Annotated in this window: 45 protein-coding genes and 5 pseudogenes; 12 read left to right on the top strand and 38 right to left on the bottom strand. The window is 72.5% G+C overall.

What is annotated here, in order from left to right; all coding sequences use genetic code 11:
* Both ACZ51D_RS39695 and ACZ51D_RS39700 read left to right on the top strand, forming a co-directional pair.
* Positions 1-432 (top strand): transposase (locus ACZ51D_RS39695; protein WP_465665122.1); only part of this gene is annotated, 432 nt, incomplete at its 5' end.
* Between the two features lie 550 nt (positions 433-982).
* Positions 983-2,482, top strand: a complete 1,500-nt coding sequence (locus tag ACZ51D_RS39700) for an SDR family oxidoreductase (RefSeq protein ID WP_465665124.1) — start codon at positions 983-985, stop codon at positions 2,480-2,482.
* Between the two features lie 806 nt (positions 2,483-3,288).
* Here ACZ51D_RS39700 and ACZ51D_RS39705 read toward each other — a convergent pair.
* Both ACZ51D_RS39705 and ACZ51D_RS39710 read right to left on the bottom strand, forming a co-directional pair.
* Positions 3,289-4,265, bottom strand: a pseudogene (locus ACZ51D_RS39705) (hypothetical protein); the annotation flags it as partial.
* 236 nt (positions 4,266-4,501) lie between these two features.
* Positions 4,502-5,221 (bottom strand): DUF4241 domain-containing protein, encoded by a 720-nt coding sequence (locus tag ACZ51D_RS39710; protein ID WP_465665126.1) that lies wholly within the window; start codon positions 5,219-5,221, stop codon positions 4,502-4,504.
* Positions 5,222-5,528: 307 nt separating this feature from the next.
* Here ACZ51D_RS39710 and ACZ51D_RS39715 point away from each other — a divergent pair, with 307 nt between their 5' ends.
* A complete protein-coding gene (locus ACZ51D_RS39715) occupies positions 5,529-5,732 on the top strand; it encodes a hypothetical protein (protein ID WP_465626768.1) in 204 nt (67 codons plus the stop codon).
* 281 nt (positions 5,733-6,013) lie between these two features.
* Here the strand turns inward: ACZ51D_RS39715 and ACZ51D_RS39720 are convergent, their stop codons facing one another.
* From ACZ51D_RS39720 to ACZ51D_RS39760, 9 genes and pseudogenes are all read right to left on the bottom strand, one after another.
* Positions 6,014-6,478, bottom strand: a complete 465-nt coding sequence (locus ACZ51D_RS39720; protein WP_465665128.1) for a DUF4352 domain-containing protein — start codon at positions 6,476-6,478, stop codon at positions 6,014-6,016.
* A protein-coding gene (locus ACZ51D_RS39725; RefSeq protein WP_465665130.1) for an IS630 family transposase occupies positions 6,471-7,534 on the bottom strand; the annotation gives its coding sequence in 2 pieces (ribosomal slippage) (positions 6,471-7,087 and positions 7,087-7,534; 1,065 coding nt in all). The genes ACZ51D_RS39720 and ACZ51D_RS39725 overlap by 8 nt, the downstream gene beginning before the upstream one ends.
* A 146-nt stretch (positions 7,535-7,680) precedes the next feature.
* On the bottom strand, positions 7,681-8,361 hold the full coding sequence (locus ACZ51D_RS39730; protein WP_465665132.1) for a hypothetical protein: 681 nt from the start codon (positions 8,359-8,361) through the stop codon (positions 7,681-7,683).
* Positions 8,362-8,549: 188 nt separating this feature from the next.
* Positions 8,550-9,182: a hypothetical protein gene (locus tag ACZ51D_RS39735; RefSeq protein WP_465665162.1), complete on the bottom strand. Its 633-nt coding sequence runs from the start codon at positions 9,180-9,182 to the stop codon at positions 8,550-8,552.
* Between the two features lie 266 nt (positions 9,183-9,448).
* Positions 9,449-10,120 (bottom strand): adenylate kinase family protein, encoded by a 672-nt coding sequence (locus ACZ51D_RS39740; protein ID WP_465665134.1) that lies wholly within the window; start codon positions 10,118-10,120, stop codon positions 9,449-9,451.
* A gap of 14 nt (positions 10,121-10,134) precedes the next feature.
* Positions 10,135-10,311, bottom strand: a complete 177-nt coding sequence (locus ACZ51D_RS39745; protein WP_465626800.1) for a hypothetical protein — start codon at positions 10,309-10,311, stop codon at positions 10,135-10,137.
* 138 nt (positions 10,312-10,449) lie between these two features.
* Positions 10,450-10,731, bottom strand: a complete 282-nt coding sequence (locus tag ACZ51D_RS39750) for a hypothetical protein (protein WP_465665136.1) — start codon at positions 10,729-10,731, stop codon at positions 10,450-10,452.
* Positions 10,732-11,326: 595 nt separating this feature from the next.
* Positions 11,327-11,555 (bottom strand): annotated as a pseudogene (locus ACZ51D_RS39755) (ISL3 family transposase); the annotation flags it as partial.
* A gap of 451 nt (positions 11,556-12,006) precedes the next feature.
* Positions 12,007-12,462, bottom strand: coding sequence for an LppU/SCO3897 family protein (locus ACZ51D_RS39760; protein WP_465665138.1), 456 nt, complete (start codon positions 12,460-12,462; stop codon positions 12,007-12,009).
* 104 nt (positions 12,463-12,566) lie between these two features.
* On the opposite strand from ACZ51D_RS39760, the gene ACZ51D_RS39765 reads away from it, so the two are divergent.
* Positions 12,567-13,805, top strand: a complete 1,239-nt coding sequence (locus ACZ51D_RS39765) for a hypothetical protein (RefSeq protein WP_465665140.1) — start codon at positions 12,567-12,569, stop codon at positions 13,803-13,805.
* On the opposite strand, the pseudogene ACZ51D_RS39770 reads toward ACZ51D_RS39765, so the two are convergent.
* The 24 genes and pseudogenes from ACZ51D_RS39770 to ACZ51D_RS39885 form a co-directional block, all read right to left on the bottom strand.
* Positions 13,800-14,620, bottom strand: a pseudogene (locus ACZ51D_RS39770) (IS5 family transposase); the annotation flags it as partial. The gene ACZ51D_RS39765 and the pseudogene ACZ51D_RS39770 overlap by 6 nt on opposite strands.
* Positions 14,610-14,711, bottom strand: a pseudogene (locus ACZ51D_RS39775) (aminotransferase class I/II-fold pyridoxal phosphate-dependent enzyme); the annotation flags it as partial. The pseudogenes ACZ51D_RS39775 and ACZ51D_RS39770, both read right to left, overlap by 11 nt.
* A 105-nt stretch (positions 14,712-14,816) precedes the next feature.
* Positions 14,817-16,232, bottom strand: a complete 1,416-nt coding sequence (locus ACZ51D_RS39780) for a DUF6519 domain-containing protein (RefSeq protein WP_465626070.1) — start codon at positions 16,230-16,232, stop codon at positions 14,817-14,819.
* Between the two features lie 43 nt (positions 16,233-16,275).
* On the bottom strand, positions 16,276-18,495 hold the full coding sequence (locus ACZ51D_RS39785) for a hypothetical protein (RefSeq protein ID WP_465665142.1): 2,220 nt from the start codon (positions 18,493-18,495) through the stop codon (positions 16,276-16,278).
* A gap of 100 nt (positions 18,496-18,595) precedes the next feature.
* Positions 18,596-22,369: a putative baseplate assembly protein gene (locus ACZ51D_RS39790; protein WP_465665144.1), complete on the bottom strand. Its 3,774-nt coding sequence runs from the start codon at positions 22,367-22,369 to the stop codon at positions 18,596-18,598.
* The gene (locus tag ACZ51D_RS39795) at positions 22,366-25,575 is read right to left on the bottom strand and encodes a putative baseplate assembly protein (RefSeq protein WP_465626064.1); all 3,210 of its coding nucleotides are present in this window, start codon (positions 25,573-25,575) and stop codon (positions 22,366-22,368) included. Before ACZ51D_RS39795 ends, ACZ51D_RS39790 begins: the two co-directional genes overlap by 4 nt.
* Positions 25,572-26,045 carry a GPW/gp25 family protein gene (locus ACZ51D_RS39800; protein ID WP_465626062.1) on the bottom strand — a complete coding sequence of 158 codons (474 nt, stop codon included), beginning with the start codon at positions 26,043-26,045 and terminating at the stop codon, positions 25,572-25,574. Before ACZ51D_RS39800 ends, ACZ51D_RS39795 begins: the two co-directional genes overlap by 4 nt.
* A gap of 11 nt (positions 26,046-26,056) precedes the next feature.
* Positions 26,057-26,389, bottom strand: coding sequence for a hypothetical protein (locus ACZ51D_RS39805; protein WP_465626060.1), 333 nt, complete (start codon positions 26,387-26,389; stop codon positions 26,057-26,059).
* Positions 26,390-26,403: 14 nt separating this feature from the next.
* Positions 26,404-26,913, bottom strand: coding sequence for a phage baseplate assembly protein V (locus ACZ51D_RS39810; protein WP_360262629.1), 510 nt, complete (start codon positions 26,911-26,913; stop codon positions 26,404-26,406).
* 22 nt (positions 26,914-26,935) lie between these two features.
* Positions 26,936-28,093 (bottom strand): hypothetical protein, encoded by a 1,158-nt coding sequence (locus ACZ51D_RS39815; protein WP_465626058.1) that lies wholly within the window; start codon positions 28,091-28,093, stop codon positions 26,936-26,938.
* Positions 28,086-28,439, bottom strand: coding sequence for a LysM peptidoglycan-binding domain-containing protein (locus ACZ51D_RS39820; protein WP_465626056.1), 354 nt, complete (start codon positions 28,437-28,439; stop codon positions 28,086-28,088). The genes ACZ51D_RS39815 and ACZ51D_RS39820 overlap by 8 nt, the downstream gene beginning before the upstream one ends.
* Positions 28,436-29,083: a CIS tube protein gene (locus tag ACZ51D_RS39825; protein ID WP_465665164.1), complete on the bottom strand. Its 648-nt coding sequence runs from the start codon at positions 29,081-29,083 to the stop codon at positions 28,436-28,438. Before ACZ51D_RS39825 ends, ACZ51D_RS39820 begins: the two co-directional genes overlap by 4 nt.
* Positions 29,080-29,652 (bottom strand): HEAT repeat domain-containing protein, encoded by a 573-nt coding sequence (locus tag ACZ51D_RS39830; RefSeq protein WP_465626054.1) that lies wholly within the window; start codon positions 29,650-29,652, stop codon positions 29,080-29,082. Before ACZ51D_RS39830 ends, ACZ51D_RS39825 begins: the two co-directional genes overlap by 4 nt.
* A gap of 13 nt (positions 29,653-29,665) precedes the next feature.
* Positions 29,666-35,812 (bottom strand): eCIS core domain-containing protein, encoded by a 6,147-nt coding sequence (locus ACZ51D_RS39835; RefSeq protein WP_465665146.1) that lies wholly within the window; start codon positions 35,810-35,812, stop codon positions 29,666-29,668.
* Positions 35,809-36,144 (bottom strand): hypothetical protein, encoded by a 336-nt coding sequence (locus ACZ51D_RS39840; RefSeq protein ID WP_465626050.1) that lies wholly within the window; start codon positions 36,142-36,144, stop codon positions 35,809-35,811. Before ACZ51D_RS39840 ends, ACZ51D_RS39835 begins: the two co-directional genes overlap by 4 nt.
* Positions 36,135-38,156: an ATP-binding protein gene (locus ACZ51D_RS39845; RefSeq protein ID WP_465626048.1), complete on the bottom strand. Its 2,022-nt coding sequence runs from the start codon at positions 38,154-38,156 to the stop codon at positions 36,135-36,137. The genes ACZ51D_RS39840 and ACZ51D_RS39845 overlap by 10 nt, the downstream gene beginning before the upstream one ends.
* A gap of 22 nt (positions 38,157-38,178) precedes the next feature.
* Positions 38,179-39,447, bottom strand: a complete 1,269-nt coding sequence (locus ACZ51D_RS39850; protein WP_465626046.1) for a Pvc16 family protein — start codon at positions 39,445-39,447, stop codon at positions 38,179-38,181.
* A gap of 27 nt (positions 39,448-39,474) precedes the next feature.
* On the bottom strand, positions 39,475-40,167 hold the full coding sequence (locus ACZ51D_RS39855) for a hypothetical protein (RefSeq protein WP_465626044.1): 693 nt from the start codon (positions 40,165-40,167) through the stop codon (positions 39,475-39,477).
* Positions 40,160-40,891 (bottom strand): T4 family baseplate hub assembly chaperone, encoded by a 732-nt coding sequence (locus ACZ51D_RS39860; RefSeq protein WP_465626042.1) that lies wholly within the window; start codon positions 40,889-40,891, stop codon positions 40,160-40,162. Before ACZ51D_RS39860 ends, ACZ51D_RS39855 begins: the two co-directional genes overlap by 8 nt.
* A gap of 11 nt (positions 40,892-40,902) precedes the next feature.
* Positions 40,903-41,427, bottom strand: a complete 525-nt coding sequence (locus tag ACZ51D_RS39865) for a phage tail protein (RefSeq protein WP_465626040.1) — start codon at positions 41,425-41,427, stop codon at positions 40,903-40,905.
* A gap of 7 nt (positions 41,428-41,434) precedes the next feature.
* Positions 41,435-43,282: a phage tail sheath C-terminal domain-containing protein gene (locus ACZ51D_RS39870; RefSeq protein ID WP_465665148.1), complete on the bottom strand. Its 1,848-nt coding sequence runs from the start codon at positions 43,280-43,282 to the stop codon at positions 41,435-41,437.
* Between the two features lie 187 nt (positions 43,283-43,469).
* Positions 43,470-43,922: a hypothetical protein gene (locus tag ACZ51D_RS39875; protein ID WP_465626036.1), complete on the bottom strand. Its 453-nt coding sequence runs from the start codon at positions 43,920-43,922 to the stop codon at positions 43,470-43,472.
* A gap of 19 nt (positions 43,923-43,941) precedes the next feature.
* Positions 43,942-45,681, bottom strand: coding sequence for a peptidoglycan-binding protein (locus ACZ51D_RS39880; RefSeq protein ID WP_465626034.1), 1,740 nt, complete (start codon positions 45,679-45,681; stop codon positions 43,942-43,944).
* Between the two features lie 946 nt (positions 45,682-46,627).
* Complete coding sequence (locus ACZ51D_RS39885; protein WP_465665150.1) at positions 46,628-47,149, bottom strand: hypothetical protein; 522 nt, start codon at positions 47,147-47,149, stop codon at positions 46,628-46,630.
* Between ACZ51D_RS39885 and ACZ51D_RS39890 the strand changes: the two genes are divergently transcribed.
* The 5 genes from ACZ51D_RS39890 to ACZ51D_RS39910 all read left to right on the top strand — a co-directional run bounded on the left by ACZ51D_RS39890 (position 47,135) and on the right by ACZ51D_RS39910 (position 49,657).
* Positions 47,135-47,575, top strand: coding sequence for a hypothetical protein (locus tag ACZ51D_RS39890; protein WP_465665152.1), 441 nt, complete (start codon positions 47,135-47,137; stop codon positions 47,573-47,575). The genes ACZ51D_RS39885 and ACZ51D_RS39890 overlap by 15 nt on opposite strands.
* A 127-nt stretch (positions 47,576-47,702) precedes the next feature.
* Positions 47,703-47,984, top strand: coding sequence for a hypothetical protein (locus ACZ51D_RS39895; RefSeq protein WP_465626028.1), 282 nt, complete (start codon positions 47,703-47,705; stop codon positions 47,982-47,984).
* On the top strand, positions 47,938-48,465 hold the full coding sequence (locus ACZ51D_RS39900) for a DUF6879 family protein (protein ID WP_465626027.1): 528 nt from the start codon (positions 47,938-47,940) through the stop codon (positions 48,463-48,465). Before ACZ51D_RS39895 ends, ACZ51D_RS39900 begins: the two co-directional genes overlap by 47 nt.
* A gap of 40 nt (positions 48,466-48,505) precedes the next feature.
* The gene (locus ACZ51D_RS39905; protein ID WP_465626026.1) at positions 48,506-49,354 is read left to right on the top strand and encodes a helix-turn-helix domain-containing protein; all 849 of its coding nucleotides are present in this window, start codon (positions 48,506-48,508) and stop codon (positions 49,352-49,354) included.
* Between the two features lie 153 nt (positions 49,355-49,507).
* Positions 49,508-49,657 (top strand): hypothetical protein, encoded by a 150-nt coding sequence (locus ACZ51D_RS39910; protein WP_465626024.1) that lies wholly within the window; start codon positions 49,508-49,510, stop codon positions 49,655-49,657.
* A gap of 970 nt (positions 49,658-50,627) precedes the next feature.
* Here the strand turns inward: ACZ51D_RS39910 and ACZ51D_RS39915 are convergent.
* Complete coding sequence (locus tag ACZ51D_RS39915; RefSeq protein WP_465665154.1) at positions 50,628-50,813, bottom strand: hypothetical protein; 186 nt, start codon at positions 50,811-50,813, stop codon at positions 50,628-50,630.
* Positions 50,814-50,836: 23 nt separating this feature from the next.
* Here ACZ51D_RS39915 and ACZ51D_RS39920 point away from each other — a divergent pair, with 23 nt between their 5' ends.
* The 3 genes from ACZ51D_RS39920 to ACZ51D_RS39930 all read left to right on the top strand — a co-directional run bounded on the left by ACZ51D_RS39920 (position 50,837) and on the right by ACZ51D_RS39930 (position 53,547).
* Positions 50,837-52,174 (top strand): restriction endonuclease fold toxin-2 domain-containing protein, encoded by a 1,338-nt coding sequence (locus ACZ51D_RS39920; protein WP_465665156.1) that lies wholly within the window; start codon positions 50,837-50,839, stop codon positions 52,172-52,174.
* 1 nt (position 52,175) lies between these two features.
* Positions 52,176-52,565, top strand: a complete 390-nt coding sequence (locus ACZ51D_RS39925) for a hypothetical protein (RefSeq protein ID WP_465626020.1) — start codon at positions 52,176-52,178, stop codon at positions 52,563-52,565.
* Positions 52,566-53,049: 484 nt separating this feature from the next.
* On the top strand, positions 53,050-53,547 hold the full coding sequence (locus tag ACZ51D_RS39930; RefSeq protein ID WP_465665158.1) for a hypothetical protein: 498 nt from the start codon (positions 53,050-53,052) through the stop codon (positions 53,545-53,547).
* Here the strand turns inward: ACZ51D_RS39930 and ACZ51D_RS39935 are convergent.
* Both ACZ51D_RS39935 and ACZ51D_RS39940 read right to left on the bottom strand, forming a co-directional pair.
* Positions 53,505-54,356, bottom strand: a complete 852-nt coding sequence (locus ACZ51D_RS39935) for a phosphotransferase family protein (protein ID WP_465665160.1) — start codon at positions 54,354-54,356, stop codon at positions 53,505-53,507. The two genes, ACZ51D_RS39930 and ACZ51D_RS39935, sit on opposite strands and share 43 nt — an antisense overlap.
* Positions 54,357-54,748: 392 nt before the next feature.
* Positions 54,749-55,110, bottom strand: a pseudogene (locus ACZ51D_RS39940) (hypothetical protein); the annotation flags it as partial.

Genomic DNA, 55,110 nt, shown 5'->3' on the forward strand with positions numbered 1-55,110 from the left:
AAGATCGTGGGCAGGAAACGCAACATCGTCACCGACACCATCGGCCTGCTGCTCGTGGTGCTGGTCACCGCCGCGAGCGTCCAGGACAACGCCGCCGGCAGACAGCTGCTGACCGTGGTCGCAGCCGAGCACCCGACCATCGGCAAGGCCTGGGCCGACATGGGCTACAAGACCGCCGTCGTCGAACACGGCGCCACGCTCGGCATCGACGTCGAGATCGTCCGTCGCGACCCCACCACCAGGGGATTCGTCGTCCAGCCCCGACGCTGGGTCGTCGAGCGCACCTTCGGCTGGCTCATGAACCACCGCCGCCTGGCCCGCGACTACGAAACCCTCCCAGCCCGCTCCGAGGCCATGATCCACCTCGCGATGATCAGCCTCATGACCCGCCGACTCACCGGCGAAACCACCCCCACCTGGCGCGGCACCTGAACCCCCAGAGTCAGGGACGAAACGCCCAGTGAGCTGCAAGATCGCGACCGGGACGCCATCGGCGGGGGACTCGCATAGGGACCAACATCAGAACCCCGCCAGCCGGTCACCGGCATCACGCCGACACTCGGCGGCCCCGCTCGACGATCTCGGCCTTGAACTCCGGCGTGAACGAACGGCGAGGGCGCGGCTTCTTCTTCCCCATGCTCTCCATGATGGACATCATCCTTCCGGGGCCGAAGCCCCTGATCAGGAGTGTCTGTCAAAGCGAAGCAGGCCCGGGCAGGCCGATGGCCGGGACCGACGGCAGACCGCATCCAGGGCGGCTGCTGGAGGCCAAGGGCACGGAAGGCACCGGGGCCGCAGCGGTTCGAGCAGCTGGCCTTCGCCGCCACTGGGAACAAGCCCCGCACGGCCCGGCCGCCCGTCGGGGCACTGCTTTGCGTGTTCGTGTCCATCGCGCCGGCTCCGAAGCACATGCGCGATGCTGGTTACGTCGTTTCGGCACCGGCGCAGGCCCGCGAACGCGGCTTTCGAAGGAGGAGTCGACATGGATCCGCTGCAGCCCGGCCCACTGCGCTGCCTGGTGACCGGTGCGACCGGCTACATTGGCGGCCGGCTCGTCCCCGAACTGCTCGCCCACGGGCACACCGTACGGTGTCTGGTACGGGATCCCGGGCGACTGCGCGACCATCCCTGGCGGGCTCGGGTGGAGACCGCCACCGGTGACGTCACCCGCCCCGCAACCCTCGCCGGGGCCTTCGACGACGTCGACGTCGCCTACTACCTCATCCACTCGCTCGGCACCGGGCCCTCGTTCGAGGCAACCGACCGCGCGGCCGCCCGCGCTTTCGCGGCCGCCGCGGCGGCCGCTGGCGTCACCCGGATCGTCTACCTCGGCGGCCTCGTCCCCGACTACGCGGCCGCAGACCTCTCCCCCCACCTGCGCTCCCGCGCCGAGGTCGGCCGCATGCTCCGAGCCGGCGGTGTCCCCACGGCCGAACTGCGCGCCGCCGTGATCATCGGCTCCGGCAGTGCCTCCTTCGAAATGCTGCGCCACCTCACCGAACGCCTGCCCGCGATGGTCACTCCGCGCTGGGTGTCCACCCGAATCCAGCCGATCGCCGTCCGGGACGTTCTGCGCTACCTGGTCGGCGCCGCCCACCTGCCGCCCGGACTGAACCGCACCTTCGACATCGGCGGCCCCGACGTCCTCACCTACGGACAGATGATGCAGCGCTACGCCCGCATCGCCGGACTGCGCCGCCGCCTCATCCTCCCCGTGCCGCTCCTCACTCCCCGCCTCTCCAGCCTTTGGGTCGGCCTGGTGACTCCAGTCCCGGGCTCCATCGCCCGCCCCCTCGTCGAGTCCCTGCGCCACGAAGTCGTCTGCGGCGAACACGACATCGCCCGATGGGTGCCCGACCCACCGGAGGGCCTGACCGGCTTCGACCAGGCCGTCACGCTCGCCCTGCACCGGATCAAGGACGCCGACGTCGCCACCCGCTGGTCCTCCGCCTCGCTGCCCGGCGCCCCGAGCGACCCGCTGCCCACCGATCCCGACTGGGCCGGCGGCAGCCTCTACCAGGATGTCCAGGAACGCACCGTGACCGCGTCACCCGCCGCCGTCTGGAAGGTGATCGAAAGCATCGGCGGCGACAACGGCTGGTACTCCTTTCCACGCGCCTGGGCGCTGCGCGGCCGGCTCGACCGCCTGGTCGGCGGCGTCGGACTGCGCCGGGGCCGCCGCGACCCGACCCGACTACGGGTCGGCGACTCCCTCGACTTCTGGCGTGTCGAGGAAATCGAACCCGGCCGACTGCTGCGCCTACGGGCCGAGATGCGCCTGCCCGGGCTGGCCTGGCTCGAACTCTCGGTCACACCGGACGACGATCACGGAACGCAATACCGGCAGCGGGCGCTGTTCCACCCCCACGGCCTGGCCGGACACGCGTACTGGTGGGCTGTCGCACCGTTCCACACCGCGGTGTTCGCAGCCATGGCCCGCAACATCACCGAACGCGCCCGCCAGGGGCCGTCGATGAATTAGTGGTGCGTGTCGTGTCAGCTCTCGGGTTGATGTCATGTTCATGAGGTATCTGGTCGGCTCGCAGGGGTCGATGAGGCGGACGGGCAGGGGGGCGGCGGGGTGTCCGTGTTCGTGCAGCAGGGGCCGGGTCTGCTGGAGGAGGGCGCGCATCTGGTTCTCCCCGATGCGCAGGAGGCGGGCGGTCAGCGAGACGGGCAGGAACGCGCTTGGCGGCTGTCAGGAACGCCGGATATCCCTCGAAGGCAACACCGACCACGACCACCGGGAGACGCCCGTGAGCACCCGTCAGCGCCCCGCCGAGCCCGACGACAACGACGACCAGGCCGACGCCGTCGAACCGGCCGAGCCGTCCCGGCCGGGACGCACCGCGTACCGGCGCGGCGCCGCCAACCCGAACGGGTCGACCACCGGGCTGCGCTCCGACGTCCTCGGCGCGCTCGGCGTCCTCAAGGTCGCCACCGCCGACCAGCTCCAGCGCCTGCTGCGGCCAGGGGCGGCGTCGAACAAGGCGGTCCGGCAGGCGCTCGGCGACCTCGCGCTGCATGGTCTGGGCGCCTCCGACGGCAACACCAGGGACCGGCACAAGACCTGGCGGCTGGAGGGCACGGCCGGGCTGGACGCGGCCGGGCAGGTCCTCGGCCTGCCCCGCCCCGAGATGGGCTCAACGGCCAAGGGCGCCGGCACCTCGGGCGCCCCGCACGCGATGGCCGTCAACGAGACGATCGCTGCGTTCGTCCTCGGCGGCAGCGCGCCCGGGGCCGCGGGCGGGGTGGGCACCGTGGCCGACTGGGCGACCGAGGTCGAGTTCCTGCTGCCGGGCGGGCGGCGAGGTGGGCGAGGACGTCGAGCGGGAGACGCGGGTGGTGCGCGAGCCGGCGCTGGACGTCGTGGCCGAGGTCGGTGGCCAGGGCGCGGATCAGAGGCTCGTCGATCGCGGATTGTCCGCGAGCTGAGCCCGGACCCAGGCGACGGGATCCTCGGCGAGCTGCGCGTACACCTGGGGCGGCAGGTCGGGGCGGGCGGCCAGTTCCTGGCGCAGCAGCACCGAGGGGTGGCCGGCGAAGAGCGCGGCGGCTGTGGGGGTGGCCGGGTTGCGCAGGGCCGCCTGCTGGATGTCGTGCACGGCCCACTCATGGGAGCCGTCGCAGGAGGCTCCTGGCGGAAGGCCGTAGTCGGGCTCCGGACAGTGAGCGTCGTGGACGAAAGGGGTCGGCTCGCGGTCGCAGACCGGGCAGGACCGAGCCGCGGGCAGCCCTTCGCCGGTCAGCAGCGCCGCCAGGAGGGCCGGTGGCGTCGCCTCGTTGGCCGCCACCGCGCGGCGGACCTCGGTGTCCGGGTGTCGTGCGAGCCGGGCGGCGAGGTCCGGCGTCGTCCACAGTGCGAGTTCCGCGACGACTCGCACCTCCGGGTCCGCGGCGAGCGCCAGCGCCACATCCGGCGGCAGATCGGGGCAGGCGGCCAGCTTCTCCCGGTGCTCTACCAGGGGATCGGTGGCGAACAGCCGGGCCCACTGCGGCCTGCCGGCGCCTTCTTCGAGCAGGGCGAGCGCCGCGCGCGGCTGCAGGGCGGGGTCGACGTCGTCGGCGGTGAGCCGGCCCTCGTACGCGAGCCGCACCGCGGCCTCCCCGAAGCGGTAGGCCAGCGCCGTCACCTGTGCACGGCTGAGGTCCGGGCGGCGGGCCAGGGCCTCGGCGAGGTCGGCGTCCGCCGCCGCGATCAGCCGGTCGGCCAGTTCGCAGGGCAGGGCCGGGTTGGCGGCCAGCCCGTACAGGACGTGATTCACAGGCGAGCATCCTGCCCGACACATGATCGAACGGCTCGTGGATTTCGGCGTTGCTGCCTGCCGTACCGGCATCCGACAGTGGCCCGAGCACGGCACCTGGCGGACCGGGCCTGCCCCGGTCGAGGTAGACGACAACCCCGCGAGGCGATCACCCTGCTGTGTCGCAGCCGTGACCGGGGACTTGGTGCCTGAGGGTTGTCCCGGCCCGGCGGCAGTCGCCAAAGGGCCGGGCTGTCTCAGTCCCACGGGCTGGTGGGCACTGGGCCGGGGGCGACGATCACGGCGATCTCGCCGTCGCGTGTGCGGCCTATCCAGACCTGGCCCCAGCCTTCCGGGACGCCGAAGGTCAGCAGGTCGGCCCGGCGGGCCTGGTCGCGGACCAGGTCGAAGTAGCCGTCGCAGAGGTCCTCACGGACCGGGTCGAAGCGGTTCTCGGTGTCCCGTCCGATCGGCGGGCAGCCGAAGCCGGCGGCGGCGATGTCGGCCAGGTCGTGGCGGAATGGCTCGGTGAGCGGCTGCCAGGCGGTGGCGTCGGCGAAGCAGCCCATGGCCTCCTCCGCGGTGAACCCCGCGCCGGCAGCGCGCAGGGCCGGGTCCTCGCCCACACTGAGGGCGAGCTCCCACGTGACCATCGGCTCGTCGCGCACGCGCAGGAGCGTCGCGGCGCACTCCCGGTACTCGGTGTAGTAGCCGTCAGAGAGACGGGGCAAGTTGGCCCAGGAGACGTCCACCCGGTACTCGCCAGGCGGGATGCGGACCGCGAGCTCGCGCGGCGGCCCGGTGACCCAGGGCGAGTCCACGACCAACCGGCCGCTCGGCAGCCGGATCGCGGTGACCTCCTGTATTTCGGCGATCTCGATCCAGCTGTACGGGGTGTGCGCATCGCCCCCGATCCGCGCACCCGGCGTGAACAGCCCGTCGAGGTACTCGCGTGTCTCCGGCCTGACCTCGTTCATGCCCGCCCCTCTTCCTCTCTCTCCTGGCAGCCGCCGTCCGGACCGTACAGGCCCCCACCGACAACCGCCCTGGAACCGCGTCCTGTCCCCGGCCAGTGCCGCAGGCCCGGCCCCGCAACGGCGGGGTTGGCGGGGCCGTCAGGCCCCCGGCCCACGGTGCAGGGCTGGGCGGTCGATCAGACCTCGGGGTCTCGGCGCGCGGCTACGGCGTCGGCGAGGGCGGTGCGGCGCTGCTGGGCCTCGCGGATGATCCGGCCGATCTGCACGTCGGTGATGCGCAGGCCCTGCCGGCGCGGGTCTTGCCGCCGTGTTCGGTGCCTGCGAGTTCGGCGACGAAGTTGGCGTAGACGCGCTGCTGGAGGGCGTCCTGACGGGCGATCGGGCGCCGTCGGCGCTTGATCTGGGCGGCGGCGTCAGCCGGTTCGGCTGCGAGCGCGAGCAGCAGTACCGCCGCGTACTCGTCGAGCGCCTCTTGGTGCTCGCCTGGCCACGTGGACGCGATGCCGGCTGACGTGCTGGCGCAGATCCCGGATGAGCCGGTTCGGTGGCGGGTCTGTGCGCTGCGGGCTGGGCCGGCAGACCGGGGGGAGAGGTCCGCCGGCCCAGCCCGTGCACTGCCCGCCCGCGCTCCTTGTTGCCACGATCCGCGGGGCAAACATCTCCGTCTCCCGCAGCGCGTCGGGTGGCCGTGCCGCGGCTGCGCGCCCGCCGACGGGCCGGGTGGGTCAGGAGGTTGCGCGACGGGGTCGCGCGGTTTTTCCAGGGCGTGCTGGAGCTGGTCGCCACACCGTCCTATGAAAGCGACCAGTAGGCGATCGCATCACCGAGAGGACTTGTCGCCGCGATCTTCGCGCCTGACCCCGATGCTGTGCTTGGGGCGTCGAAGGCGAGGTAGCCATGGGTTTTGTCTCCGGCGTAGAGATCTCCGGATGCCAGGGCAGGTGTGTAGCCGCCGGCCGTCGCGTCGGCGTTCCACCGAGAACCATCGGGAGCGACGAGTGTGAAGTACAGCGGGTTGAACGACGTTTTGCCCGACACCACCGTGATGTCCACCGTTGCGACGAGCCAGCCACCATGCTGGGCAGTGAAGACGCTGTTCCCACCTTGAGTGGTGTAGTGAGCCTGGCTCACTGTCTCCGTGTACTGCCCCTGGTCGTCCTTGACCTCGACTGGCGTCCCGATCTTGTACGTTTGTGGCCCTCCCTTGGTGCTACTGAAGTTGAATTCGTGATGTCGGTCTGAGATGTGGTCAGCCATCCATGATCAGGCCGGTGGTGGCGAGGCATCCGTCGATGAGGTGAGGGCGGTACTGGAGTCTCTTCAGGCTGCGTTTGACGGCTCGGGCGAGTTGGTCGATGTCGGAGGCGGCGAGGTTGCCGATGGTGCGCTTGACCAGCGACCAGATGCCCTCTTGCGGGTTGAGGTCGGGAGCGTACGAGGGGAGTTGGAAGACGGTCAGCCAGTCCTTGTTCGCCTCGATGAACTCCTGCATCGGCGGCATCAGGTGGGCACGCAGGTTGTCCCACACGAGCACGATCGGACCGCCGAGCTGGATGTGCGCCCGGATGAGCAGGTCCCGGTAGTCCTGCCAGGTCAGGCCCTTCTTCTCGCCTTTGCGGCCCCGATAGACGTGGAAGCTGTAGAACATCCGCGAGCGCTGACCGGGTTTGTAGCAGCTCAGCCCCGCCATGGAGACCCGGCCGCCTCCTCGGCCGCGCACCCGAACCACGGGCGTGCAGCCGACCCGGCCCCAGGTCCGGGCGCGCGGCGGCCTCATCGACTGCCCGGCTTCGTCCTCGAAGACAAGCCAGGCCTCGCGGGCCGCCGTGGCGCTTTTACCCGCGGCCACGTCTCCTTCTTCCACAACTCGACGGCCGCGTCATCACGCTCGATGGCGCGGTGGGCCGGCTGCTGCCAGGACCAGCCGTGCCGCTTGCGTAGGACCCACGTGCCCTCCACGGTGTAGGAGACGTGGAACATCCGGCCGATCAGCGTCTTCACCCGAGCCAAGGTCCACCGCTGGTCGTCCCAGCCGTGGGCAAGCGGCCCACGCTCCAACTCCCGCTCCAGCCTCACGATCTGGGCATCAGAAAGCTTCGGACGACCCGGCGAACCCTTCGAGGCGATTCCTGCCGCGCCGTCCTCGCGCCACTGCCGACGCCAACGCTCCACCGAACGCACGCTCACCCGCAGCGCAGCCGCGATGTCCCGATTCTTCTCACCGCCCTCGAAGCGATCCACGGCCTGCCGTCGGATCCGCTCCCGCGCGGCCCTCTCCGCGTCGGTCAAACCGCCGCCCTGTGCATACCTCACAGCACACGACTACCGGGACGAACCCTCCAACGGCAGGCGAACGCTACCGCTTCACCCATCCGAGCGACATCACGAGTTCAACTTCAGTAGCCGCAGCGCTACTGCTGGAAGTAGGCGCCGAGCTCGCTGGACCGGTTGTCGTGTGACTAGAGGTGCAACCGGAGAGCGCGACCAGCGAAAGACCAGTCACGACCCCGGCCGTTCGAACGACCGAATTGCTTAACGTCGTCATACAGACGATCCTCGGCGCCAGCAAAGCCGCCCGCAGTACACCGCGTCCAGCCGGGTTTAGGCCGCCAGCCGGGTCCGCCGCCGGGCGGCCGGGATGACCCTGGAGAACATCCAGCAAGCCCTGGAACAGGCCCAGTTCGAGGAACGCTGCGCCGACCGGCACCCCGACGCCCCGCCTCGGCCTCCTCTCCGGGCCGGCGGAACTGGGGAACCATGCCCTCGTGCAGCATCCGAGCCCGGTCCGCCTCGTCCTTGATCTGAGGACGCCTCACCCGCAGGTAGTCGTTGAGGGTGGTGTAGGCGTCCGCGGTGAACCCGTACTCGTCCCGCAGCCGGGCCAAGATCCGCTTGTTGGTGTGCCGCTGCTTCGGCGGCGCCGTCAGGTCCGCCCGCAGCATCTCGTCGATCCAGCCCTTGGCCGGGTCCAGCGCGGAGCGGCGGGTCACCGGCTCTTTCCGCTTCGGAGGCAACGCGCTGTCCAGGGCCTGGCGGACCACCCGGCGGTGGACCGAGTAACGGCGGGCCAACTCCCGGACCGAGGCGTTCTTCAGCCTCTTGTCTCGGCGGATCCGCTCGAACAACTCAACGCGCTGCAAGTTCTCGGCCTCCTGACACGGCCGTGACTACGAACTCACACAGCGTGATGCGGTTGCCGGAGCCCGGTCAATCCCGCACTACTCCAAACGAGTGCACCCCACTGTTGGGCAGACACCTGAATCTGCCCAGGCCGGAACACACGAACAACATCCCGGGCCGCACCCGCCAGCCGACGCCGTCGGCCGCCCTATGGCTTTGGCGGCACGGCTGGCGTAGGCAGGTCGAGAACGCGGGCAAGGGCGGCAACGACCGGACCAGAATGCTCGGGCATCTGCTGATGGATCCAGGCGGTCGCCAGCACGAGGAAGTTGGTCAGGTCGCGCTCGACGCCAGCGAGCAGGTGACGGAGCTCGGCCATGGGCAGCTCGATCACCGGGCTGCCACTCTGCTCGGCGTTGACGGTGAGCCGGACGGTGTCGCCGAAACGTTCTGCAACCGGGGACACGGGCTCGTGGCCGAACCCAAGCAGGCTGCCGCCGTCGACGAAAACGTGCCAGTCGCGCCAGTCTTCCAGTCCGTCGCAGCAACCGGGCAGGAAGGCGACCCCCGTGGAGTGGTCGGTGACTCGCAGGCCACCGGCCGCGTAGAGGTTGTCGAAGGTCAGCAGTCCATGAAGGAAGGACTGGAGCGGGCCAGTCGGCCGTGGCGGGCGGGCACCATCAGGATCGATGTCGTTGCAGGCGATGATGCGCATCATCGCCGTCCCGACCTCGGCGGGTGAGAGTTCGCCGTTCAGGGGCAGGAAGGCGAACGGCTCGACTCCAGCGATAGGCCATAGGTCGAAGCCCTCGGGTGTGTTGATCTCCAGAACAGGCTGCATCACGATCACCTGGCGCAGTGTTCCGTACTCTTGCCCGTATCGCCTCTCGATTACGCCGAGCATCTCGCCTCTTCCGAACCCGGATCCAGAGGAAGAGCTGAGCACCCTTGGTCGTACTGGCGTGCAGACGCAGTTGCCGCCGACACCTCACCGCGCCGGCCGGCAGGTGGGGCCAACCTAAACCGTTCCTCGGTGGGGCCACTTGCAGGGTTCAGGTACGGATTTCGTGAAACCGATCGTGCTTCCGTGCGCTGGGTGACACTCCGTCACTTTCGGGTGGATGCCTGATGCTGTCGCAGCGCGGTGAGCGCGCGACTGGCTATCTCGTCGGGTGTGCCGACAGCGTCGACCGTGACGAGGAGCCCTTGCCTTGCGTAGTGCCGGATGATGGGCTCCACCATCGCTTCGTAACTGCTGAACCGGCCGCGGATGCTTGTCTCTTTGTCGTCCTCACGCTGATAGAGCTCACCGCCGCAGACGTTGCAGGCGTCATCGACGTCGAGGGTGTCCACCGCTGGCTCGTAGACGTGGGCCGAGTCGTTACGGCAGAGGCGACGGGCGGACTGGTGGCGGACGCGGCCCTCCACCTCCTGCTCGGGAAGGTGCAGGCGCACCACGCTGTCCAGGGGCGTGTCGAGTTCGTGGAGCAACTCGTCCAGAGCAAGCGCCTGGTCGGCGTTGAGCGGGTACCGGTCGAGGAGGAAAGCTGTGGGGGCCTGGCACAGGTGGTCCCGGACGACCTTATTGATGATCTCGTCCGGGAGTGGCCTGCCGGAGTTCATGATCTCGGCGGATCGGATCCCCAGGTCGGTGCCCTGGCGGAGGTGAGCGCGCATGAGATCGCCGAGGTTGATGCGCGGCACTGGCAGGGCCCGAGCCAGCGAATCGCTCGGTGTCTCCCACAGCCACGCCGGTGGTTGCAAGATGGCGATGCGCATCGAGCCCGTCGCCATCATCGGCAGATCCAGTAGCTGTCGCGGATCGGGTGCGTATATTGCTCACCGGTCGAGCGAGCCACCACGACACCGCCGTCCTCGTAGGAGACCCGGTCGCCCGCCGCGACGAACACCGGTGCGTCCAGCTCGACCTGGAAGTCGGCGTGGAGCAGGAACTCGCTGAGCAAGAGCATCCGCGGCAGCGGGGTAACCCCATCGATATTCAGGCGCACGACCCAAACATCCCGCAGGGGCCGGTGCCACCGCGACTGGGTTCGGTCTGTCGGCGGCGGCTGGTCGTTTGTGGTTGGGCATGGATTCCGTGACGTCGATCAGCGGGCCGTGACGGTCTGTGGTCGGCGGCCGGCGGCGATCAGGAGGAGTCGTTTGCGCAGTAGGGGTGGTTTCGCTCTGCCGAACATGCTGCGCTTGAGCGCTTTCAGGTCGTTGACGCGGCCCTCGACCGGTCCGGACGACCAGTGGGTGCTCATGCCGTAGACGACGGCGTCGAGGTCGGGGAGCAGTCCGGTGACGAAGCCGGCCAGGCCGCACTGGTCGTCCGCGCAGACGTCGGCGATCCAGTGCGGCAGCCCGTCGCCTTCGCGGTTGGTCATGATGGTCGCGAAGGTGCGGACGTGGCCGGCGGCGGCTGTGAGTTCGGGTGAGCGGGCCAGCAGGGTCTTGAGCTGCGGCTGGTCGTCCTCGCGCAGGTGGTCGGGGTGGCGCGTGATCCAGCCGGCGGCGGCGTGTTCCCCGCGGCCGAACGCTCGGGTCGTAGCGGCCGAATGTAGTCGCGCAGGGTGCTGTAGCTGCAGCGTGCTCCACGTTCTTCCAGCTCGCGGTGGAGCCTGGACACGTTCGTGCAGCCCTCGGCCATGCGCTGTTCGAGGTAGGGCTTGAACCGGTCGGGTTTGCTGGTCCGGTCCTGCCATTTGGCCGTGCAGCATCGCGTCGGGGCTGGCGGCGCGGGCGTACTTGCGGACCGTGTCGCGCCCGAGACCGAGGCGTCTGGCGATCTCGCGCAGGCTCAGGCCCTGCTCCACCTGGGCGCGGACGGCGGCGTGGGTGTCGCGGAGCCGGTCGAGGAACTTCCCCTGCGGGAAGGGCTCGGCTGGCTTCTCTCGGCGATCTGGGCCGTTTCCGGCGCGGGCTCGGGCAGTTCGACGAGGTCGCGGAGCAGTGCACGGTGGCGGGAGACGAGGCGTTCGACTGCTTCGCCGAGGTTGTGCCAGACGTGCCATTTGTCCGCGCAGTGCTGGGCGTTCGGGGCGCCGGTACGGGCGCCGTCGGCGAAGACCTGCGCGCGGTCGCGGCAGACAATCTCGACGCCCGGGTGCTCGCGCAGCCAGGTGGCGACGCTGTCAGCGTCGCGGTCCGGGAGCAGGTCCAGGGGCTGGTGGGTCTCGCAGTCGACCAGGATGGTGCCGTAGCGGCGGCCCTTCGGGTGGCGAAATTCGTCAATGCTGTCGACGGTCAGCCAACGTGCAGCAGGAACACCGTGTGGTCCCGGTCCGCGGGAGCGAGGCGAAGGTTGCCTTCGCCCGCACCGAAGACCAGGCCGAACGTCAGCAGTGTCCGGGAGAAGGCTGGCCCGGATCGGCTGGAGTGCCCCACGTGCGCGCAGGACCGTGCCGCAAGGGGACCTGGATCCGCTGATGCGGCCCGCCCCTGCCGGGCCCGGCCGCCGCTCTCCAACCGCCTTCCTCGGAGCAGTCATGAATCCGTCCGCCCCGGCTGCGCGGGGCGGTGCGCGCGGGCCGGCCGGGCAGTTCAGCGGGGTCGGCCAGCACCTTCACCAGCGGTAGAACGTCGCCTGCGCCGGCAGCTTCCCCGCCTCGGGTAGCAGTGCCCCAGGAATCCCCTCCAGGTCCGCCGGAACCTGTGAAACGTCAGCGGGTCTGACCGTACTCGTCGGGCCAGTTGGGGAGCGGGACAGGGCCGCCCGGCCGATCGGGGTTGAGGGCCAGACAGAGCACGACGACGCTTGTCGATCGCTTTTGGGTGTACGAGCCGAAGACCTCGGGCCCTTCGCCGTAGCACGGCTGGTACTGGCTGGTGTCCCGGATGACCTTGACGACCTTGTACTGAGCCTCCAGCTTGCCGCAGTCCACGATCTGCAGATCCGCTCTAGACGCGACACCGCGATCATGCACGCAGTCACCGACCTGGGCAGCATCCGCCTCGGTCTTGCTCAGCCAGCCGGCGACCAGCAGCCCGACGGTGGCCAAGGCGACCAGGATGAGTGGCGCCCGCACGGTCTTGCCTAACCGGCGCAGCCGCGAGGAGGGGGTCGGTTCGGAGGTGGTCGGGGGTGGGTTGGCGGCTCGGAGCAGCGGGGACGTCATGGCAGGTCCTTGCGATCAGATCATCGGATTGTGGCGCCGAACAGTAGCGGATCTTGTACGGGGCCGGCGTGCCGATCTCCCCCTGACGGCGTCGGGCCGCCCTGGTGTCCGCGATCTGCCGCCCAGCACGCCCACGCCATCAAGCACGGCCTGCGCCCCAACAGCTTCGGACCATCGAGGTACGCCTGACCACCGTCCGCGACTTCGCCCTGCATGTGCACGGCCAGGGCACCACCACCTGGGCGAGCGTCAGCACCCACGACGTGGAGGCGTTCCTGGCCCGCAACCCGTGCCGCCGTGCCGCATCGCTTGCCGGACTGTGCCAGTTCTTCGCCCACGCCCGCCGCGCCGGTCCGATCCTCCACAACCCCACGGCACCGCTGGACGCCCCGCAGCACCGCGGGTTCCGCGGCCCTACCCTCACCCTCGACCATCAGCGCGCCCTCTACCGGCGATGGACCACCAACCCGGACACCTGCCCCCACGAAGCCCTCATCGGCCTTGCCGCCCTCCTCTACGCCACCACCACCACCGAACTGCCCCACCTGACCAACACCGCCGTGGACACCGTCCGCCGCACGCTGCACTTCCCCGGCCGCCCGGTACCCACCCCACTCGACACCGCGACCTGGCACGCCCTTCAGCGCTGCCTGGACCACCGCGCCCGCACCGGATCGGCCAATCCCCACATCCTCACCACCCGCCTCACCGCCACCACCCGCGCCCCCGCCCCGCCGGCGCCGCCCACATCCGCGACAGCCTCACCCCCGTCGGCCTGCTCCCGCCCGTCCTGCGCACGCAGCCCGGGTCCCGGGGGGAACGGCAATCGGCGCGTCCTCACCTGCGAGGACCTGAAGCCGTCGGGGGCTGTAGCCCTGAATGGTGGCGGATGGGTCAACTACCTGCCGTCGGACGCTCAGGGCCGTAACACGGGAGTCAACGCCTGTCTCGGGGGGAAGCCCAGTTCCAGCCGGGGTGAGGACGCGACCGGCAACATCCGGGGCTGGAGCGACGCTCAGAAGCGTGCGACCACCCTTGGGTTCACTCCGAAGTCTGATCTCGCCCGCTGCCACTCTGTGCCGCGCATGGCCGGCGGAACGTCGGACGAGCGGAACGTGACGCCGTGCTTCCAGCGGGGGGCCAACATCAATCAGCGAACCGGCGGCAGGATCGCCAGCAGCATGCGGACATTTGAGACCAGATCCGGGAAGATCACGCCTCAGGGTCCTGTGCTGTACGACGTGCTTCCGCAGTACACCGACGACAAGAGCACCATTCCGAATGGGTGGGGGATGGGGTTTTACGGCTGGGACGCTAGGGAGTGTTCTGAGTTTGGATCATGATGTGGGTCTCAGGCTGCGGAGCCAGATGACGGCACCGCACAGGTGCAGGCCGGCTTCGTAGCTGGTCGGGGTCTTGTCGTAGCGGGTCGCCGGACCCCGCCAGTTCTTGATCTTGTTGATGGCGCGCTCGACGGTGTTGCGGTCGCGGTAGAGGTCCGCGTCGTGGCTGACGGGCCGTCCGCCGCTACTGCCCTTCTTCTTGCGGTTGGCGGCCTGGTCGTCCTTCTCCGGGATCACCGCCTTGATGCGGCGTCTGCGCAGGTAGGCGCGGGTACCGCGGGCGGAGTACGCCTTGTCTGCGGCGACCGCGTCGGGGCGGGTGCGGGGCCGGCCGACCGGGCCGCGGACCTTGATCTTGTCCATGACGGCGGTGAACTGCGGATTGTCCGCGCTCTGGCCCGGCGTGACCACGAAGGACAGCGGACGGCAGCGCCGCTCGGCCGCCAGATGGGTCTTCGTGGTCAGCCCGCCCCGCGAACGCCCCAGCGCGGCTGCCTTGAGCCGCGCCCGGCGGCGCCGACGCATGCGGCGCTTTCCTTCTCGTGCGGCCTCGTCCGCAGCACTGCCCTGGTCGGCTACCGGCCCGGTTTGTCCCTTCGCAGGATCCCCTTTTCCTCTGCGACCGCCTTCTCCAACTCCTCCAGTAGCTCGGCGTCCACGACCATCCCGGCCGCGTGGTGGTGTGCTCGGGCGACGGTGGAGTCGACGCTGACCAGCGACAAGTCAACCTGGCCGCGCGCGGCGGCCTCAGCGATCATCCCGTCCATCAAGACCTGGAAGACGCCCTTGAGCGCCCAGGAGTAGCTGGGGCTCCACCCGGACCGGCCGGACGCCGGCGAGGACGAGGCCGGCGATGACGGACGTGTGCGCGTCCCGACCAACGAGCAGTTCCTCGTGCGGCCCGGTCGTAGGAGCGCTCGCCCTTTGGCGGCGTGTCCGGTGACGGCCTCGGCCAGGCCTGGGGCGGGGTCTGGCCGATGAGGTACTCGATGCGCGGGCCGTGGACACGCCCTACTGCGGGGTGGGGGCGGTCAGCGGGGCGAAGGTCTGCCGGAGGTCGACGACCGTGGTGGGGCCCTTCACCCAGGCGAGCGGGGCATGGTGCACCCGGACTCCGGCCGGTTCCCGGAGCAGCGCTTCGCCGGCCGCGTTCTGCGGCCACTCCACCGAGCCGGTGGCGGTCCGCGCGGGGATGAGCCAGTAGTCGCCCCGGGTGTATTCGCCGCCCGGCCGGAAGTACACCTGGACGCCGTCCTCCAGGTCGAGCCAGGCGCCCTCCTGGAGCTGCAGGGCGCCGCCGGCCAGCGGCAGGGCGTCCCGGCCGCGGGGCGCCCGGTGGTCCCAGCGGCGCAGGAACGGGTGGCGCTCGGCCAGCCGCCCGACCTCCGGCACCGGTTCGGCGGACAGCCGCACCCGGCGCCCCGGCAGGTCGGTCTCCTCCACCTGGAGCAGGTTCGCCGCCTCGCCCCGGCTGACGTACGCGCTGTCCGCGACCTCGACCCAGTCGCCGACCGAGAGGCTGAGCTTGTCGTCGTCGCCCAGTGTGGTGAGGTCGGCCCAGACGCCCTCGATCGAGGCGATCGGCAGGACGACCGAGCCGTTCTCCCGGGACCACTTGAACGTGGCGCAGCCCTCCGCCGAGCCGCCGTGGTGGACCTCCACCCGGTACAGCTGGTTCTCCGGGCCCCGGTAGCCGGCCTCGGGGTGGGCCAGGCACGGGTCCTCGCTCGCCCGCTCCGGCCGCCGGGCGCGCGCGGCCAGCAGCCCGCCCGGCCGCTCGTGCGCCTCGGCCCACGCGTCGAAGGCCTCCCGCACCCGGGACGCCCCGCCGTCCGGAACGCTCAACTCCGAGGCGGGCAGGGCGAGTACCTGCCAGACGAGCTTGGCCCGGGCCGCCGTGTCGGGCATCGCCGCACCGAGCGCGACCTCGCGGATCTCCGGGTCCTCGACGGCGGTGACGCTGCGCTCCCAGACCTTCAGGTAGACCAGGAACGGGAATTCGCCGGGCAGCCGGTCGCCGTCGCGCTCCTGGTCCCGGTAGGCGTCCGGCTGGTCCCAGTACGTCCAGCCGGCGGGTGCCTCCCGGGCGTCGCCGCCGTCGCCCTGGCCGCCGTCGTGGGGCACGGCGATGCCGGGCTCGGGCCGGTCGGCCTCGCACAGGATGCCGTCCACGTAGTAGCGGCCGCCGCCGATGGTGAGGTCGTCCACGTCGTGGTTGCCCGGCAGGTAGCCGATCGCGAATCCGGCCGCCGCGGCCGGTCCGCCGCGGCGGCCGATCAGGTCGGCGGCGAGCGTGCGCAGTTGGTACCGCTCGATTGCGGCCTGCTCGTTGGCGTCGGCGTCGAGCTGGACCCGGCCCTGCTGGGTCAGCACCGCGGAGTAGTGCTTGCCGGGCCGGAAGGTCAGGCGCGAGAAGTCTGCGTGCACGGTTTCCCTTTCGGATTCACTCGGGGCGGGTCGTCGGTGCGGGTCAGGAGGCGTGGAAGATCCCGGCGTCGGTGCCGGCCGGGGTGTACTCGGCCAGCCGGGCCCGCAGGTTGTCCTCGCGCTGGGGCTGGAACAGGTCGTGGAAGGCCCCGAGTTCGGAGCGGTCCTCGGCGCCGCGGGTGATCTCTGGCGCGCACCCGGCGGCCAACTGGCCGTAGCCGGGCGTGCCGTACCGCAGGCTGGTGAACAGCGGGCGGACCCGCTCGGCCTCCAGCTCGCGCAGCCGGGCGGCCTGCGCCGGGTCCAGCTCGCCGCGCTCGACCAGCTCGGTCACCGCCGAGCGCACCAGGTCCGGCTGGCACTCGTACCGGCGCGGGGTGCGCGAGCACGGCGGGACGTAGCAGAACCGCAGGCAGCCGAGCGAGCGGCGGGCCACCCGCAGCCGCCCGGTGAACACGCAGTCCTCGGCGATCGGCACCGCGTGGGTGTGCACCTCGCCGACCACCGTGGACCGGTGGGCGTGCAGCAGGGCGTAGGCGTGCTCGCAGTCGGGCCCGGAGAGCGCCGGGCGCTCGGGCCCGGTGGCGTCCAGGATGCTGTCGGCGAGGTGGATCTCCAGCGGGTCGGTGTCGACCTCGTCGCCGACGACCTGGATCGTGCCCAGGATGCTGCGCTCGATCGTCACGCAGGCGGTGGTGTGGTCCAGCACGAGGCTGGGCTCCTGCGGCGAGTGCGGTTCGCAGTGCGGCTCCAGCGACCAGCCCGGCACCAGGGTGCAGTGCCGCAGGGTGACGGAGGCCAGCGGTCCGGTGACGTTGACGCCGCGACCGGTGATCAGCAGCCCGTCCAGGACCAGCCGCCCGCCCGGGCGGACGCCCCGGACGTTGAGCGCGTCCGGCCGGTTGCTGTACCAGTCGAGCAGCCGGATCACCGGCCGGGTGCCCTCGGCGGCGCGCAGTTCGAGGCGGTCGTCGGCCGCCAGGTCGAAGTCCAGCTGTTCCTGGTAGGCGCCGCTGTGGGTGATCTCGATGATGGCGGCGCCGCCCGCGCTGCCGGACTCCTGGTCGGCGCGCCACTTCTCGTAGGCGTCGTTGATCCGCTCGTACGGCCCGCCGGGGCCGACCCGGTAGACCGTCCGGTGCCGGGCCTCCGGGCGGTCGCGCGGGTACTCCCCGCCGCCGGTGTCGTCGCCGGACGCGTAGTGGTAGTCGACCCAGACGCCGCGGCGCGGGGCGGAGCGGGCGCCGAAGGCGATCCGGCCGAGCAGCGGGTCGACGGCGACCTGCCCGCGCTTGGGCCGGTACGTCCAGCCGCTCAGGTCGGCCACCGTGATCTCGGCGGGCGGGACCGGCTCCTGGGCGCCGTCGCGCCAGATGGCGAAGCTCTTGCCCGGCCCGTAGTAGTCGGCCAGGCGCTCGGAGAGCTGCCGGCGCCGGATCGGGGCCGGCACGTTGTCGATCGTCGCGAGGTGGGTGGTCGACGGCTCCGGCTCGGGTTCGGTGACCAGCTGGGCGTCGTTGCCGAGGACCGAGAAGGTGAAGAGGTTCCTGGCCCGGTCGATGCAGTACGCGGGCGCCCGGGTGACCGGGTACGGCTTCAGCCGCCAGACGTACAGGGCGACACCGGCCGGCGTGTAGCCGCCCTGGCGGCGGGTGGAGGCGGCCCGGCGGACGTCGGCGGTGTGCGCCTGCCCGTCGAAGGGCCCGCCGAGCAGGTCCAGCTCGGCGCCGCGCCGCACGTCGACCAGCCGGCCCCGGCTCAGCCGCTGACGGTCGGCCGGCTCCTCGTCCGGGCGCAGCAGCCGCACCGGCTGGGTGCCGCCGAGCAGCCGGGAGAGCTCCACGGCCCGGGCCGGCCAGTCGGCGACCGAGGCGGACAGTTCCTCCAGCAGGGCGAGCGTGCCCTTGCGCCGGCGGTTGGCGACGGTGTTCGCGACGTCGTGCCGCGGCGCCAGCCGGGCGGCGAGCCGGTCGCGGGCCGCGGCCCGCTCCGGGGAGGCCCCGCCGTGCAGGCCGGTGGCGAGCACCTCCTCGTAGCCGGGCAGGATCCGGTAGCCGACCAGGTCGCCGAGGTAGGCGACGGCCCAGTCGGCGGCGGTCTCCACGAACCAGTCCTGGTAGCCCTGTTCGACGCCGCTGCGGACGACGTCGACCTGCTCGGCGATGACGGCCAGCAGGGCGCGCAGCGGCTCGCCGGCCTCGGCGTCCCGCAGCCGGTGCCACTGCGGCAGCAGCTCCACCAGTTCGTCCGGATCACGACTCATGCGCCCACCTCGCTTCGCTCGGCAGGGGCATTCGCCCACACGCGCCTCTTGACGGTTCGCTCTCCCCCGGCCTCCGGCCGGGGGGACCCCCACCGCTCGCTCATCGGAGCACCTCCTTGAGGATCAACGTGTCGGGCAGGTTCGGTGACAGCAGGGCGAGTTGGGCCGGGCGGATGCCGCGGAACACCGTCACCACGCGGCCGGGCGGCAGCGGCCGGGTGTCGGTGACGGACGGGTTGAGGCGCAGCAGCTCGGCGACCGAGACGCCGTTGCGGGCGGCGACCTCGGTGAGGGTCTCCGCTTCGGGGCCCCGCACCCGGTACCGCTGTTCGTCGAAGCGGGCGAGTCGGGCCGGGACGGTCGGCTGCGGCTGGGCGAGCCGCTCGGACAGGTGTTCCAGGCCCTCCGGGGTGAGGCTGCCGGGCACGCCCGTGAAGGCGTCGGCCTCGACCCAGTCCACGCCGGGGACGGCCTGGGCGGCGGTGAGCACCTCGGACAGGTGGGCGCTCTGGCCGAGTCGGCGCCCGGCGTAGCCGAGCCGGTCGAGCAGGGCGCGGCGCAGCGCCGGTTCGACCAGGTCCCAGGAGTGGTCCGGGTCGACCTTGACGCTCAGGGCGACGACCAGCAGGACGAGTTCGCGCAGCGCGACCTCGACCGGCAGCTTCGGGTCGCCGTAGGTGGTGAGCGAGGACCGCAGGGTGCGGATCAGGTCGGAGTCGGCGGTGAGCGGGATGTCGTCCACCCCGGCCACTGTGACGTGGACGAGCTCCCGCCTGCCGTCCGAGAGCCGGGTGGCGCTCGCGCGCCCGATGCCGGCCCGCGAGCGGGTGAAGTCCTCGTAGTCGGGCACCGAGACCAGCCGGTCCAGGGCGGTGACGGCGAGCGGGATGGTGCGCCTGGCCAGGCCCGGGCCGTCCGGTCCGGCGCCGCCGGTGGCGGGCAGCGGGTTGACGACGGCGGAGACGCCGAGCGGGCGGGTGGTGAGCTGGGTGATCCGTCCGGCGCCGACGTTGCCGCTCTCGCCGATGCCGATCCGGTAGCGGGCGCGGACGTTCTCCCGGCCGGTGGGCAGGCGTGAACCGTGCACGCCATCGCCGAAGGTGACGGTGGTGCGGCCGTCGGTCGTGGTCGCGCTGACGTAGACCTGTTCGTCCGAGCCGCGCCCGGCGAGGCTGTCGACCTCGTGCCAGCGCACCCCGTCGACCCGGACCTCCAGGGTGCTGCGCGCGCCCCTGGGGGTGTCGGCGGCGAGCCAGGTGAGCGGCGACTGCCAGAGCGTGAAGCGCTGGCCGGGGATGCCGGCGTCGCCGCTGCCGATGGCCTCGTCGCGGGTGGCGCCCTGGGTGGCGCGGACCACGTTGCCGAGGACCTGGACGGTGTCGCGCCGGTAGCGGAAGGCGAGGCGGGCGCTGAGCGTGATGGCGGTGCGGACGGTGTCCCCGGGCAGGCGCGGGTCGACGCTCTGCCCGACGCCGGCGATCATGGCGAGTTCGGTGCCCCGGACCCCGGTGGTGTTCGGGATGTCGGTCCGCTCGCCGCTGACCGCGATCCACCGGCCGGGGGTCAGCCCGTCGTAGAGCCGGGCGAGTTCGATCCGGTCGCCGTGGACCTCCTCGGTGACGGGCTCGTCGGCGAGTCGCAGCGACTCGCCGCGGGCGTAGACGGTGGCGTCCCGGATGTCCGAGAGCTGGGTGTCCTTCTCGTCCAACCACGGCTGCTGCAGGGACAGTTCGGTCACCTTTCCGGTGATGCCGAAGTCGGCGCGGGAGATCACGCGTACGTCGGTCACCCGGGTGATGACCTCGGCGAGGTCGCGGCTGCCCGGGATGCCGCCGTCGATCCCCTTGCGCGGGCGCTGGATGACCACCCAGCTGCCGGGCGCGATCTGGTCGTACACGGCGTCGAGGGCGAGGACCGTGCCGGAGACCGGCTGCAGCTTGGTGGTGAACACCACCTCGACCGCGGGCGGCGACTCGTCGGTCGCGGTGTAGCGGTGGACCCGGACGTTCAGCTCGCCGGACTCGCCGGTCTTCTCCTGGCCCGGGTCGAGCTGGTAGTCGAGCGCGGCGCCGGGCCCGCCGTCGACCTTCACGTGGATGCGGCCGTCGGCCTGCGGGCGGGACACGACGACGGTGCGCTCGGGCAGCTTGGCCAGGAACTTGGCGCTGACCCCGGCCTCCTGGTCGGGAGCGGGCACGGCGGCGCGCACGGCGGCGGCGTGCGGATTCGGCGCCGGCGGCTCGGTGGTGACCACCTTGACCTGTCCGGGCCCGAAGGGGAAGGTGTGGTCCCACGGCAGCGAGAAGGCGTTGTGCGTCAGGCTGCCGGCTTCGACGTACGTGAAGTCGGCGGTCTTCGGGACGGTGCCGGCGGTGTCGAAGCCGACCCGGACGCCGATCAGCGTGCTGCCGGAGAGCGGCCAGTCCACGTAGCGGTCGATCCGGCCGTCGTTGCCGTAGACGGGCTTGAGCGGCGCGGTGGCGCCGAACGGGGTGGCGACCACCCGCATCGCCTGGATCTCGTGCACGGCGAGCGGCGCCGTCAGGTCGACCCGCCGCCAGGCGGGGTAGAGGCCGTCGCGCAGCCGGGGGTCGAGCGCGGACAGCAGCTGCACGCCGAGGTCCGAGCCGGGCGCGAACAGGCGCTGCGGGTCGCGGGCGAGGTCCCGGGCGCTCAGCGGGGGCCGGGTGGGGGCGGTGCGCAGCGCCGCCAGCACCGAGCCGAGTCCGCGGACGGCCGGGTCGGCGGTGCCGATGCCGGGAGGGTGCGGTCCGGGCTTGTCGGGAGCCTGCGGCGGCTCCAGCTGGTGGGCGCGGTCGCGCAGGCCGGACAGCTCCTCGCCGAGGCGTCCGAACCAGTCGGCCACCGGCTGCTGGGAGCGCGCCAGTTCGGCGGCCTCGGCCGACCGGGAGATCACCGGGGCGAGCCGCTCGGCGAAGTCCGCGGGGGTGCTCAGCGGGCCGGACGGCCGGTCGAGGTCGGCGCGCAGCGGGGCCAGCACCTGGTCGTCGAAGTCCCGGACGATCCGGCTGTGCCCGGGCCTGGGGTTCGGAGCGTTCTCGGTGACGGTGATCCAGTCCGCCAGCTCGGCGCGCAGGTCCTTGAGGGTGCGCAGGTCCCGGGGCAGCCCGATCACCGTGACGTCGTTCTCGCGGTCGAGCCGCACCTCGGGCACCAGCCGCAGCACCCGGTGGACCGGGTCGGCTGCCTTGTCGGCGCTGAACACGAACAGCAGCCGGTCGCCGGGCTTGATGTTGTTGGCGGTGCCGGCGGCGAACAGCTCGGCCCGGCCGCCGGGGTTCAGCTGTCCGGGCGTCAGCTGGTACGGGCGGCGGCGCAGCACCGCCAGTTCGTTCCAGGCGGAGCGGGCGGCGAGGTCCTCGGCGGTCTCGAAGGACTGCGGGTCCTCGCCGGGGCCGGGGACGCTCTGGCTGCGGGCGCCGCGCGGGATGGTCACGGTCGGGTCCTCGGCGGCCCGCGGGTCGTGGTCGAGCGTGTAGGCGAGGTAGGTGTCGGCGGCGACGCCGGGCCGGGGCCGGTGCCCGACCAGCCGGCCGAGCAGGGTGAGCGAGCCCTCCTCGGTGGCGGTGCGCAGGTAGCCCTCGTTGGCGATCCGCTCCGAGTAGAAGGTGAGCACGTCGGCGAGCACGGCCCAGGAGTCCAGCAGCGCGATCGCCGGGTCGTCCGGGGTGCGGACGGTCAGGTCGCGCAGCGCCGGGTAGGCGGGTCCGGACAGCCGGGCGAGCAGGCTGTCGAGGAACTCCCCGTAGCCGCCGACCCGGTAGCCGATGGCGTCGAGCCCGGGCGGGTTGAACAGCGGTACCGGCGTCGCGGTGGCGGTGCCCGCGCAGCCGCAGGTGCACTGGCCGCTCATCGGCCACCTCCGATCACGATCGAGAGCCGGCCGTTCTCCGGCCAGTCGGAGTCGTTGTCGCAGCCGGCGATCTCCAGCCCGCCGAGCCGCAGCAGCCCTTCGGCCAGCTCGCCGTCGTCCCGCCCGAACTGCCGCCGCAGCCGGGTGACCCGGGCACTGACCACGCCCGGTACGGCGGCGGCCGCGGCCACCAGCCGGGAGACCCGCACCGGCTCGCCGAAGCCCAGCGCGTCCGGGTGGAAGAAGCCGAGGCGGCCGTCCGGCAGGGCGCGGTTGCTCAAGCCCCGCCGCAACTCGGCGAGCACGTGGCCGCGTTGGTAGCCCGGGGCGGCGCAGACCTGCAGTTCGAGGTCGAGCGGCACCACCAGGGCGGGGCGGACGACCAGGTCGTGGCCGATCCGGCGGTACGCCTCCAGGCCGTGTCCGACCGCTTCGAGCAGGGCGGTGTCCGCGGTGGCGTGCCCGTACGGCTCGACGGCGACGTGGACCTCCTGGACGCTGCCGGTCCAGCGGAGTTCGGCGGCGGCCCGCCGGACGCCCGGCAGGGTTGCGGCCAGCTCCGCGTAGTCGGCGGCGGTGACGGCGCGCAGCCGGGTGCGGCTCAGCGCGAGCGGGGCCGACTGCCGTACCTGGTCGAGCGGTTCGGGATCGGTGCCGCCGCTCGCGGGCATCGGGTTGCGGACCCGGAGCAGCGCGTCCTGCGGCGGTACGACGGTGCTGCGCCCCCTCGGGTGGGGCGGCTGGTCCTGGCAGACCACCAGGTGGTTGATGGCCTCCGCGCCGACGTTGCCGGCCGTGCCGTTGCCGATCCGGTAGGCGACCCGCAACTCCGCGCCGGGCCGGGGCGGCTGACCGTGCCGCCCGTCGCCGAAGCGCAGCGCGAGGTGGCCGTCGTCCTCCGGCTCGCCGACGAAGTGCCGGTCGCGCGGGCCGTCGGCGAGCAGGTCCCGGCGGGGCGTCCACTCCTGGCCCCCGGCGGTGGCCCGGACGGCCGGCAGTGCGGCACGAGGGTCCTGGACGGCGATCCCGGACGCCGGGCCGGCCAGCGCGGGGGAGTCGGGGTCGAGCCCGGAGGCGTACCGGCCGCCCCAGCTCTGCGCCACCTCCCAGACGCCGGGCCGCCGGAGCACCCCGCCGGAGCGGGCCCGGGCGGTGAGCACCTCGAGGCGGCGCAGTTTGGCGGCGAGCAGGCGGGTGCGGCGGGCCAGCAGTTCACGCAGCCCGGCGGCGGGCCGTTCGGCGAGGTGCAGCTCATGGACCACCTGGGCCCCGAACAGCAGGGTCAGTTCGGCGAGTTCGGCGCGGGAGAGGGGGTGGCCGCAGTCCGCCCGGTGCCACAGCTCCTCCAGCCGCCGGCGGACCCGTTCGGGGATGCCGGCGAGCAGGGCGGCCTGCCGGGCGCAGACGTGCGCCCGGTCGGGGTAGGCGGCCGCCTGGGTGACCGGCGCGTAGCGCAGCACCGGCCGGAAAGGCTGCGGCAGGACGGGGTAGCGGGTCTGGTCGAGCAGCGTCTCCAGCGTCGCCGCCTGGGCGTCGGCCGTGGGCGGCTCGACCACGCTGCCCTGGCCGTCCTCGCCCTCCGCGCTCGCGCCCGGCGCGAGCTGGATGCTCAGCCCGGCCCGCCGGACCGCCGCCTCGCCGAGCAGCGCGTACAGCTCGCGGACCTGCTGCGGGCCGAGCTGGCGGCCGGTCCTGGTCCGGTCGAGCAGTTCGTGGATCGCCTCCGCGGCGGGGCTGCCCCCGGTGCGGTCCGCGCAGCCGGATCCGTCCGGCCCGCAGGGTGCCACCCGGACCGGCTCCGGCGGCACCGCGAAGGTCTCCGGGGCTCCGCCGCAGAAGGTGAGCGAGCGGCCGTGGTCGACCAGGACGACGTTGCCGCGGGCGACGCTCACGTCGGTGATCGGGCCGCAGTCGCTCCCGCCGTGTGCGGACAGGCAGACCGGGAAGGAGAGGGCGTCCTCCGGTGCCCACTCGACCTCGACCACGGGCTGCCGGTACAGCTCGTCGACCAGGTGGGTGACCGAGGTGAGCCGGACGGCCTGGCGGTGCGCGGGGTCGGCGTCGGCGGCGGCGCCGGTGCGCGGGCCGAGCACCTCCTCGACGACCAGCAGGTCGCCGGGGCGCAGCGCCAGGTGCCGGGTGCGGTCCTCGGGCCGGTCGGCCTCGTGCCAGTCGTCGCGCAGGGTGGCGGAGGTCGCGCCCTTCGGCAGGACGCAGTCCTGGTCGCCCCAGGTCCAGAACCGGATGGTGTTGTGCTCGGGGCGCAGCACCAGGTCCGTTCCGCCGAGCGGCTCGAACACCTCGACCGCCGCGGTCCGGCTGAGCGCGTCCAGTTGCTCGTCGGGGATCACCGTGGACAGCTCCGGGCGTTCCTGCGGGCCGAGCCGGCTGACGTCGACGGCGGCGAAGCGGAAGCCGCCGGGGTGGAGGGTGAGCGGGCGGTCCGTCGCCAGGGCGACGAACGCCCGGGCGTTGCAGCCGTCGTGCACGGCGTAGTCGATCAGCCGGACGTGCCGGCGTACCGAGACCCGGCGTCGGGCGGTGTCGAGGTACGCCTCGGTGGCCACCGCGTCCTGCTGGTAGGAGAGCTGGTCGGCGGTGTGGGCGAGCAGCTCGACCAGGGTGATGCCGAGGTCGGGCAGGTGCCGCTCGGTCCAGCCGGGGGTGGTCAGGCTCATCCGGTCCAGCACGAGCCGGCGCAGGCTCTCGTAGTCGCGGGCGGTGTAGTCGATGACGGCGGACGCCGGGGCGGAGGGCGGGCAGCTCTCCTCGGTGCGGCAGTCGTAGGGCGAGGGGCAGTCGGCGCCGAAGGAGAACCCGGTGCTCGCGTACCTCGGGTCGAAGCCCGGGTACGGTCGGGTGCCCGGCCGGCCGTAGGCGTCCGCCTCGACCACGGTCAGCCGGTAGCGGGAGGTGTCGCCGGCCCGGTCGAGGGTGACGTGCATCCGGTCGTCCAGCTCCGGGTCGTCCGCGCGCTCGATATCGACCGCGAGGGCGCGCAGTCCGGTGATCCGGCGGCCGCCGTCGACGCGGATGTTCTCCAGGCCGAGCTCGCCCGGCGCCCGGCCGAGGAAGGTCACGGTCAGCGTGCGTCCGTCGTCCTCCGGCTCGGCGCCGTCCAGGCCCAGCAGGTGCGCCGCGCGCACGTCGGCGCGCCGCGGGTCCGCCCCGCACTGTGCCGTCGGGCGTTCGGATCGCCCGGTCATGCCGCCACCCCGCCCTCGAACACGTCGTGCCGCTGCGTACCGGTCCGGCGGACCACGTAGGCCAGCTCGACCCGCACCACGTTGTCCTCGCTCTCCACGTCGAGCCCGGCGACCTCGATGACGTCGCCGAGCCACCGCTGCAGCGCCGCCTGGACGGACAGCTGCAGGGTGGCCGCCAGCTCCGGGCTGTTCGGCGCGAAGACCAGGTCGAGCAGCCCGCAGCCGAAGTCCGGGTGCATGACCCGCTCACCGGGGCTGGTGAACAGCAACTGCTCGATCAGGTCGCGCACATGGTCGTCGTACGCCGCCTCGGCGGTGCGCCCGCGGCTGTCGATCCGGAACGGGAACGCGAGGTCCGTCCGGGCCGGACCGGGCAGCGGAGCCGTCGGCCCGGCGCCGGGCCCGGGCTGCTGTGCGGCGTGCGCACCCCCGGTGTTCATGGGCCCGGTGTCCATGGGCCTGGTGTTCATGGGCCTGGTGTTCATACGCCCTCCGCCCGCTGCTGGACGACGGTCACGACCGGCGGCCCCTGCGGGACCTGCTCGGCGCTCTGGCACAGCCCGATGGCGGACTGCGGCAGCGCGGGGGAGCCGTTCACCCGGATCCGGGCGGACGGCAGCACCCAGCGGACCGTCACACAGGGCTGCGGCTTGCCGGCCACGTTGAACGGGCAGCCGGTCACGGTGTACGGGTCGGCCGTACTGGTGACGGCCTGGCCGGCGACCAGCACCCGCGCCTGGGCGGGCCGGGCCGTCGCCTGGGCGCCGTGCGGGCAGGTCACCGTCGCATTGACGTGCAGCAGATTTCCGGTCATGACGTTCTCCCCCGTCAGGTCACGCTCAGGGCGTCCTGGTTGATGGAAACGGTGGCGCCGACGAGCGAGATCGAGGCGCCCTGGCCGTTGCTGATCTGGATGCCCGAGTCGTTGATCACGATCGAGGCCCCGCTCGGGGTGCGGAGCGTGATCCCCGTGGTCGGGTCGTCGGACAGGACGATCACCCGCCGCCCGGTGGTCTCCAGCACCGTGTTCGGCGCCCCCGGCGGGCCGGTGGTCGCCTCCACCGGGACCTCCGAGGCGGAGCCGTACCAGCAGCCCGTCCAGATCGGGTAGCTCTGGTCGCCCTGCTCGAACTCCACCCACACGCCCGCCCCGACCGGCGGGACCGCGTAGTGCCCCATGCCCGGACCGGCCACCGGGAAGCAGGGCATCGCCCAGGTCGACACGGCCTCGCCCAGCACGTCGGGCACCTGGGCCTGGATGCGGCCGATCCCGAGCGGGTCGGCGTTGTTCACCACCGTCCCCCGGAACTTGCCGAGGTAGCGGGTCGGTTCGGCCATGCGGGCAACTCCTGCGGCGGTGTTAGGGGATGACGGTCGGCTGGAGGGCGATCAGGCCCTCGCGGGTCAGGGTGAAGTTCTGGGTGTACGAGCCGCGCTTGAGGTTGTGGGTGACGCTCTTGACGAAGTAGAGGCCGTCGTAGGTGAGCCCGGCGCCGCGGACGCCGACCAGCTCGCGCGGGCGCAGCACGTGCCCGTAGCGGACGACGTCGAGCTGGCCGGAGCCGGAGACGGCGTCCGCCGACTGCATCGCCTTGGCGATGGTCTCGGCGACGGCCTGGGTGGTGTCCTTCTTGGCGGTGTCGGCGATGACCTTCTTCTTCAGCGCCGGCGCGGGCTTGAGCGCCAGCGGCGGGCGCAGGACGCTGACCTCCGGCACCGGCAGGACGGAGGACACCTTGGTCGCCGGGAGCTGGATGCGGGCCTCCGGCTCCTCGCGGGCCGTGCCGTCGAAGGCGAAGGTCAGCTGGTCGACGTTGGACAGCGCGTCCATGTTCACGTTCAGCGCGTGCTGCGGGACGCCGAGCCGGTTCTCCGGCCCCCAGTAGGCCCGGCTCATCCCGGGGACCGGGCCCGGGTCGAGGTAGAACACGTAACCGTTGGCCTTCGCCAGCTCGCTGACGTACCCGAGGTCGGTGCCCTTCTGGAAGTCGATCCGCCGGGTGGGCATCGGCGTCTGCGGCACCAGCTCGGGGACGACCAGCGGCAGGATGCCGTACTGCCCGTACTTTCCGATGATCGCGGCGACCCGGGCCGCCGGGGACATCGCGGGGAAGGGCACCCCGGCCTGCTCCTCCAGGTCCATCAGCACCGTCAGGTCCTCGCCGGTGACGGTGAGCGTGGACTGGCCGGGCTGGTTGCTGATGCCCACCTCCTGGCGGATGATCACACCGTCCATCAGCACGGTCGGGGTGCCCGTGACGGTCACCATCAGCACGACCCTGATCTTCGGGTCGAAGAAGCCGCCCGGCAGCAGCGCGGTGTTGATCAGACCCTGCTTCGACAGGTCGAAGGCGAGCTGGAACCCACTGCGCTGCCCGGACGCCACCGTGACCTGCGCCGACAGCAGGGCGTCCGTCACCGGCTGCGGCACCGGCACCGGGATCTGCGGACCCATCAGCAGGCTGAGGTGGATCGACCCGACCGGCCCGCCTCCCGTGACGGCCGAGAGGTCAGGCATTGCCCACCCCCGGCACCGCACCGGGCAGCGCGATGGTGATCCGCCGGCCCGGCGTCGCGGTCAACTCCCGCGGATCGACCACCGGGTTGGCGTCGGCGATCCGCCACCACTGGTCGGCGCTGCCGAGGTAGCGGTTCGCGAGCAGGTCGAGGCGGTCGCCGGCGCTCACGGTGTGCTCGGCCAGCGGGGTCAGACCGTCCGCGCTCGGCAGCAGCCTCCGCCGCAGGTACGGCACCTGCCGCCCGTCCGGCGTCGTGTGCAGGGCCACCGGGACGCCGTGGTACCGGCTGGTCAGCGGGTACGGCGAGGGCGCGGGCAGCGCGCCGGACGCGGGGTCGACGGTCATCGGAGTCCCCCTCCCAGGCCGAGCACACTCAACCGGCCGTCGGCCGCGGCGCCGACCAGCCGCTCCTTCTGCGCCAGGTGCGCCAGGTACAGCTCGGCCCCGCGGTGGCCGGTCGGCAGATCGGTGACGGTCAGCACGCGCAGGCCGATCGCGACGGCGGCCCTGATCGGATTCAGTTCGATGTCGAACGCCTCTTCGGTGATGGTGAGTTCGGTCAGCCGCACCGGCAGGATCCGCTTGCTGCCCCAGGTGAACAGCGTCAGCGGCGCCTCGACCGGCGTGATCTCCAGGGTCCCCACCGCGGCGAGCGCCTGATTGGTCCTCAGCTGCGCACTGGCCGGCTGCACCAGCAACTCCAGCGTCGCCAGCTGCGGATGGATCCCGTTCGGCGACGGCACGTCCAACTGGTCCGTCGCGTCCAGCTCCGCGGTGAACTTCCACGTCTCCACGGCCGGCCCCTTCAGCCGCAGCGCCTCCGTCCGGTCCCCGCTCCCGTCCGCCCCGGCCACCTGCGGCGCCAACGACCGCTCCAGGCTGTCCGGATTGAACTGCAGCACGATGACCCGCTGCGGCGTCCCCCGCTGCGGATCCACGATGACCAGCCCGGACCGCACGGGCCGGGGAATGTCCGCGTAGGGCATCAGGAGTCGCCTTCCGTTCGGGCCAGACCCTCCAGCAGGACCCGGGCGTTGTGCCGGACGTGGTCCACCGGGTCCGTCCGGCTCAGCTCCTCCACCACGGCCACCAGGCCGGGCCAGGGCAGGTACCCGGTGGCGAGCACCACCGCCTGTCGGACCGCCGGATCGTCGTCCCGGGCGGTGTCGGCGAGCGCCTCGACCACCGACCGGTCCTCCGGGCCGTCGGCGGTCAGCGCGGCGGCGTAGAGGGCGATGAGCTTGTCGTTCCGGTCGGCAGCCTGACGCAGGGCGGTCAAGGCCTCGTCCAGGGCCCAGACCCGGCAGCGGGACCGGAGCTCCGCCTCGGTGTCGGCCGTGCCGTCGCCCCGGATCGTGACGTACCGCATGCCGATGATCCCGTCGTCGACGTAGTGCACCTCGGCTCCGCCGCCCGGGGTGAGCCAGCTGTCGACGACGGCGCCGTCCTCCTTCCGTCCGAGGTCGAGGAGGTCCCAGAAGAGGTCCCAGACGACCAGCTTGAAGTCGTGCTCGCTGAAATCGGGCGTGAGGACCAGGCGGGTGAACGATCGGGACATGCGAGTCTTCCTCTTATCTCAGGCCGTAGAACTGCAGCAGGAACTGTTGGACGAGGTTCTCGCCCTTCTTGACGGTGTCAGCCTCCGTCGTGGCGGCGATCCCCACGCCGCCGGTCTTGGCGAGTGCCCAGGCTTCGCCGAGCTGCAGTTCGCGGAACCTCAGCTCGTTGCGATCGGCCGCCGTGCTCTCCAGGTTGGTGAGCAGGCCCGCCTCCTCCTGCTTGAGACCGCGCGCCGCGGCTGCGGCGCCCCTCATCGACATCGGGAACTGCCCCCGGTCACCCCGGCGGTTGCCCTCGTACTGGGCGAACGCCTGGTTCCGGTCCAGCCCGCCGGCCTGCGGTCCGCGCGCCAGCAGATCGGTCGTCATGGCCGCGTAGCCGAGGTTCGCGGGGCTCCGGACGGATTCCCGGACGAACATCAGCCAGTGAGCGTTGCGCACCAGGGCCTGCTGCTCCGGCGTGAAGGAGGGGGGCAGGTGGCTGTTCGTGCTGTAGGCCCTCAGCGCCATGGCGAAGTTCATGTCGGTCAGCCCGACGCGGGACAGGTCGGCCGCGATCTCCGGGTACTTGCCGACCCCCTTGGTGACCGCGTTGCTGCCGGCGCCCCGGTTCTGCTCCCTGACCGCTCCCCCCTCCGGGCCGACCGTGTAGTGCTCCATCTTCCCCCAACCGACCTTGTAGGGCGGGACGATGAGAGGACCGCCCTGCGCGGTCGAGACGTCGAGGTCCGTGCCGCGGTTCCGCAGGTAGTGGACGACGCCGGGTATGTCCTGTGCCCCCTGTGTCCGCAGCGCTTGGTTCAGGGCATCGGCACCGGCCTGGTGCTTGAGAATCCGCATGTGCGTCGCGACCGCGATGACGTCGGCCCGGTCCAACAGGCCCTCCGCCTGCTTGCGGATGATCCCGCGGATCTCCTCGGCCGTCAGCTCGAAGCCGCCTGCGGCCCTGGCCGTCGGGTTGAGCTGGGCATCGATGGTGAAGGCCGGACTGCCGACCTCCGCCAGCCCGGTGAGCCGGTACCAGGCCCGCATCCCGGCCAGGAGGGGCCGGAGCACCACCTGCCGGACCCCGCGTGCCAGCAGGCGCTCGATCCGCGGCCGGATGCGGGCCACGATCAGTTCGAGGCGTTGCTTCTTCGCGTCCGGGGAGTTCTCGTGCTTGCGGCGGTCCGCGCGCTGCTGCTGGCGCTTCTGGTGCCAGGCGCGCAGGCGGTCGCGCTGTTTGCGGTAGGCGTCGCGGATCTTGTGGGCGCCGTTGGTGAGGGCGCGGCCGAGCTTGCTGTCGAGGAGCTTGCGGCCGAGGGTGCGGGCGGCGACCCGGACGCGGTTGAGGGCGGCCTTGACGGTCTGGCGGGAGGAGTTGAGCGCGCGGCCGACCGCCGAGACGGGGCGGCGGGGTGCGGAGGACTTCGGGCGGGTGACCTCGCGGCGCGGGCGTCCGGGGGTGGCCGAGGGGTGGCGCTCGGCCTGCCGGACGGTGTGCCGGGCGGGGCCGGTACGGGCCGGGCGGGCGGGGCGGGCGCGGCCGGGGAAGGGCGGCTTGCGCAGTGACCGGGTGGCCCGGCGCAGGCTCGCGCGGGCCTTGTTGACGGCGGTTCCGGCGGCCTTGCGGGCACCGCGACCAGCCTTGGCCAGGCCCTTGAGGATCTTCTGGGCGATCCCCTTGAGCTTGGTGCCGACGGCTTTGCCCGCGCCCTTGAGCTTGCTGAGCAGGAAGTTGGAGATGAAGTCGAGCAGCGCGACCACGCCCGCCGCGACCGCGTCGGCGAACAGGCAGGCGGCCGAGCCGGATTTGACCGCCTTCAGGAAGGTGACGAACTTCCCGATCGCGGCGACGATCTTGCTGATGGTGTTCCACGCCGCCACCAGGCCCTGGATGATCGCCATGATCGCGCCCGCCGCCGGCACGATCAGTGACACCAGCTTCTCGACGACGATCGAGACGATCATGCCGGGCAGCGAGGCGACGATCGCCTGCCAGGCCATCCGTCCGATCTGGGCCATCGAGATGCAGCCCTTGACCAGCACGTTGACGATCGTGGAGGTCAGGCCGACCACCGACTCGACCTTCTCGTTGAACCAGGTCCGCACCGCGCTCTTGATCGCACCCCACAGGTAGTGCTGGATGCCGTCGATCGCGGCGGTGCCGAGCTTCTTGAGCCAGCCGCCCGGGTCGGAGGCGATGTCGCCGATCAGGACCGCGAACTCGCCGAAGATCGCGATCGCCTTCTGCACGAAGTCGATCGCGTCCATGACGGCCTTGCGGACCGCCTCGATGGCGGCCTTGAGCCCGGCCTCCAGCGCGTTCAGCAGGGCGTTCAGTCCGGCCGCGAGCAGGTCGAGCAGCTTGTTCACGGCGTTCTTGAGCCTGTCCGCCCACTCGTTGACCTTGGCGACGGCCTTGTCGCGCCACTCCTCGATCTTCTTGCGGAACCTGTCCCGCAGTTCGGGGAAGGCCGCCAACAGGACATCGCAGATCGCGATCAGCGCGTCGGCGAGCTTGTCGATCAGGTCGACGGCGAACTTCCGTGCCTGGTCGATCGCCCAGTCCGCGAACTTGCGGAAGCCGTCGATGATGTCGTTGATCAGGCCGCGGAAGTAGTCGAAGACCTTGGTGACCGCCTCGACCAGCGCGTCGAAGGCCGCCTTGACCTTGGACTTGACCCAGCCCCACCAGCCCTCGGACTCCTCCTTCTTGCGGTCCTTCTCCTTCTGCGCCTTCTCCTCGGCCTCCTTCCGCTTGTCCTGGATCTTCTGGTTGTCCTGCTGCTGACGGTCCTGGACGTCCTTGTCGGCCTCGGTGCGCTTCTTGCCGATCCGGCCGCTCTTGTCCTGGTGCTCCGCGTCGGAGTCCTGGTCCGCGGTGGTGACCTTCCGGTCCTGCTCGGTGCGCCACTGCTCGCGCTCGGCCTTGACCTTCTCGGTGGCCTCACCCCGTTCGCCGGCCTGGGCCTGGGCGTTGTCGGCCACCGCCTGGTCGACCTCGGCCTGGTTCTGCCGGCGAGCATCGGCCTCGCCCTGCTTCTGCTCGGCCTGTTCGGAGCCCAGCCGGCTCTGGCCCTGGCCGACCGCGGCCTGGATCTGCGGGCCGCGCTCCTGCTGGGTCACGATGCCGATGCCCGGCTGGGTGTCGACCGCGCCGCCGGCCCTGGCGCCCCCGCCCTTGCCCCCGCCGCCCGGTACGGAGGCGGTGAGGGTCTCCTTCGGCACGTCCGGGTAGATCCGGTCCTCGCCCATCGGCTTGGCGGCGTCCTCCCGGCCGACGCCGAGGATCTTCGTGGAACTGTCCTTGAGCTTCGCCGCCTGCTGGTCGGTGCGCGCCGGGTCGCTCTCCCCGGTCAGTTCGACCCTCGGCGCGGGGCCGACGGTGGTGTTCAACGCCGGGTCGGTCGTGGGCACGTCGCCGACCGCGCCCTGCACCTGCTGCACTTCCTGCGGCGAGACCTGGTTGCTCGCGTCGTCGGCGACGTGGGGCGCGGCGACCCGGTCGCCGGGGTTCCGGCCCCCGACCTTCTTCTGCTCGGCCTTCTGCTGCTCGCCGTCCGCGGCCTGCGGGCCGACCCGCTCCAGCCGCTCCGTCACCGCCTCGGCGGGCGGCGCGGCTTCGGGCGGGCCGGACTGGGTCTGCGGGGCGCCGGACGGGCGCTGGACGGCCGGTGGGGCGGCCTGCAGCCGGGCGTGCTGCTCGCCGACCGTACGGTCCACCGAACCGTCCACGCCGTCCAGGGTGGCGGCCATCCGGTCGGGCGGCAGGCTCGCGGCGGTGGCGAGCGCGCTCTGCGGGTCCTGGGCGGAGACGTCGGGCGGGGGCGGCTGCTCCTCCCGCTTGGGCGGGGCGCCCCCGGCTGCGCCGCCCGCCGCGCAGCCGCCACCGGCGCCTCCGCCGTTGCCACCGGCACCGTCCGGCTCCGCCTCGGTGGTGGGCTGCTGCGGGCCCGCGCAGGCACCGCCGCCGGACTCCAGTGAGGCGTCCGGGGCGGGCTGGGTGGCGAGTCCGGCGGGCGCGTCGGCCTGCTCGGCCGCCGGGCCGGGGGCGGCGCCGGCGTCGCGGCCGGTGTCGGGAGTGGCGCCGGGGCCGTCCGGGCCGTCGCCGCCGAGCGGACCTGCCGTGGTGGGGGCGGCAGCGGTGAGCTCCGGGCCAGGGCCCTGCGGCTCGGGTGTGGCCGCGGGCTCGGCCTCGCGTGCCTCATCGGCGGGGGCTTCCGGCTGCTGCGGCTCCGCAGGGGCGGGCGCGGCGGCGGCCGGTGCCGCGGGTGCGGTCGGGTTCGTGGTCGGGTCGGGGCCGATCTCCTGCTCGACCGGCTGCTCCGGCTGGAGGTCACGGGCGCTCCGGTCCTCGGCCTCGGCGGCGGGGCCCGGCGCGGGGGCAGCCACGTTCTGTGCCGGTTCGGGCTGGGCCGGGTCGGGCCGGGCCTGCTCGGGAGCCGTCGGCTCCGTCTCGTCCTCGGGCCGGCTCTCCCGCTCGGCCTGCACCTGGTCGGCCTTGGTCGCGGGCGGCGCGGGGAACTCCGGCGCCTCGGCATACACGGGGGGCGCGCCGTCCGCAGCCACCTGGACCTGATCGGTGGTCGGCACACCGGACACGTCGAGGTCGGCCGAGGGCAGGAAGTCCCCCGGGTTGAGCTCCGGCCCGGGGGCGGCCGACTGCGGCTGCCGGTCCTCGCCGGCGCCGGGCGAGTCGTGGACCTCCGCGTCCGCGCCGGGCTCCATGCCCAACGGCCGTTCCTCGTCCCGGGTTTCGCGCTGCTGCTGGTCGCCCTCCAGCAGTCCGTGCCGGGCGAGCGGGCTGTCCTCGGCCCGCGCGATCGCGTCCAGGCGCTCGGGTTTGACGGGTGCCGGCTGCGGCAGCGGCGCGGCGGCGGGCTCCTGCGGCTTCGTGCCGGCCGAGGGCTGGGCGGCGGCGTCCGTCGGTCCGGCTTCGGGCGAGCCGGGTACGGAGACGGCAGTCGGCTGGGCGCCCTCCTCCGTCGCGGCGGCCTGCTCCGGCCCCGCGTCGGCGGTCGTCCCGGGCGCCTCCTCGACGGCCGGAGGCTGTGCGTCGGCGGCGGGCCGGGCCTGACCGGCCTCCGGCTGCGGAGCCGGCTGCGCGCCCGGCGGAGTCTGCGCGGCCTCGTCCTCCGCGGGCTGGGCCTGCTGCTCGTCCTGCTGCTCCGGGCGCTCCTGGCCGTCCTCGCCGTCCTTGCCGCCGTGCCCCTTGCGGCGCTTGCGCCGGCCCTTCGGGTCGTCCGACTGCCGAGCCTCCTCGTCGAGTCGACGCTTCCGGTCCTGCGCGTCGAGGTCCTGCTTGTCGCGGTCCTGCTTGTCGCGGTCCTGCTCGTCCGTCTGCTCGCGCTCGTCGGTGGCTCGGTCGGAAGCAGTCACCGGATCGGTGACCGGCTCGGGCGTCTGCGCGCCGTCCACGTCGGCCGGGCGGTGCTCGGCGGCCTCGACCAGCTCCAGCACCCGAGTGTAGTCCGACGAAGGCAGCCGGTCCGCCAGTCGGGCGAGTACGGAGGCCTGCAACTCCGGTGCGAAGCGGGCGAGTTGCAGGCGGACCCGGCCGGAGGAGTCGCTCGGGTCCCCGCGCAGCGAGCGCAGGATGCCGGCTGCCAGCCGGTCGACCAGGGTGGCCGGGTCGAGCCGCTCGGTGCGGAACCGGTCGGCGTCGACGGTCGCGTAGCGGAGCCAGCCCGGCGTGGCACCCGGCGTCGCCGCCGCCGGCCGGTCCTCGCGCGCGCCGTGCTCCGCCTCCCGTTCGATTGCGTCCTGCGGCAGGCTGACCGCGCCCAGATCGCGGCCGGCCCGCAGCGCGCCGAGCGGGTTCGGGGCCTGGACGGTGTGCAGCAGCTCGTGGGTGAGCAGCCGCCTGCCGTCCTCGCCGGCCGGGCGGTACTTGCCCTCGCCGAAGAAGAGGTCCGGACCGACGGCGACGGCGTCCGCGCCGATCAGTTCGGTCAGCGCGGCGGAGTCCCGGTCGGTGTGCACCCGGACCCGGCTGAGGTCGTGCCCGAGCCGCGCCTCCAGCTCCCGCCGCAGGCCCGGGTCCAGCGGCTGGCCCGCGCCGGAGACGATCTCCTTCGGCTCGGGCGTACGGGCCTTCGGCGCCCGCGTCTTGCGCCGGCCCTCGCCCTGCTTGGCGTTCGGCCCGGAGTCCCGGGCGGGAGCGTTGAGTCGACTCATGTCCGCCCCCGCTCCGGCGCCCGGCCACCGCCGGACAGCCCGGTGTGCACGGCGCGGGCGAGTGCCTCGCCGAGCCGCTGCGCCGAGGCGCCCGCGGGCAGTGGCGGCAGTCCGGAGAGCAGGTCCAGCGCACGGTCGCCGTCGACCGCGATCGGCACCCCGCGCGCCTCGACCAGGCGGGCCAGCTCGCCCCGGAACGCCGCCGTCAGCCGGTCGTGGTCGATCCGCGCGAAGCCGTCGAGGACCAGCTCGCCGATCTCGACCTCGATCCGCCCGGCACCGCCCGTTCCCGCACTGCCCCGCCCGGCCCCTGGCCCCTCGGTCAGATCCATCCGGAGACCTCCGAAGGCGACAGCGAGCGCTCCAGCTTGAGGTACTCGGTGCGCGCGGCGGCCAGCAGGTGCCGCATCTGCATCGGGCAGTCCTCGTCGGCGGCCAGGAAGGCGGCGGACAGCGCGATGTTGCGGATGGAGCCGCCCGCCACGGTGAGCTGGGCGAGCCGCTCCGGATCGACACCCCGGCTGGGGGTCTGCGCGGGGATGACCCGCCGCCAGATCTCGGCGCGCTCCGGCACTCCGGGGAACGGGAAGTCGGCCACGAACCTGATCCGCCGCATGAACGCGGGGTCCAGCGCCTTCTTCATGTTGGTGGTGAGCACGGCCAGGCCCCGATAGGACTCCATCCGCATCAGCAGGTAGCTGACCTCCAGGTTGGCGTAACGGTCGTGGCTGTCCTTGATCTCGCTGCGCTTGCCGAACAGCGCGTCGGCCTCGTCGAACAGCAGCAGCGCGCCACCGCGCTCGGCCGCGTCGAAGACCCGCCGGAGGTTCTTCTCGGTCTCGCCGATGTACTTGCTGACGACCTGGGAGAGGTCGATGACGAACAGGTCCACGCCGAGCTGCCCGGCCACGACTTCGGCTGCCAGCGTCTTCCCGGTGCCCGACCCGCCGGCGAACAGCGCGGTCACGCCGAGGCCGCGGCGCAGCACCGACTCGAAGCCCCACTCCTGGTAGACGGTGCCGCGCCGGCGGACGTGGGCGACGATCTCGCGCAGCGTCGCGCGCTGGCGCTCCTCCAGGACCAGGTCGTCCCAGCCGGCGCGCGGCTCGACCCGCCGGCCCAGCTCGTCCAGGGACATCCGGGCTTCCACGAGTCCGGCGTGCCAGGCCAGTCGGCTGACGTCCGCACCCTCCCCGCCGGCCGCACCCTCCCCGCCGTCCCCGCCGTTGCCGGTGGACTCGGCGGCCCGCCGGGCGGTCGCCGCGGCCGAGCGGATCACATGGCCGGGCAGCGAGAACTGCGCGGCCAGCGCGCGGAGTCCGCCCTCGGTGACCCCCGGCGCACCGTCCAGCGCCTCGGCCCAGATCCCCAGCTGCTCCTCGGGGCCGAGCGGGGGCACGGTCAGCCTGGTACGGTCCGAGGCCCCGGCGGGCGGGGGCTCGTCGCCGGACACGACCAGCGGCACCGCGAGGCTGGCGAGGAAGGCCTCCGCGCCGTTCGGGGCCTGCGGACGCTCCCGGCCCGGTTCCCCGCTCTCCACCAGCAGCGCGGCCGGGATCAGGATCGCCTCGCGCTGCCACAGCCGGGCGAGTTGCTCGCGCTCGGCGGGCTCGGTGGGCAGGTCCTCGCGGTGCGCGGCGTAGAGGCCGAGTCCGGCGCGGTGGGCCGCCTCCGCCGCGATCTCCCAGCGGGTGCGGCGGTCGGCGCCGGTCAGCTCGGTGTGCGGCGGGCCGGACAGCGCGGCCGAGGTCCACCCCCGCGCCAGCTCGGCGGCGCACCGCTCGTGTGGGCCGGGTAGCTCGCCGAGCGGTCCTACCCGGGTGAGCAGGCCGTGCAGCCGCACGTCCAGGTACGGCACGCCGACCAGGAAGTGCAGCACCCGCTCGTCGATCCGCAGCCGGGAGGCGGTGAGCGCCGTCTCATCGTCCAGTTCGACCAGCCGGAAGCGGCGCAGCGGGCCCACCGGGGTGAGCGCGCTCCAGTGCGGCTGGTCCAGGGCGGCGAGGGCGAGGGAGAAGGTCGGGTACGCGCGCCCCGGGTCGCCGCCCGCCGCGGCGCACCGGGCGGCGGCCGTGGGGTCGATCGCGGGGGCGGCGGCCAGCACGAGGACGTCGCGCTCGAACGGGGTGAGCCCGAAGGAAGCGGTGACTGCGTCCAGGGCTGTGGCGGGCTGGCGGCGCCCGCCCCGGCGGGTGCCGGGGGCCGAGGGGACGGCGGGCTCTGCCGTACGGCCGGCCGCGTGCGCGTCGACCCGTTCGAGCACGGCGGCGACCGCGGCGGACATCGACTCCCGGTGCGAGTCGTCCGCCGAGCCGTCGCGGCCCTGTCTCCGGCGCGTGCTCATCTCCAACCCCCCTGTCCTGCGGTCAGTGCGTCAGGTCCACGACCGGGCCGGTGAAGGCCCCGTCGCCGGACACCGTCAACTCGCTCGGCACGCCGTCCACCTGGATCCGGGCCAGGTACGCCGTCGGGCGGACGCCGACGACCGGCACCCGGACCTCGAACGGGTCGGTGCGCGGCAGTGGCGGCGCGGGTGCGCGGAACTGGTGGCTCGCCCCGGGCCGCCCGGCGGGCGGGCGCAACTCGTCCAGTAGCAGCAGGACTTGCTGGTCGTCCCGGAGCGGCAGGTCCAGCCGGACATCCAGCCGGGCCGAGACCCCGGCCGGTACGTCGCTGCGGTCCGCGGTGCCGATCGGCGCGACGATCCGCGGCTGCCGGGCGAAGGTCTGCACGTTGGACTCCACGGCGAGGTGCTCGGCGGCCGGTCGGCCGTCCAGTGCCAGCCCGTGCAGCACCTGCACCCGGAACACACCGGGCGGCAGGTCCTCCGGTACGGCGACCACCAGACGGTCGTCCCGGACACCGCCCGGGTCGACCGGCACCCGGCGCTCGCCGAGCCGGGCCACCACCAGGTCCGCGCGCAGGCCGGAGCCGTCCACCACCAGCTCCCGGTCCTTGGTCACCGGCCCTTCCGCGGGGGCGCCCTGGGACCCGGCGGGCCGGGAGAGCACCCGCTCGACGACCGGTCCGCGGGAGGGCACGGCCCGAACGGAACGGCGCAGCACCGGCTTGCCGGCCACCGGATCGGCCTTGCCCTCCACGAAGACGGCGGTGGCCTGGTAGGCGACGGACAGCGCGTACGGCGTCTGGAACAGCGTCATCCACAGCTTGGACATCTCGTCCACGTCCATCGGCGTGGGCGTGAAGCGCACCCGCTGCGGCGAGGCGGCCAGGTCCGTCCCCACCAGGTACGGCTGGGTGGCCGCCTCCTCGACCAACTGCCGGGACAGCAGCGGCTGTTCGGTCAGCGCCCGGACCACGCAGCCGAGCAGCCGCTGGCCGACCAGCTGGGTCTCCTCGCCGTAGCAGCTGATCAGGTAGTGCAGGTCCAGGGCGGCGGCCGGCCGGGTCAGCACGGTGCCGTCGGTCGCGCGGGTGGGCGCGTCGCGGTTGCGCAGCGAGGCGTTGGGCGTGACCTGGTAGAGGAAGACGGTGATGGTCGGGTCGGTGGGCGGCTCGGTCGGCGGCTTGCGGGCGCTGACCTCGACCGCGAACGGGATGTCGGGCGAGAGCGCTCGGGTGATGAGCAGCCGCAGCGCCTCGCTCACGGTGGCGATCGCGAGGTGGTTACTCATGGGCCCACCACCTGACTCGATCGGTCATCAGCGCTCCCGGTTGAGGTACGTGTCCAGGTTCAGGGCGGGCGAGGGGCGGGCGGCCGCGGGCTTGCGCGGTCCGGCCGGGGTGGGCTGGGCGGCCTTGACCTCGACCCGCCCGATCCGGACCCGTACCACCCGCTCGACCGGCCGCTGCTGGCGGCGGGTCCCGGTCCCGTGCGCCTGGCCCGGGGCAGCCGCCACGGCGGCCCGCCGTACGGACGCCGGCGCGGTGGCCGGTCGGACCGGTGCGGGCGGTGCCGCGGTCGGCAGCTCGGGGGCAGCCGCCCGGTGCGGTGCGGTGACGGGCGTCGGTACGGCCGCCGGGCGGGCGGTCTCCCCCCGCACCGTCGGCTCGACGGCCGGTGCGGCAACGGGCGTGACCGGCGGCGCGATCAGCAGCGGCGTGCGCGGCAGCGGAAGGACGGGTGCGACAGCCGGCCGGTCCTCGCCGACCACCGCCCGCAGCGCCCTCTCGACGGGCGTCGCGGGCGGTGCCGGCGGCCGGAGGAGTGGTATGGGAGCGGGTAGCCCGACCGAGCGGCCCGGCCCGAACGACTCCCCGTCCACGGCCGGCAGCGCCGGAGCGAGCGCGTCGAGTCGTTCGAACGGCCCCGGCAGGCGCGGGCGCACCCGTACCCCGGCCCGGAACCCGTCCGGGCCGCCCTTCGTCACCAGGCGGTCGAAGTGGTCAGGCATCTGCACACAGCTCCAGGTAGTAGCGGCGCCGCAGCGGGCTGAGCGCCAGGATCTCCGCCTCGCTCCAGCCGTAGGCGGTGGCCAGGAGGTGGACGTCGAGCAGGGTCGACCGGGCCCAGTCGTCCAGCTCCTCCCAGAGGTAGGAGGCGATGTCCAGTTCGGCGAGGGCCTGTTCGCCGCACTCGGGGCAGCTGAGGTTCAGCCGGACGTCCGCGCAGGGGTCGGCTGCGGCGGCGGCCTCGGCCACGCGCCGCTGGACCGGTTCGGGGAGCTGCCGGGCGGGGACCGGCTCCCCGCCGTGCTCGGCGGTCAGCACGCAACGCTCCAGCACGACGGCCCTGGCCTGGCCTGCGGGGGCCTGTTCGGCGGCGGCCAGGTCGCCGGGGGTGGGCAGCCGGAAGCCGACCTGCCAGCCGTCCAGCTCCACCCGCAGCGGGCCGTCCGCCGGCCGCGCGGCACCGACCAGCTGCCCGGCGTCGAAGGCGAACTCCATCTCCTCCGCGCAACTCGGGCAGCCGACCCGCATGTTGAGCCGTTCGCCGAACAACTCGGCGCGCAGGACGAACAGTTCGGCGTCCCGTCGGCCGAGCGGCAAGGCCAGCAGCTCCTCCGTCCCGGCGCCCGGACGGGCGACGGTGTGCAGTAGCAGGGCCCGCCCGGTGCGGCCGGCCGCCAGCCCGGCCTCCCAGGCGGCCAACAGGGCGGCCTCCCCGGCGAGTTCCATCGGTCGGCCGCTCAGGCCGGCTGCTGGAACGACGGCTCTTCCGGCTCGGGCGTCTCCTCGTCCCGCTCCCAGCCCTCCACCTCCAGCTTGAGGCTCTGGATCGCCACCGCGTTGGCGTTGGAGTCCAGTTCGCCGAGCACCTGGTACTCACTCGGCCAGGCGCGGTACAGCTTGTGGGCGACCGCCACCTGACCGGACTCGTTGAGCACCTGGATCACCAGGTCCTTGCGGAAGTCCCGCAACGAGACCTCCGCCCCGCGGCCCGCGCCGACCATCCAGACCTTGTTGGCCCAGCGGTCGAACTCCGGGTCGTGGGTGACCCCGCGCTCCAGGGTGACCGCCTCGAAGTCGGTGCGCCCCGGCGACTTGCGCGGCGCGCTCGGATCGCCCCCGCTGCGGTGCTTCACCACCTCGGTGGTGCGCTTGAGCGGGCTGATCTTGCTGACTCCGGCGACGACCCGGCCGTCCCAGACGACCAGGAACTTGAAGTTCTTGTACGGATCGAACCGGTGCGGATTGACGGTGAACTCGACCATGGAGATCCTAAACCTCGAATTGTCCGGCGAGCTGCTCGATCTTGACGATCACGAATTCCGCGGGCTTGAGGGGCGCGAACCCGACCACGACGTTCACCACACCGCGATTGATGTCGTCCTGCGTGGTGGTGTCCTTGTCGCACTTGACGAAATAGGCCGAGCGCGCCGACGTGCCCTGGAACGCGCCCTGCTGGAACAGCGAGTGCAGGAACGCGCCCACGTTCAGCCGGATCTGCGCCCACAGCCGCTCGTCGTTGGGCTCGAACACGACCCATTTGGTACCGCGGTAGAGGCTCTCCTCCAGCATCAGCGCCAGCCGCCGCACCGGGACGTACTTCCACTGCGAGCTGAGCGCGTCGGCGCCCGCCATGGTCCGCGCGCCCCACGCCACCGGGCCCACCACCGGGAACGTCCGCAGGCAGTTCACCGCGAGCGGGTTCAGCAGGCCGTTCTCCCGGTCCGTCAGCGGGACGGTCAGCGCGCGCACCCCGGGCAGCCCGGCCTCGGTGCCGGCGGGGGCCTTCCACACCCCCCGCTGGCCGTCGGTGCGCGCCATCACGCCGGCGATGGTGCCCGACGGCGGGAAGCTGCGCAGCCGGCCGGTGAGCGGGTCGACCAGCTCCAGGTGCGGGAAGTACAGCGCGGCGTGGTCGTTGCGCACCGAGTCGAAGGCGGACAGGCCCGCCCGGGCGGCGTCCAGTGTCGTCCACGCCTGCGGCGAGTCGACGATCAGGAACATCCGCTGCTCCGCGCAGAGTGCCTGGGCGGCCGAGACGACCGTGACGGCGTCGTCCACGCTGGCGTAGCCGGCCAGTTCCGGCAGCACCAGCAGGTTGACGTCCGGCACGTCGCGCAGGGCCTGGATGCCGGTCTTGCCGGCCTCGCTGCCGATCAGGTCCGTCATGCCGGGGGCTCCGCCGTCCTGGCCGCCGGCGAGGGCGAGGACCGGCGGGTTGACCGAGCCCTCCAGCCCGAGGTTGTTGGCGGCCTCACCGAGGAAGCGCACCACGTCGGCCGGGTCGGTGGAGCCGGCGACGACCTGGAGCTGCCGCCCGAACACGCTCACCCGGGTGCCCGCGAAGGCCCGCTTGCCCGGGGCGTCGGGCAGGGCCCGCAGCTTGCGCTCCAGCAGCAGGGCGAGTTCGGGGACGGTGGTGGGCGCGGTGCCGTCCGCGGCGGGGTCGTAGATCTTGACGGTCCGCGAGACGTCGGCGATCTTCACCTGGATCTCGTGGGTGAGGTCCGGCAGGGCGGCCGCGAAGGGCTTGGAGACGGTGCCCACCGGGTCCGGTCGGCTCTCCGCCAGCACCTTGACCCGGACGACACCCGAGCCGCTGTTCACCACCGTCTCGGCGAACCGGGGGCTGGCGGCCCGGACCGACAGGTCCGCGAAGGACTCCCGGACGGCGCCGGAGGTGTCGAAGACCTGGAGGTTGAAGGTCTCGTCCGGGGTCGGCGTCCGGTAGTCCACGGCGACCCGCAGCCCCCCGCCCCAGAGCCCCGGCTCGACGGCCGTGACCTCCAGGGCCGGGGTGGCGGTGGAGGTCTGCGTCGAGTTGAGCGTGACGCCCGCGGCGGCGCCGGTGCCGGCCGCCGCGACCCGGACCACGATCCCGACCGAGCCCCCGTTGAGGAAGAACTGCTGGACGGCGTAGCTGACCGGGCTCTGACTCGCGAGTCCGCCGAAGCGGCGTTCGAAGTCCGCGAAACTGGTGATGGTGACCGGCTGGTTGAGCGGGCCGCGCCGGGTGGCCCCGACGAAGGCGGTCACCGAGGTGCTCACCGCGGTGATGGTACGGACGCCGCTGGGAAGCTCTTCGATGTAGACGCCCGGGTAGGTCGGTGTCGTCGGCAATTCCCCCTCCATTCACTTCGTGCATCAAGAGGCCGGTAAATGGGGTCCGGATGCATTGGTGGCAGGGTCAGTTTCGGGTTCAGGTGACAATTCGTCAAGACCTGAACGGGAAATGCTTGTTGTATTACTGGGCCTTTTCGGGGGTTGCGGAATTGGGTATTCCGCAACCCCCCTGTGCCGGTGCCCGTCAGCCGCCTTCGGGCAGGTTCCGGTAGTCGGGTCGGGCCGGCGTGGGGTCCGGCGGCGTGGCTGCGGGTGCGGGTGCGGGTGCGGGTGCCGGCGCGGGCTCCGGAGACGGCTCCGGCGCGGGCGTAGGCGTGGGTGCAGGTGTGGCCGGCGCGGGCGTGGGTGCGGCGGGCGTAGGTGCAGGTGCGGCCGGCGTGGGCGTGGGCGTGGGCGCGGGGGCCGGCGGCTGGTAGGACGGCGGCCGTGCGGCCCCCAGGAACCAGCCCCAGCTCGCGCCGAACCGGTGCTCCAGGAACCGGAACGCGGCGTAGTAGACCGTGCCGAAGCCGGTGACCAGGGCGGAGGTGACGGAGGCGTTGTCCAGGTGGATGCCGAGCCGTGCGGCCTGCACCAGGAGGAACGCGACGATGTAGGGCACGCACGTGCGCCACAGGGACAGGGCGAGTTGGTACATCTGTCCTCCTCGGCCGACGTCAGCCGACGACGGTGAAGCCGTGCGCCTGGCCGAGCCGGGTCAGCGAGTTGATGCCGGGTATGCCGTCCGCCTGCTGCCCGCTGTACCCGTACCGGCGCTGCAGCGCGGAGTAGGCGGCGATGGTCTGGGTGCCGAACGAGCCGTCGGCCCACTTCCGGTCGAGCAGCTCCTCGGTGACGAGGGCCCGCTCCACCGTGTACACGTCGTCGGCGTGCGTGGTGGCGCCCTGGGGCGCGTCCGGGTCCTGGCGGGCCGCCGCGACCACCCGCGACTTCGACACCTCGGCCAGCAGGATCGGCCCGCCGAGCAGCCGGCGCAGCGAGGACTCGCCGGGCACGCCGTCCGCGTCCCCGCCGGAGTAGCCCAGACTGCGCTGGTAGTCGGCGTAGTTGAGGGTGTCGGCGTCGGTCCAGTCCGGTCCCGGGCCCTGGCCGTAGTGCGAGCCGAAGCCCGCCGCCACCAGCGCCTCGCCGACGACGGTGACCTGCGGACCGTGCGCGCCGTAGCCGTACGACAGGCCGCCGACGTCCTTCCGGTACCGGGCCGGGGTCGGGTCCGGTACCGGGTCCGGCTGGGGCGCGGGCTGTTGCGGCGGGGTGACCACCGTGCCGGAGGGGCGCGGCGCACCCGACGTCACCCAGGCGTACAGCGCCGGGCCGGGGCAGTCGGTGGAGTAGCCGTCCTGGTGCCCCTTGATCTCCGGGCCCGCCGGGCCCTGCTGCTCGCAGTACTCGATCGCGTCCCGCAGCCCGTTGAGCTGTTCCGGGGTGGGCACGGTCGAGCCGGAGGAGCCGACCAGCCCGCACACCGCGTAGTGCGCCTCGTTGAGCGGGACGTCGCCGTTGGCGCTGTTGCGCCGGTTCAGCCCGCGGCCCTCGAACACGTGGCCGTGCTCGCAGACCACGAAGCTGTAGCCGATGTCCGACCAGCCGTCGTCGTCCATGTGCGAGGCCTGGAGGCGCCGCACGTAGGCCGGGCAGGTGTCGTGGCTGTCGAAGGTGTACGCCGTGCCGAGGTAGTGCACCTTCACTCCGGCGCGCGGACCGGCGTACGGGATCGAACCATTGGGCTCGCGCCAGGGTCGCGCGCCCCACTGGTCCCGGTCCACCAGCCGCAGCCCCGGCCAGCCGGGCGACTGCGGCTCCGGGGTCGGCGCGGGTGGCTCGGGGTCCGGGGCCCGGCCGGCGCCGGCCCACGCCCGCAGTTCGTCCAGCGAGCCGTTGAACACGTCCGCGTCGAGCGGGTCGTCGCTGTACTGGTGGAAGCGCCAGGACGCCTGGATGCGCGGCGAACCCGCGGACACGTAGTCCGCTATCCACAGGAAGTCACCGGCGTTGTCGTCCGTCCGGAACCAGTAGTCCCGGTTGGTGTAGAGCCCGACCAGGCGGTCCGGGTAACGCTGCTTGACCGCCGCCAGCCACCGGTTCTTCGCCTCGGTCGCGTCGCCGTCGCCGACCGACTGTCCGTACGGCTCGAAGTCCAGCACCAGCAGCTCGCCCGCGGGCACCTGCCCCACGACCCGGCAGAAGTGCTCCACCTCACCCTCGACCGGGTTCTCCGCGTGCAGGAAGTGGTAGTGCCCGACCACCAGCCCGCGCCCCCGGGCGTCCGCGAGCTTGTCGGCGTACCCCGACTGGCCGGTGTGGCCGCCTTCGGTGGCCTTGATGAAGACGAACTCCGCGTCCCCCGGAATGCCCGACTGGAAGTCGGAGACGTCATAACCCTTCGCGTATGCCATCAGGATGCTCCCCCTTTGCGCCGATGGCAGCCACGGCCGACCGGCCCCAGCCCCCGGGGCCCCCGACGCCGGCCAGGGCGCCATGTTCACTCCACAGTACAACTGACTTAACGTCAACTCCCGTGATTTGAAGGTGTTCTGTTGGTTCTGCGTGCCTCCTGCGGCGGCCTGTGCCGTAGGCCTGTGCCACTGGCACATCCACCGGACGACACGCCGCGGCGAGGGTGTTCGGGGTCCTGTCCGGTGGCCAGGGGGCCATGGTCCGGCCCGCCGGGGCGGCGCCCCGGCCTCGACCGCTGCGGCCTCACCGTCATCTGTGAAGTCCGCACCCCGTGGCTGGACGACCCGGCCGGTCCCGACCGGGGTTCGTCGTCGGTCAGGCGTCGAGCGCGCCCAGGGTGTCCCAGAACAGGTGCTCGTAGGACTGGAGCAGCAGCCCGTACTCGCGCGCGGCGGCCAGGGTCGGCTCGTCCAGCGGGTCCGGTCCGAGCGCGTCGGCGGCCTGCTGCTCCAGCTCGGTCGCGGGCTGGGCGAAGAAGTCGAAGAACGCGCAGGCCTCGTCGGAGAAGCCGTAGTGGCGGCGCAGCGACTGCCCGATGGTGGCGCAGTAGCCTCCCCAGAGCGCGTAGTCAGGCGCCTACCTCTGGATGCGGGCGCGCTCCGTTTGAAGGAGCGCGCCGCGGAGAGACCGTACGAGTGGCGAGCGTCGTCGCTCACAGACTGGCCGACCTGGTCGTAGCGGACTACCGCTACGACCAGCTGGCCGCTGCCTCCCACGCTGTCGACGCGACCGCGTACCCGTCGTTGCCACTGCTTCGCTGGAAGAACGGGAAGGCCGCGCGGCCCAGGTGCGGGCAGTCGCAGGTCGCCGTGGGCTTCAGGACGTCCTGGACCGGCGTCCGGGCCGGGGGTTTGACGGCCGCCTGGCGGCGGTGCCGCCTGTGGGTCAGGCCCCCAGGAAGCAGACCGCGTAGACGTAGAGCGTCTGGTTTCCGGTGCCGGTGTTCCTGGCGATCGCTGACCACCCGCCGTCGCCGCTCCCCGGGGTCACGGGAAATTCCACGACACTGGAAGCCTTGATGTCCCAGGAGGAGTCGGGCTCCGTGGAAAAGCCACCGCCCGTGACCACCGTCCCCGCCGGGCACCTCACGGCTGCCTCGACGAGTTCTCCAGGCCCGCCGGTGGCATTCGAGTTCACGACCTGGCGGCCGGTCAGGCCGTCGTTGCCGGACGGCGTGGTGCCTGTGGCGGAAGCGGACTGACTGCAGCCGACGTTCTGGGTGCCGGTCGAGGTGTTGCCCTGGCCCACCTGTCCCGAGGGGAAGCACGCGAGGGTGATGGAAGGCGTGTTGAGCAGGCCGAGGCCGAGCAGTCCTCCGTCGCCCTGGGCGTGGGCGGGGGTACCGCCCAGGAGAGCGGCTACGGCGACGGCGGCGCACAGGGCGCTGAAGCGTTGTCGGCAGCTCAAGGTGGCCACGGCGAGGCGGCGCTGACGCTGGTCTCCGCCATACTCGATCAAATCGTCCGCAAGTATGCCGAGCGCCTCGAGAGTAACTATGCAAGCTCGATGCCGCCGAACAAGGGGAGGCGCGGTCCTGGACTGGTCCTGCTGTCGACATGGCAGGCCGCGAAGCCCACGCCCAAGACCTTCCGCAGCTGGCAGTTCATCGAGTGGCTGATCATCGCGGGCATGCAGTACGTGTTCGCCCCGAGCGACGAGGCTCCCAGCCACTACAACCGTCACAGGGTCGCTCACCTGTTGGACGGGGGGGCTCTGAATGAGTCGTACGTCGTGCCAGCCCTGCTTGTGGCCCAGGGCATCCTCCGGCACTGGGAGGATGTGCTGTCCGTGGAGGAGAGCGAAGACGAGGAAACCGATCTGGCCGACTCGTAGCCGGATCCACAGATGGTCCCGTGGGCCCGCCCGGGTCTCCTGCTTCCGCGCGCCCTTGACGGGCTGTCAGTGGAGGGGAACGGTGAAGGCGCAAGGATCCGCAACGGGCTTGGCAGGAGGAGCGGTCATGGCACTACGGTTCAGGGGCATCGATCCGGACACGCCCAACGGTGGTTCTCCGACCGTGTGGTTGGAGGACGAGAAGGCGGAGATCGTCATTCAGGGCTGGCTGCCCGAGATGGAGATGTACCGCGTGATCAGCGAGACCGAGTGGGTGGAGGGCCACGCCACCGGCGTCCCGGACCACGAGGGCGTCGTCCGGATCCCGGTCCGGATGATCCCGTTCCTGCGAAAGGTGTGCGATGAAGCCGAGCGTGCCGGACTTTGGCGCCCTGCTGAGGAGTGCTGAGCGTTCCGCGTGCCACCTGGAGATGCGCGACTCCTACATGGACGACCCGGTGTTCGCCGACTGGCGCGCCGGCCTGCCGGTCGAGCGGCCCGAGGCGTACGACCTGCCCGAGGAGTACACGCAGTGGGCGGCCTTGGTGCGGGAGACGGTCGGCCGCGGGGTGGTGATGCGCCGGGCCCGGATCGTCTCGGAGCCGGTGACCGCCTACATCCGGTGGGAGCACGCGATCACCGAGCGGCACAACGTCGCGCTGGGCGAGCAGGTCCGTTGGCTGCCCCGGTCGAAGGCCTCGGACCTTGCGCTGCCGGGTAACGACCTGTGGCTGGTGGACGAGCGCCTGGTGCTTTTCCACTGGTTCACCGGTGACGGCGAGTGGGCCGGCCACGAGGTCACCGAGGACCCCGCGGTGGTGAAGATGGTGACGGGCGCCTTCGAAGCGGTGTGGGAACGGGCCGTCCCGCACGCCCGGTACACCGTCTGACCGACACCGTCCATCACCACCCCGCCGGGCAGCCAGCACCATGTCGTCGTCCCCGTCGTCCAGCGTCATCGAGGCCCGCAAGGCGCTCGCCGGCCGCCTGGTCGGCCTGCGCAAGGACGCAGGCCTGACCGGCGCCGAGCTGTCGGCCCGCTGCGGGTGGCACCCGGCGAAGACCTCCCGGATCCAGAGCGGCAAGTCCGCCCCCTCCGAGGACGACCTGCGCGCCTGGTGCACCGCCTGCGCCGTCGGCGACCAGGCCCCGGACCTGATCGCCGCCGCCCGCGCGGTCGACTCGATGTACACCGAGTGGCGCCGCATGGAGCGCACCGGGCTGCGCGCCGCCCAGGAGTCCGTCGCCGCCCTCTACCGCCGCACCCACCACTTCCGCGTCTACGCCAGCCGCGTCATGCCCGGCATGGTGCAGACCCCCGAGTACACCACCGCCGTCCTGCGCTCGATCCAGCGCGCCCGCGTCGAGGTCGACGACGTCACCGACGCCGTGGAGGCCCGGCTGGAACGCCAGCGGATGCTGTTCTCCGGCCGGCACCGCTTCGGCCTGCTCATCGAGGAGTGGGTGCTGCGCGCGGCGGTGTGCGACCCGGAGACGATGGCGGGCCAGCTCGGGCACCTGCTCGCGGCCTCGGCCAGCCCGTTCGTCAGCGTCGGCATCATCCCCACAGGACCCGGGCGGCCGCACCTGCCGGTCGAGGACTTTTACATGTTCGACGAGGCCGAGGTGGCGGTCGAGCTGACCTCCGGCTATCTGCGGATCACCCAGCCTCGCGAGATCGCCGACTACGCGCGTACCTTCAACGGCCTGGCGTCCACCGCGGTCCGCGGGGCGCGAGCCCGTCAGCTGATCACCGCCGCCATCACCGCTCTCGGGTGAAGAGGCGCAAGATGGCACAACCTGATTGAGGGCCAGCCCCGTTACTTCTTACCGTCGTTGATGCCGCCCAGCGCGGGGAACCGACCGAACCCCGTCGGCACCGTGGACGCCCCGGGCGGCGCCCAATCCCCCCGCACGCGCTGGAGTACCGCCATGCCCGCGAGCAGACCGCATCTGAGACACCCCGGCGGCGACCTGGTGGTGACGGTCGACGGCAGGACGGTGGTCCACATCGCCAACCACAGCGTCGCCTACCGCCGAGCCTGGCTGTTCCGCGAGCTGCGCAGCCGGGCCGCGCGGTGAACAGCGCCGACTTCGTCCCTCCGGAGAAGCGCCGGCGGGGCCTGACCATCCGCACCTACCGCCTCGGCCCTGACGGTACCCGGTCCCACGACACCGGCCAGGTCACCCTCGACCCCGACGACGTGAGCCCCGACGCCCACCATCCGTCAGCCACCTGGCCGATCTGCGAGTGCCACATCCATGGAGGAGACCGTGCTCACTCAGGTTGACGGCCTCCTCGGCCAGCGCGGCATGAGCTCGCCCATCGAGTGGTCGACGCCCGGCGCGGCGCGCGGCCGAGCTCGTGGCCTGCCTGCCGTAGGACGGCGGGCAGGGTGACCAAGTCGATCAGCCCGGTCACCTCCGGGCGCACGCTCTCCACGTCGAGCAGCACCACCTCGCCTTCCGGGCGCCGGCGCAGGTTCTCGGGCTTGAGGTCGAGGTGGGCCCAGCCGCACCAGGTCGGGGCTGTAGGCGTCCGCGTGCGCGGCCAGCACCACCAGCGGCGTCGACAAGTGGGGTCTGGGGGGACCGGTACCGCGGCGACGCGGACAAGCTGACCGGAGGGGACGAGGTGCCCGGTGACCGCCGCCGTGGAGACCCTGCCGCGCCCCGAGGCTGCCGACCACGCGCGAGCGCTGCTGCCCTACGAACCGCAGTCCGCTGGCGCGGCCCGCCGCCTGCTGCGCGCCACCCTTCCGGGTGGGGGCTGGACGACTTGGTCGAGCCCGGTGAACTCATCGTCAGCGAGCTGGTCGACAATGCCGCGAGCCCCAGCGGCTCCTGCTCGCGATGACGCGGACCGGCGAGGACATGCCCCTGATTCCATGCCCAAGTACATGAGGCTGAGGATCATCTACCCCTCCACGTGGATAGGCTGAGGGTCGGGGGAGGTAGAGGTGGCAGACACAGCATCAGGGGGAGAGTTCTCGGTCGATCCGGACGTGGTGTTCCGGGCATCACTGAGCTTTCTCGGATCGAAGGACTTCGTCTACAACATCGCTTCCGGGGTGGCGGGCGATCTGGTGTCATCGGCGGGGATGGCCGGCGACGACACCATCGCCCACAGCTTCGCCCAGAAGTACGAGCCGGCGGCCAAAAGCGTGGTCAAGGCCATCGGGACTGCCGGGCAGGGCATGGCAACGATCTCCAGCCGACTGCTGACGATGGCCGCCAACTACCTGGCGGTCCAGGAGTTCGGTGGCCGCAGCATTCACCGGGAAGATCAACACATCGTCGCCGCTGGCCAAGGGCGCCCAGCAGTGCGACGAAAGCGAGGCGCACACCACTCTGCCGATGGTCACCGGCTCGAAAGAAGTCCACGAGATCCCAGTGATCGGAAAGTTCTGGCCCCAGGGAGACCCGAAGCGCCTGCGCAGCGCGGCCCAGGTGTGGGCGGAGTGCGCGTCGGTGATCGATACGGCCCAGCGCAACGCCGGCCAGCATGCCGCGGGTGTGATGGCGAAGTGCACCGGGGCGGCGTTCGAGGGCTTCAAGTCGCACGTCGCCACGGTGTACGACGCGTGCCCGCCGGGAGGTACGGCGGTGTCGGCCTCACAGCCGCTGATGGTGAACATCTCGGCGGCGTGCCGGGAGCTGCAGGCGATCTGCGAGCAGTACGCGCAGGCGATCGAGGCCTGCCAGGACAAGCTGATCGAGCTCGGGGTCGCCGCGGGCGTCATCACCGCGGCCGGACTGATCTTCACTTTCTTCACCTTCGGCGGGTCGGACGCAGCCGCCGCTGCCGCGGACGCGGCCCTGGCGGCGGACGCCGCGCTCGCGGCCGAGGCACTCGCCGCTGCGGAGGCGGAGCTGGCCGCAGCGACAGCCGTGGCGGAGGCTGAAGCGATCGTGTCGTCTCTGGCCTCACGTCTGGTCGTGCTCGCCGGGACGGCCGCGGCGGCGACCGCGGTGGCGGGTGTTGATTCGGCGAGTGCGGCGACTGCGCCCGACCCAGCCGGGCAGCAGCCGGGCGGGGCGCCTGGCGCAGCTGGGCAGAGCCCGTTCGCCAACCCCCTGGTGGGTCCGGTTCCCCCACCCAAGCCGCCGGCATACCCGCTGTACGACGCGGCGCAGCAGATGGCGGCGAAGACATGGATTGAGGGGCTGCCCGAACGTCCGCCGAACTACGGCACGGCGGAGGACCGGGCATACCAGGTGTACGCAGCGGGCAAGCCTGAGCGAAACGCCAAGAGCGCTGACGGGACCGAGAGTGTCTGGGCGGACGGCTTCCGGCCGGCCGACGGCGCGTTCATCGATGCCAAGAACGTCCGCAAAAAGGGTTGCAGCCCGCGGTCACTGAAGGGCATCCAGGAGGACGACTTCCGTACCGGGTGGATGCTGGAGGGGGACGACGACGAGATCAGGCGTTACAAGCTCGCCATCGACAACCCGGCCAATCACGCCCAGTATCTGGAGATCGATACCCCTGACGACGCGACGGTCGGCTACTGGCAGTACCTGGCCGCCAAGAACCACGTGAAGAGCAACGTACGTGTCGTTACGATGCCCCCGCCGCCTCCAACCCAAGAAGGCTGATTTGGACACCATCCACCTCGGCGCCGCGCCGGGGACTGCCTGGGCTCTGTCGCCGCTGGACGCCGAAGACCACCTTCGTGCCCGCTTCCCGGACCTGCAGGCCGGGCAGGAGCACTCGCCGTCCACCGGCAAGAACTACGTCTCTTTCTATGTCGAGCTCGACGGCGAGAGCCGGCACGGGGCGTACTTCGAGCGCGGCCACTTGGTGTTGCGGGATGGTGACGCGGACATCTGGGCAGATACGGCAGCCTGGTTCCTCGGCCTCCTGCCCGCTGACGCAAGAACGGTGGCCATGATCGAATCGAATCCTGACAGCCTGCGAACCATCCCGCCGGGCGCTGACGCCTCAGACCTTCGCGAGATCCTCCAGTCGCTCTTCGACGTCGAGTAGCCGGCATATTCGAGGTCCATCCGTACGACACACGCCCGCACGACGGCGGGCCTGTCCTGCCGTCAGCCAGGCGTCATGCCCAGGGCCTTCGTCGGCGTCGGGCCCAGCCGCCAGCGCCCCTGCGCCGGGCCGGAAACGGCCTCCGGGGCCGCCGGGACGGCCGTCCCACCGCGCCCGTCCCGCGTCGCTGCCGGGCTGTCTGCTGTTCGTCCGCGCTGTCCCGGGGACCGGTCCACAGCGGGCGCCGCTGATGTTCTGTCACCGCCCCAGCATTCCGGGGCCCGGCCCGCGCCGTCGCCTCCGGCGGACTGCCTGCCCCGGCCGGGCCGGTTGTGGTAGGCAGGGCAGTCGAGCAGCGAGGAGGCCTTCATGACGACCACCACGGCCGAGGGGCCGCCCACCGGAGACGCCGCCCAGCTATGGCGGGTGGGCATCGACACGGTGTACGTCCCCCACACGACGTCTGGCCGGCCTGGTGGAGCAGGTGAAGCTGCTCCACCGGCGGCACGGGCTCGACCTCGACGAGGAGGTCCCCTACGAGACGAAGCTGTACACCACGCTCCACCAGGCCGAGCAGGCCGCCGACGGCGAAGGCTTCACCCCCGGTGAGGGTGCACCGGCCACCGTCCGCGAGGCCGCGTTCCTGACCACCGACTCGTTCCGGCTCCGGCTGGTGTTCAACGCGCTCACCACGCCGAACGTCTTCCTCGCCGGGAACGCGGTCGCCTTCCGGCGGCACACCGCCCGGGCGGAGTGCACCGCCGCCCGCCTCGCCCACACCCTCCACGGCGCACGGAAGGTGACGGTTGGCCAGGCCGCCGAGGCCCTGCTGCACGCCCCGGACGGCCGCACCGGCAAGGACTACCTCGGCTACCTGCACCCCGCGCACCTGTATGCGGTCCTGGCCCGGGGCTTCGCCGACCTGGCCGCCCGCGGCTCCTACAGGGCCACCGCGGCGGGGGAGTTCCAGCCCGCGCGGTGAGCGATCCACTCGCGACCCGCGGCGGCGGCCCGGGCCCGGTAGGCGCCGAGCGCGCCGCCGGGCCCGGTGCGCTGCTGCCACGCCCAGAACCCGGTGATGGCGACCGCGAACGCCGTCACCCCCTCCGCCGGGGCCTCCCGCCAGGCCGGCACCGCCTCGGCGAGCAGCCGCTCGGCACCGGCGGCAGTGTGACCGGCCAGGACCAGCTGCGGCAGCAGGAACGCGGCGTCGACCCAGGTGGCGCCGCGCGCGAACCACGACCAGTCGATCACCCTCACCCGACCGCGCGCGAGCAGCATGTTGTCGCCGCGCAGGTCGCAGTGCAGCAGGGTGTCGCCTTCGGTCGCCTGGCCCAGCGCGGCCGGATCGTCGAGCTCGGCAAGCTCGGCGGCGTGCTCCAGGTCCCAGCCGTCCATGCCGTCGCGGACCAGGCGCTCCCAGTGGCCAGCCAAGGTGTCGGCGAGTACGGAGAACGTCCCGGCCTCCTCGGCCGGACACGGGGTCAGCAGCTCACCGAGCTCCGCCACCGCGGCGAGCACCGCGCCGAGCTGCGACGATCCGGGCGCGAGATCGGGATCCGTGCCGTCGACATCCTCGAACCCGAGGACCAGCCAGCCCCCGGTTTCCACCGTCCACAACAGCGCAGGGGCGACCCTAGAGGGAAGGTGTGCTCCGACGGCGGCCTCCGCCCGGTACATCGTCGCGGCCCTGTCCGCTGTCGGAACGCCCTTGATGAACACCTGGGTGCCGTCGGCGAGCCGCAGGCGCGCGGCGATGCCCGGAGTGAACCCGCCCGACGGGTAGTCCACGCGCATCACCCGGGCCCGTGAACGCTCCTCGACAGACGTACGGACAGCGGGCGGCAGATCGTCCCAACCGGGACGGCCGGCAGGCGGAGTGGACACCATGACGGCCTCCGGGGTCGACGGGTGGGCCGACCGTACCGCGCGCACCGCCGTGATCGCCGCGAATTCTGGGCCGGCGACGGCCCGCACGGGCGCCGTCAACCCTGACCGTCACCACCACCGCCACCGACCCGCGTGAACGCATGGCTTGTATCGCCCCGGCCCGGTCCGTGGTACGCACCGTCGCCACCGGCTGGGGCGTCACCGGCAGCACGCTGGACGGGGCCCTGCCCGGCTGCAGGCTCGGCTGTGCTGGAGCCGGACGGGCCGAACCGGTCGACCTACGGGATGTGCGATCAGGACGCAGAGCGCAGCCGCTTGCCCGGAGTGGCCTTCTCCACGGCCTTCTGGAGTTCGTCGCGGCTCATCGTTGAGCGGCGGGCGATGTCGAGGTCGGTGGCGCGCTGGTAGAGCTCGGCTTTGGTGAGTTGGGACAGTTGCTGCTTACCGGTTGCGCTGGTGCGCTTGGTCGTGGTCTTCGCGGCGGCAGTCTTGGTGGAGGTGCTCTTCTTGCCGCCGGTCTGCTTGGGGGATCCGCTGGCACGGGCGGCCTGGGTCCGGCGGGTGGACTTCTTCGGGCCCTCGGTCGTCTCGCCCTTGCGGGCGGTCTCGAGGCTGCGGCGCAGCATGTCCATGAGGTCGACGACGTTGGTGGCCT

The organism is Kitasatospora sp. NPDC033851, from assembly GCF_055576085.1.

Coding starts and splice junctions, on each gene's coding strand:
- ACZ51D_RS39875 (WP_465626036.1), bottom strand. CDS start 43,922: ATGTACCAACTCGCCCTGTCCCTGTGGCGCACGTGCGTGCCCTACATC.
- ACZ51D_RS39865 (WP_465626040.1), bottom strand. CDS start 41,427: ATGGTCGAGTTCACCGTCAATCCGCACCGGTTCGATCCGTACAAGAAC.
- ACZ51D_RS39815 (WP_465626058.1), bottom strand. CDS start 28,093: ATGCCTGACCTCTCGGCCGTCACGGGAGGCGGGCCGGTCGGGTCGATC.
- ACZ51D_RS39700 (WP_465665124.1), top strand. CDS start 983: ATGGATCCGCTGCAGCCCGGCCCACTGCGCTGCCTGGTGACCGGTGCG.
- ACZ51D_RS39785 (WP_465665142.1), bottom strand. CDS start 18,495: ATGAGTCGTGATCCGGACGAACTGGTGGAGCTGCTGCCGCAGTGGCAC.
- ACZ51D_RS39750 (WP_465665136.1), bottom strand. CDS start 10,731: ATGACCAACCGCGAAGGCGACGGGCTGCCGCACTGGATCGCCGACGTC.
- ACZ51D_RS39850 (WP_465626046.1), bottom strand. CDS start 39,447: ATGAGTAACCACCTCGCGATCGCCACCGTGAGCGAGGCGCTGCGGCTG.
- ACZ51D_RS39855 (WP_465626044.1), bottom strand. CDS start 40,167: ATGCCTGACCACTTCGACCGCCTGGTGACGAAGGGCGGCCCGGACGGG.
- ACZ51D_RS39810 (WP_360262629.1), bottom strand. CDS start 26,913: ATGGCCGAACCGACCCGCTACCTCGGCAAGTTCCGGGGGACGGTGGTG.
- ACZ51D_RS39910 (WP_465626024.1), top strand. CDS start 49,508: ATGCCCGCGAGCAGACCGCATCTGAGACACCCCGGCGGCGACCTGGTG.
- ACZ51D_RS39900 (WP_465626027.1), top strand. CDS start 47,938: ATGAAGCCGAGCGTGCCGGACTTTGGCGCCCTGCTGAGGAGTGCTGAG.
- ACZ51D_RS39745 (WP_465626800.1), bottom strand. CDS start 10,311: ATGCTCTTGCTCAGCGAGTTCCTGCTCCACGCCGACTTCCAGGTCGAG.
- ACZ51D_RS39845 (WP_465626048.1), bottom strand. CDS start 38,156: ATGAGCACGCGCCGGAGACAGGGCCGCGACGGCTCGGCGGACGACTCG.
- ACZ51D_RS39735 (WP_465665162.1), bottom strand. CDS start 9,182: ATGCAGCCTGTTCTGGAGATCAACACACCCGAGGGCTTCGACCTATGG.
- ACZ51D_RS39805 (WP_465626060.1), bottom strand. CDS start 26,389: ATGACCGGAAATCTGCTGCACGTCAATGCGACGGTGACCTGCCCGCAC.
- ACZ51D_RS39760 (WP_465665138.1), bottom strand. CDS start 12,462: ATGACGTCCCCGCTGCTCCGAGCCGCCAACCCACCCCCGACCACCTCC.
- ACZ51D_RS39720 (WP_465665128.1), bottom strand. CDS start 6,478: ATGGCTGACCACATCTCAGACCGACATCACGAATTCAACTTCAGTAGC.
- ACZ51D_RS39840 (WP_465626050.1), bottom strand. CDS start 36,144: ATGGATCTGACCGAGGGGCCAGGGGCCGGGCGGGGCAGTGCGGGAACG.
- ACZ51D_RS39820 (WP_465626056.1), bottom strand. CDS start 28,439: ATGACCGTCGACCCCGCGTCCGGCGCGCTGCCCGCGCCCTCGCCGTAC.
- ACZ51D_RS39905 (WP_465626026.1), top strand. CDS start 48,506: ATGTCGTCGTCCCCGTCGTCCAGCGTCATCGAGGCCCGCAAGGCGCTC.
- ACZ51D_RS39710 (WP_465665126.1), bottom strand. CDS start 5,221: ATGAACGAGGTCAGGCCGGAGACACGCGAGTACCTCGACGGGCTGTTC.
- ACZ51D_RS39880 (WP_465626034.1), bottom strand. CDS start 45,681: ATGGCATACGCGAAGGGTTATGACGTCTCCGACTTCCAGTCGGGCATT.
- ACZ51D_RS39830 (WP_465626054.1), bottom strand. CDS start 29,652: ATGTCCCGATCGTTCACCCGCCTGGTCCTCACGCCCGATTTCAGCGAG.
- ACZ51D_RS39860 (WP_465626042.1), bottom strand. CDS start 40,891: ATGGAACTCGCCGGGGAGGCCGCCCTGTTGGCCGCCTGGGAGGCCGGG.
- ACZ51D_RS39895 (WP_465626028.1), top strand. CDS start 47,703: ATGGCACTACGGTTCAGGGGCATCGATCCGGACACGCCCAACGGTGGT.
- ACZ51D_RS39790 (WP_465665144.1), bottom strand. CDS start 22,369: ATGAGCGGCCAGTGCACCTGCGGCTGCGCGGGCACCGCCACCGCGACG.
- ACZ51D_RS39835 (WP_465665146.1), bottom strand. CDS start 35,812: ATGAGTCGACTCAACGCTCCCGCCCGGGACTCCGGGCCGAACGCCAAG.
- ACZ51D_RS39740 (WP_465665134.1), bottom strand. CDS start 10,120: ATGCGCATCGCCATCTTGCAACCACCGGCGTGGCTGTGGGAGACACCG.
- ACZ51D_RS39795 (WP_465626064.1), bottom strand. CDS start 25,575: ATGACCGGGCGATCCGAACGCCCGACGGCACAGTGCGGGGCGGACCCG.
- ACZ51D_RS39800 (WP_465626062.1), bottom strand. CDS start 26,045: ATGAACACCAGGCCCATGGACACCGGGCCCATGAACACCGGGGGTGCG.